General features: G+C 66.7%; 58 protein-coding genes. 39 read left to right on the plus strand and 19 right to left on the minus strand.

Translation table 11 applies throughout. The features are described from left to right. The first annotated feature begins 152 nt into the window (after positions 1-152). Complete coding sequence (gene infA / locus HAV22_RS24450) at positions 153-416, plus strand: translation initiation factor IF-1 (RefSeq protein WP_166862720.1); 264 nt, start codon at positions 153-155, stop codon at positions 414-416. A gap of 15 nt (positions 417-431) precedes the next feature. Here the strand turns inward: infA and HAV22_RS24455 are convergent, their stop codons facing one another. Then, complete coding sequence (locus tag HAV22_RS24455) at positions 432-1,610, minus strand: tetratricopeptide repeat protein (protein ID WP_166862721.1); 1,179 nt, start codon at positions 1,608-1,610, stop codon at positions 432-434. A 79-nt stretch (positions 1,611-1,689) separates the two neighbouring features. Continuing rightward, positions 1,690-2,559, minus strand: coding sequence for an HDOD domain-containing protein (locus tag HAV22_RS24460; RefSeq protein ID WP_166862723.1), 870 nt, complete (start codon positions 2,557-2,559; stop codon positions 1,690-1,692). A 156-nt stretch (positions 2,560-2,715) separates the two neighbouring features. Here HAV22_RS24460 and HAV22_RS24465 point away from each other — a divergent pair, with 156 nt between their 5' ends. Further along, a complete protein-coding gene (locus HAV22_RS24465) occupies positions 2,716-3,285 on the plus strand; it encodes a DNA-3-methyladenine glycosylase (protein ID WP_166862725.1) in 570 nt (189 codons plus the stop codon). Between the two features lie 6 nt (positions 3,286-3,291). Here HAV22_RS24465 and HAV22_RS24470 read toward each other — a convergent pair whose 3' ends face one another. After that, complete coding sequence (locus HAV22_RS24470) at positions 3,292-4,968, minus strand: methyl-accepting chemotaxis protein (RefSeq protein WP_166862727.1); 1,677 nt, start codon at positions 4,966-4,968, stop codon at positions 3,292-3,294. A 115-nt stretch (positions 4,969-5,083) separates the two neighbouring features. Further along, positions 5,084-5,539, minus strand: coding sequence for a cache domain-containing protein (locus HAV22_RS24475; RefSeq protein WP_166862729.1), 456 nt, complete (start codon positions 5,537-5,539; stop codon positions 5,084-5,086). 295 nt (positions 5,540-5,834) lie between these two features. Here HAV22_RS24475 and HAV22_RS24480 point away from each other — a divergent pair, with 295 nt between their 5' ends. The 3 genes from HAV22_RS24480 to HAV22_RS24490 are packed head-to-tail and all read left to right on the plus strand — an operon-like array spanning position 5,835 to position 9,385. After that, positions 5,835-7,241, plus strand: a complete 1,407-nt coding sequence (locus tag HAV22_RS24480; protein WP_371869727.1) for a KamA family radical SAM protein — start codon at positions 5,835-5,837, stop codon at positions 7,239-7,241. Positions 7,242-7,257: 16 nt separating this feature from the next. Continuing rightward, the gene (locus HAV22_RS24485; RefSeq protein ID WP_166862730.1) at positions 7,258-8,565 is read left to right on the plus strand and encodes an MFS transporter; all 1,308 of its coding nucleotides are present in this window, start codon (positions 7,258-7,260) and stop codon (positions 8,563-8,565) included. Next, positions 8,534-9,385: a fumarylacetoacetate hydrolase family protein gene (locus tag HAV22_RS24490; protein WP_166862732.1), complete on the plus strand. Its 852-nt coding sequence runs from the start codon at positions 8,534-8,536 to the stop codon at positions 9,383-9,385. Before HAV22_RS24485 ends, HAV22_RS24490 begins: the two co-directional genes overlap by 32 nt. A 105-nt stretch (positions 9,386-9,490) precedes the next feature. Here the strand turns inward: HAV22_RS24490 and HAV22_RS24495 are convergent, their stop codons facing one another. Further along, complete coding sequence (locus HAV22_RS24495) at positions 9,491-10,825, minus strand: aspartate aminotransferase family protein (protein WP_166862734.1); 1,335 nt, start codon at positions 10,823-10,825, stop codon at positions 9,491-9,493. A 102-nt stretch (positions 10,826-10,927) separates the two neighbouring features. Between HAV22_RS24495 and HAV22_RS24500 the strand changes: the two genes are divergently transcribed. From HAV22_RS24500 to HAV22_RS24515, 4 genes are all read left to right on the plus strand, one after another. Beyond that, on the plus strand, positions 10,928-11,482 hold the full coding sequence (locus HAV22_RS24500; RefSeq protein ID WP_166862736.1) for a carboxymuconolactone decarboxylase family protein: 555 nt from the start codon (positions 10,928-10,930) through the stop codon (positions 11,480-11,482). A 117-nt stretch (positions 11,483-11,599) separates the two neighbouring features. Beyond that, on the plus strand, positions 11,600-12,160 hold the full coding sequence (locus tag HAV22_RS24505; protein WP_166862739.1) for a transcriptional regulator: 561 nt from the start codon (positions 11,600-11,602) through the stop codon (positions 12,158-12,160). Positions 12,161-12,168: 8 nt separating this feature from the next. Next, positions 12,169-13,212 (plus strand): sensor histidine kinase, encoded by a 1,044-nt coding sequence (locus HAV22_RS24510; protein ID WP_166862741.1) that lies wholly within the window; start codon positions 12,169-12,171, stop codon positions 13,210-13,212. Continuing rightward, positions 13,209-13,946 carry a LytR/AlgR family response regulator transcription factor gene (locus HAV22_RS24515; RefSeq protein WP_166862743.1) on the plus strand — a complete coding sequence of 246 codons (738 nt, stop codon included), beginning with the start codon at positions 13,209-13,211 and terminating at the stop codon, positions 13,944-13,946. The genes HAV22_RS24510 and HAV22_RS24515 overlap by 4 nt, the downstream gene beginning before the upstream one ends. A 3-nt stretch (positions 13,947-13,949) precedes the next feature. On the opposite strand, the gene HAV22_RS24520 is transcribed toward HAV22_RS24515, so the two are convergent. From HAV22_RS24520 to yjgA, 4 genes are read right to left on the minus strand one after another with little or no spacing between them, the layout of a single operon-like run. Continuing rightward, on the minus strand, positions 13,950-14,147 hold the full coding sequence (locus HAV22_RS24520) for a hypothetical protein (protein ID WP_166862745.1): 198 nt from the start codon (positions 14,145-14,147) through the stop codon (positions 13,950-13,952). 2 nt (positions 14,148-14,149) lie between these two features. After that, positions 14,150-14,818, minus strand: coding sequence for an alpha/beta hydrolase (locus HAV22_RS24525; RefSeq protein WP_166862747.1), 669 nt, complete (start codon positions 14,816-14,818; stop codon positions 14,150-14,152). 19 nt (positions 14,819-14,837) lie between these two features. After that, positions 14,838-15,455, minus strand: coding sequence for a molybdopterin adenylyltransferase (gene mog / locus HAV22_RS24530; protein WP_166862749.1), 618 nt, complete (start codon positions 15,453-15,455; stop codon positions 14,838-14,840). Then, positions 15,439-16,044 (minus strand): ribosome biogenesis factor YjgA, encoded by a 606-nt coding sequence (gene yjgA, locus HAV22_RS24535; RefSeq protein ID WP_166862751.1) that lies wholly within the window; start codon positions 16,042-16,044, stop codon positions 15,439-15,441. Before yjgA ends, mog begins: the two co-directional genes overlap by 17 nt. 91 nt (positions 16,045-16,135) lie before the next feature. On the opposite strand from yjgA, the gene pmbA reads away from it, so the two are divergent. Next, a complete protein-coding gene (gene pmbA, locus HAV22_RS24540) occupies positions 16,136-17,488 on the plus strand; it encodes a metalloprotease PmbA (RefSeq protein WP_166862753.1) in 1,353 nt (450 codons plus the stop codon). 101 nt (positions 17,489-17,589) lie between these two features. Next, positions 17,590-18,243 carry an oxygen-insensitive NAD(P)H nitroreductase gene (gene nfsB / locus HAV22_RS24545; RefSeq protein WP_166862755.1) on the plus strand — a complete coding sequence of 218 codons (654 nt, stop codon included), beginning with the start codon at positions 17,590-17,592 and terminating at the stop codon, positions 18,241-18,243. Between the two features lie 75 nt (positions 18,244-18,318). Here the strand turns inward: nfsB and HAV22_RS24550 are convergent, their stop codons facing one another. After that, on the minus strand, positions 18,319-19,455 hold the full coding sequence (locus tag HAV22_RS24550) for a M14 family metallopeptidase (RefSeq protein WP_166862757.1): 1,137 nt from the start codon (positions 19,453-19,455) through the stop codon (positions 18,319-18,321). A 138-nt stretch (positions 19,456-19,593) separates the two neighbouring features. Between HAV22_RS24550 and HAV22_RS24555 the strand changes: the two genes are divergently transcribed. Then, positions 19,594-19,848: a DUF2442 domain-containing protein gene (locus HAV22_RS24555; protein ID WP_166862759.1), complete on the plus strand. Its 255-nt coding sequence runs from the start codon at positions 19,594-19,596 to the stop codon at positions 19,846-19,848. On the opposite strand, the gene paaX is transcribed toward HAV22_RS24555, so the two are convergent. Continuing rightward, positions 19,849-20,775: a phenylacetic acid degradation operon negative regulatory protein PaaX gene (paaX, locus tag HAV22_RS24560; protein ID WP_166862761.1), complete on the minus strand. Its 927-nt coding sequence runs from the start codon at positions 20,773-20,775 to the stop codon at positions 19,849-19,851. A gap of 104 nt (positions 20,776-20,879) precedes the next feature. On the opposite strand from paaX, the gene paaA reads away from it, so the two are divergent. From paaA to HAV22_RS24625, 13 genes are all read left to right on the plus strand, one after another. Continuing rightward, positions 20,880-21,869 (plus strand): 1,2-phenylacetyl-CoA epoxidase subunit PaaA, encoded by a 990-nt coding sequence (gene paaA / locus HAV22_RS24565; protein WP_166862763.1) that lies wholly within the window; start codon positions 20,880-20,882, stop codon positions 21,867-21,869. A 102-nt stretch (positions 21,870-21,971) separates the two neighbouring features. Next, entirely contained in the window at positions 21,972-22,256 is a 285-nt protein-coding gene (gene paaB / locus HAV22_RS24570) for a 1,2-phenylacetyl-CoA epoxidase subunit PaaB (protein ID WP_036170214.1), read from the plus strand. A gap of 7 nt (positions 22,257-22,263) precedes the next feature. Continuing rightward, positions 22,264-23,031, plus strand: coding sequence for a 1,2-phenylacetyl-CoA epoxidase subunit PaaC (gene paaC, locus HAV22_RS24575; protein WP_166862765.1), 768 nt, complete (start codon positions 22,264-22,266; stop codon positions 23,029-23,031). Continuing rightward, entirely contained in the window at positions 23,025-23,558 is a 534-nt protein-coding gene (gene paaD / locus HAV22_RS24580; protein WP_371869729.1) for a 1,2-phenylacetyl-CoA epoxidase subunit PaaD, read from the plus strand. Before paaC ends, paaD begins: the two co-directional genes overlap by 7 nt. A 7-nt stretch (positions 23,559-23,565) precedes the next feature. Then, complete coding sequence (paaE, locus tag HAV22_RS24585) at positions 23,566-24,645, plus strand: 1,2-phenylacetyl-CoA epoxidase subunit PaaE (protein ID WP_166862769.1); 1,080 nt, start codon at positions 23,566-23,568, stop codon at positions 24,643-24,645. A 55-nt stretch (positions 24,646-24,700) separates the two neighbouring features. Continuing rightward, a complete protein-coding gene (gene paaG / locus HAV22_RS24590) occupies positions 24,701-25,492 on the plus strand; it encodes a 2-(1,2-epoxy-1,2-dihydrophenyl)acetyl-CoA isomerase PaaG (RefSeq protein ID WP_166862771.1) in 792 nt (263 codons plus the stop codon). A 2-nt stretch (positions 25,493-25,494) separates the two neighbouring features. Further along, the gene (gene paaH / locus HAV22_RS24595) at positions 25,495-27,036 is read left to right on the plus strand and encodes a 3-hydroxyacyl-CoA dehydrogenase PaaH (protein ID WP_166862773.1); all 1,542 of its coding nucleotides are present in this window, start codon (positions 25,495-25,497) and stop codon (positions 27,034-27,036) included. Then, complete coding sequence (paaI, locus tag HAV22_RS24600; RefSeq protein ID WP_166862775.1) at positions 27,029-27,472, plus strand: hydroxyphenylacetyl-CoA thioesterase PaaI; 444 nt, start codon at positions 27,029-27,031, stop codon at positions 27,470-27,472. Before paaH ends, paaI begins: the two co-directional genes overlap by 8 nt. Before the next feature lie 16 nt (positions 27,473-27,488). After that, positions 27,489-28,799, plus strand: a complete 1,311-nt coding sequence (gene paaK, locus HAV22_RS24605; RefSeq protein ID WP_166862777.1) for a phenylacetate--CoA ligase PaaK — start codon at positions 27,489-27,491, stop codon at positions 28,797-28,799. 12 nt (positions 28,800-28,811) lie between these two features. After that, on the plus strand, positions 28,812-30,017 hold the full coding sequence (gene pcaF / locus HAV22_RS24610; protein WP_166862780.1) for a 3-oxoadipyl-CoA thiolase: 1,206 nt from the start codon (positions 28,812-28,814) through the stop codon (positions 30,015-30,017). Position 30,018: 1 nt separating this feature from the next. Then, complete coding sequence (gene paaY, locus HAV22_RS24615) at positions 30,019-30,612, plus strand: phenylacetic acid degradation protein PaaY (RefSeq protein ID WP_166862782.1); 594 nt, start codon at positions 30,019-30,021, stop codon at positions 30,610-30,612. A 10-nt stretch (positions 30,613-30,622) separates the two neighbouring features. Next, positions 30,623-32,674: a phenylacetic acid degradation bifunctional protein PaaZ gene (gene paaZ / locus HAV22_RS24620; protein WP_166862784.1), complete on the plus strand. Its 2,052-nt coding sequence runs from the start codon at positions 30,623-30,625 to the stop codon at positions 32,672-32,674. Positions 32,675-32,760: 86 nt separating this feature from the next. After that, positions 32,761-33,345, plus strand: a complete 585-nt coding sequence (locus HAV22_RS24625) for a cupin domain-containing protein (protein WP_166862786.1) — start codon at positions 32,761-32,763, stop codon at positions 33,343-33,345. A 3-nt stretch (positions 33,346-33,348) separates the two neighbouring features. Here HAV22_RS24625 and HAV22_RS24630 read toward each other — a convergent pair whose 3' ends face one another. The 3 genes from HAV22_RS24630 to argH all read right to left on the minus strand — a co-directional run bounded on the left by HAV22_RS24630 (position 33,349) and on the right by argH (position 35,745). Next, complete coding sequence (locus HAV22_RS24630) at positions 33,349-34,020, minus strand: HAD-IA family hydrolase (protein ID WP_166862788.1); 672 nt, start codon at positions 34,018-34,020, stop codon at positions 33,349-33,351. A gap of 16 nt (positions 34,021-34,036) precedes the next feature. After that, positions 34,037-34,276: a hypothetical protein gene (locus HAV22_RS24635; protein ID WP_166862790.1), complete on the minus strand. Its 240-nt coding sequence runs from the start codon at positions 34,274-34,276 to the stop codon at positions 34,037-34,039. Between the two features lie 71 nt (positions 34,277-34,347). Next, the gene (argH, locus tag HAV22_RS24640) at positions 34,348-35,745 is read right to left on the minus strand and encodes an argininosuccinate lyase (protein WP_166862792.1); all 1,398 of its coding nucleotides are present in this window, start codon (positions 35,743-35,745) and stop codon (positions 34,348-34,350) included. 160 nt (positions 35,746-35,905) lie between these two features. On the opposite strand from argH, the gene HAV22_RS24645 reads away from it, so the two are divergent. The 3 genes from HAV22_RS24645 to HAV22_RS24655 all read left to right on the plus strand — a co-directional run bounded on the left by HAV22_RS24645 (position 35,906) and on the right by HAV22_RS24655 (position 38,352). Next, on the plus strand, positions 35,906-36,514 hold the full coding sequence (locus HAV22_RS24645) for a hypothetical protein (protein ID WP_229421403.1): 609 nt from the start codon (positions 35,906-35,908) through the stop codon (positions 36,512-36,514). A 93-nt stretch (positions 36,515-36,607) separates the two neighbouring features. Next, positions 36,608-37,051: a GNAT family N-acetyltransferase gene (locus HAV22_RS24650; RefSeq protein ID WP_166862794.1), complete on the plus strand. Its 444-nt coding sequence runs from the start codon at positions 36,608-36,610 to the stop codon at positions 37,049-37,051. Positions 37,052-37,134: 83 nt separating this feature from the next. Continuing rightward, a complete protein-coding gene (locus HAV22_RS24655) occupies positions 37,135-38,352 on the plus strand; it encodes a cyanophycinase (protein ID WP_166862797.1) in 1,218 nt (405 codons plus the stop codon). Here HAV22_RS24655 and HAV22_RS24660 read toward each other — a convergent pair. The 3 genes from HAV22_RS24660 to ftrA form a co-directional block, all read right to left on the minus strand. Beyond that, positions 38,321-38,962, minus strand: coding sequence for a DNA-3-methyladenine glycosylase I (locus HAV22_RS24660; RefSeq protein WP_166862799.1), 642 nt, complete (start codon positions 38,960-38,962; stop codon positions 38,321-38,323). The genes HAV22_RS24655 and HAV22_RS24660 overlap by 32 nt on opposite strands. Next, complete coding sequence (locus tag HAV22_RS24665; protein WP_166862801.1) at positions 38,959-39,246, minus strand: YciI family protein; 288 nt, start codon at positions 39,244-39,246, stop codon at positions 38,959-38,961. The genes HAV22_RS24660 and HAV22_RS24665 overlap by 4 nt, the downstream gene beginning before the upstream one ends. A gap of 74 nt (positions 39,247-39,320) precedes the next feature. Continuing rightward, positions 39,321-40,286, minus strand: a complete 966-nt coding sequence (ftrA, locus tag HAV22_RS24670; RefSeq protein ID WP_166862804.1) for a transcriptional regulator FtrA — start codon at positions 40,284-40,286, stop codon at positions 39,321-39,323. 88 nt (positions 40,287-40,374) lie between these two features. On the opposite strand from ftrA, the gene HAV22_RS24675 reads away from it, so the two are divergent. The 10 genes from HAV22_RS24675 to HAV22_RS24720 all read left to right on the plus strand — a co-directional run bounded on the left by HAV22_RS24675 (position 40,375) and on the right by HAV22_RS24720 (position 48,184). Further along, on the plus strand, positions 40,375-40,779 hold the full coding sequence (locus HAV22_RS24675) for a rhodanese-like domain-containing protein (protein WP_166862806.1): 405 nt from the start codon (positions 40,375-40,377) through the stop codon (positions 40,777-40,779). Further along, complete coding sequence (locus HAV22_RS31375; protein WP_166862807.1) at positions 40,769-41,173, plus strand: GNAT family N-acetyltransferase; 405 nt, start codon at positions 40,769-40,771, stop codon at positions 41,171-41,173. Before HAV22_RS24675 ends, HAV22_RS31375 begins: the two co-directional genes overlap by 11 nt. A gap of 59 nt (positions 41,174-41,232) precedes the next feature. Further along, a complete protein-coding gene (locus HAV22_RS24685) occupies positions 41,233-41,901 on the plus strand; it encodes a hypothetical protein (protein ID WP_166862809.1) in 669 nt (222 codons plus the stop codon). 13 nt (positions 41,902-41,914) lie between these two features. Then, complete coding sequence (locus HAV22_RS24690; protein WP_166862811.1) at positions 41,915-43,333, plus strand: IgA Peptidase M64; 1,419 nt, start codon at positions 41,915-41,917, stop codon at positions 43,331-43,333. A gap of 101 nt (positions 43,334-43,434) precedes the next feature. After that, positions 43,435-43,956: a hypothetical protein gene (locus HAV22_RS24695; protein ID WP_166862813.1), complete on the plus strand. Its 522-nt coding sequence runs from the start codon at positions 43,435-43,437 to the stop codon at positions 43,954-43,956. A 160-nt stretch (positions 43,957-44,116) separates the two neighbouring features. Then, a complete protein-coding gene (locus HAV22_RS24700; protein ID WP_308789237.1) occupies positions 44,117-44,674 on the plus strand; it encodes a hypothetical protein in 558 nt (185 codons plus the stop codon). A gap of 523 nt (positions 44,675-45,197) precedes the next feature. After that, positions 45,198-46,136: a hypothetical protein gene (locus tag HAV22_RS24705; RefSeq protein WP_166862815.1), complete on the plus strand. Its 939-nt coding sequence runs from the start codon at positions 45,198-45,200 to the stop codon at positions 46,134-46,136. Between the two features lie 85 nt (positions 46,137-46,221). Then, entirely contained in the window at positions 46,222-46,734 is a 513-nt protein-coding gene (locus HAV22_RS24710) for a nuclear transport factor 2 family protein (RefSeq protein ID WP_166862817.1), read from the plus strand. Between the two features lie 5 nt (positions 46,735-46,739). Next, on the plus strand, positions 46,740-47,471 hold the full coding sequence (locus HAV22_RS24715) for a hypothetical protein (protein WP_166862820.1): 732 nt from the start codon (positions 46,740-46,742) through the stop codon (positions 47,469-47,471). After that, positions 47,468-48,184, plus strand: coding sequence for a DsbC family protein (locus HAV22_RS24720; RefSeq protein WP_166862822.1), 717 nt, complete (start codon positions 47,468-47,470; stop codon positions 48,182-48,184). Before HAV22_RS24715 ends, HAV22_RS24720 begins: the two co-directional genes overlap by 4 nt. 59 nt (positions 48,185-48,243) lie before the next feature. Here the strand turns inward: HAV22_RS24720 and parC are convergent, their stop codons facing one another. Beyond that, positions 48,244-50,583 carry a DNA topoisomerase IV subunit A gene (gene parC, locus HAV22_RS24725; RefSeq protein WP_166862824.1) on the minus strand — a complete coding sequence of 780 codons (2,340 nt, stop codon included), beginning with the start codon at positions 50,581-50,583 and terminating at the stop codon, positions 48,244-48,246. A gap of 110 nt (positions 50,584-50,693) precedes the next feature. Then, positions 50,694-52,694, minus strand: coding sequence for a DNA topoisomerase IV subunit B (locus HAV22_RS24730; RefSeq protein ID WP_166862826.1), 2,001 nt, complete (start codon positions 52,692-52,694; stop codon positions 50,694-50,696). 284 nt (positions 52,695-52,978) lie between these two features. Here HAV22_RS24730 and HAV22_RS24735 point away from each other — a divergent pair, with 284 nt between their 5' ends. After that, complete coding sequence (locus tag HAV22_RS24735; RefSeq protein WP_166862828.1) at positions 52,979-53,968, plus strand: gamma-glutamyl-gamma-aminobutyrate hydrolase family protein; 990 nt, start codon at positions 52,979-52,981, stop codon at positions 53,966-53,968. Positions 53,969-54,616 lie beyond the last annotated feature (648 nt).

A 54,616-nucleotide genomic window follows, 5' to 3' on the forward strand; every position in this document is an offset into this window, starting at 1 on the left:
CTCCACGGCGCCGCGATGCAACCGGCGCCGCATTTTTTTCCCGATCCGTTGCAGGCAATGCGTGACCAGCGCCCCGAGGATGACGCTGCGATGGCGTATTACCATCCCGGACGCGTGCCGATGCCAGGCGGGCCGACATCGAAAGGAACACGATGAAAGAAGAACTGATCGAAATGAATGGCAAGGTCACCGAAGTGCTGCCGGAGATGCGTTTCCGGGTGGACCTCGAGAATGGCCACCGGCTGGTCGCCTACACGTCCGGCCGGATGAAGAAGAACCACATCCGCATCATCGCGGGCGACCGCGTGACGCTGGAGATGTCGCCGTACGACCTGAACAAGGGCCGCATCGTGTTCCGCCATCTCGAGACGCGCGGCAGCCCCGCACCGTCGGCCGCGCGCCAGCGGCGCCGCTGATCGACCTGCCGGTCGTCAGTACACCTGCACGCTGTTCGCGCTCTGGCGCCGCAGGTGCGCCAGCTTGGCCGAGTAAATCTGGCGGTTGTCGGCCTTCGTGCTCGTGTCGATCGCCTGCGTGAGCTGTTCGCGCGCTTCCTTCGCGTCGCCCAGCTGCACCAGCGTCACCGCCAGCCAGAAGTGGAATTCGTCGTAGTAGGGCGCGCGCTTGACCTCGCGTTCGAACAGCTTGCGGGCCGTGTCGTAGTCGCCTGCCTTGAGCGCCGCCATGCCCTTGTCGAAGTACTCGAACGGCGGAACAGGTTCGATGCTGGCCACGCGCCGCGCCAGCTCGGCCGCTTCGGCCGTGCGGCCCGTCTTCGCCAGCAGGGGGCCCAGGTTCTGCATCACGACGAGGCTTTCCGGCTCGCGGTCGAGCGCCACGCGGAACGCCCGTTCGGCCATGGCGAGGTCGCCGTGGCGCTGGTAGATCACGCCCAGCGTGTTATAGGTGATCGCGGCCGGCGGATTCGTCGCCACGGCCGCGCGCGCCCACCAGTAGGCATCGTCGAGCTTGCCCAATACGAGGTTCTCGGCGGCGCGGTTGTTGAGGTACAGGGTGACGATGTCGTTCTCTTCCAGCTGGCGGCTGCGCAGGCGGCTCGCGTCCGGCGGCGGCAGGAAATCGACGACCAGTTCATGCTCGGACGTCTCGTCGTACAGGATGCCGTCGGGCTTGCGGTGGCCCAGCGCGATGTTGACGTGGGAGGCGACCAGGTAGATGCCGTTGTCGCGGCTCCAGGTGCCGTCCACGAGCACGCTGCGGAAATGCACCGTCATGCCGAGTTCGCGCGCGAAGGCGGCCGTCATGACGACGAGCGACAGGCAATTGCCGGCACGTGCGGCATAGGTTTCGGACGCCGTGCGCGTGCGCGTGGCATCGTATTCGAGCTTCAGGTCGGTCTTGCTGTACAACGCGTCGATCAGGCCCCGTTCGAGTCCCTTGCTGCGCAAGTGCGCCGTGAAGGCGGGACTGTGCGCGTAGGCGCGCATGGCGGGGCTCAGGGTGAACAGGTCTTGCGCGCCGACGGGCTCCGACGGCGGCTTGAACGACGCGTCGCTGAACAGCGGCGGGGTGGGGTGCTGTTGCTCCATGCCGGCACAGCCGGCCAGCAGCAGGGGCAGTACGATCAGCAGCGACGCCAGGCGTTTCATGTCTCCTCCTCGGCCGGCGTTTCGTCGACCGGTCTCGTGAAGGGAGTATCTGCCCGTCCTGGCCGGATGTAAAGACGGCTTACTGCTCGGCGTGGAAGGCTTCGTGCAGTTCGTCCAGGAGCTCGGCCGTCTCTTCGTCCGACAGGCCCAGGTAGGCCAGCGCGCGTGCCCCGCCCTTGTTCCACTCGAGCGATTCCGCGTCGCCCTGGTACTTGCGGATCGCGCTTTCGGCCAGCAGCGACAGCGCCACCAGCGAGCGCACGGTCGACGACGTGTCGGCATCGTCCAGCACGGCGTAGTCGTGATGGTGCAGGATGGACCAGGCGACGTCTTCGGACAGCCCCCAGTTGCGCGCGAGCAGGGTGCCGATCGCCGTATGGCTCGTACTGTGGCGTTCCTGTTCCAGTGCCGTGAACGGACGCTCCGCCTCCAGCGATGCGGCCGCATACGTGGAGGCATACGCGGGAAAGCGGTCCATCAGCAGCGGCACGCCCGTGTCGCAGAACAGGCCGAACGTATGCGCCACGTCGGTTTCGCCGATGCGCAGGCGGCGCGACAGGAAGACCATCGCTTCGGCGCGCCGGCTCGACACGTCCCAGAAACTGGCCAGCGCCGCGCTGTTCGCCGGAATCGCCTGGCGCGCGAGCAGCCCCGTCATCAGCGACGCGACCTGGTTAATACCGAGGAACAGGATGGCCTGCTCGATCGACTTGGCCTTGCGCCGGCCGCCGAAGATCGACGAGTTGGCGAGCTTCAGCAGCGCACCCGACATCCCGACGTCGCTGGCGACGATGCGGGCGATCTCGGCCGGGCTGGGATCGGACGACGCGAGTTCCCGCTGCAGGTCTGCAAGCAGGCTGGGGCGGGGCGGGATACGGATCGACTTGATGAGGGCGTCGACGGGATCCTCGGCGGCGCTCGGACGCGCCAGGGCAGCTGCTGTACTCATGAGTGGACGGGAAAACGGTGCTGGTGATGCTGCACGGAAAGACGTGCGAAGTTTCTCACTATAAACGACTACCGTTGAAGTTGCATCAAAGTATTGCTTTTGTATAGCAAAACAGACAGTGCGACCGCTCAAATCTTAACAATATAGAATTGCTCCATGTCTTCAATCATCCTTGCCGGCATTGATTTTTCATCACCTTCGCACCTCGTCGCCCGTCAGCTGATCGGCGTTACCGTGCTCGTCGACGGCGTTGGCGGGCGCATCGTCGAGACGGAAGCGTACGACGGCGAAGATCCCGCCTCGCACAGCTATTCCGGCCCGACCGACCGCAATTTCGCGATGTTCGGGCCGCCGGCCCACGCCTATGTCTACCGCTCGTACGGTATCCACTGGTGCCTGAACTTCGTCTGCCGGGAAGAGGGCCATGGTGCCGGGGTCCTGATCCGCGCGCTCGAACCCGTGACGGGGCTGGAGGCGATGGTCGAGCGGCGCGGCACGACGGACCACTGGCTGCTGTGTTCCGGGCCCGGCAAGCTGTGCCAGGCGCTGGGCGTCACGCGCGCCCTGAACGGCCAGTCGCTGGCGGCGCCGCCGTTCGAACTGGCGCCGGCGCCAGGCGGCATCGAGGTGGTCAGCGGGCCGCGCATCGGCATATCGAAAGCCGTCGACGTGCCCTGGCGCTTCGGCTTGGCCGGCTCGCGCTGGGTCAGCAAGCCGTTCCGCTGAGCGCCGTCAGCCGTTGGCGGCGCGGCGCGGGCGGAGGGTGTCCGCGGCGTCCGCGGGCGCGGGCGCGTGCGCGAGTGCGGGCCGGCCGCGCAGCGGGCTGTCCGGTGCGCGCCGCTCGACGGGTGCCTCGTCCCGGCTGTCTTCGATGCGGAAGATCTCGACGGCGCGCGCCAGGTTGACGGTCTGCTCGTGCAGGCTCGCCGCCGCCGCCGCGGCCTGCTCGACGAGGGCGGCGTTCTGCTGCGTCATGTCGTCCATCTGCCCGACCGCGCGGTTGATCTCCGCGATGCCCTCGGCTTGCTCGCTGCTGGCGGCGCTGATGCGGTTGATGATGTCGTTCACCTGCTGCACGGACGCGACGACGCTGCCCATGCTCGACCCTGCCTCGCCAACGGCCACGCTGCCGCTGTCGATGATCGCGACGGAATCGGCGATCAGCGCCTTGATCTCCTTCGCGGCGGACGCGGAGCGCTGGGCCAGCGTGCGCACCTCGCTGGCGACGACGGCGAAGCCGCGCCCCTGTTCGCCCGCGCGCGCCGCTTCGACGGCGGCGTTCAGCGCCAGCAGGTTGGTCTGGAACGAGATGCCGTCGATGACGCCCGTGATCTCGACGATCTTGCGCGAGCTGGCACGGATCGATTCCATCGTCGCGACGGCGCGGTCGACGGCGCGGCCGCCGCCGGCCGCCAGCCGCGCCGCCTCGGCTGCGAGTTCCGTCGCCAGCCGGGCGTTGTCGGCATTGCCCTTGACGGCCTGGGTCAGCGTCTCCATCGTGCTCGCGGTCTGCTGCAGCGAGCCGGCCTGCAGCTCGGTGCGGCCCGACAGGTCGAGGTTGCCGCTGGCGATTTCCTGCGACGCCGTGTCGATCGAGCGCACGGCATCGAGCACGCTGCGCAACGTGGTGTTCAGGTTGGCGATGGTCTGGTCGAGCGCGCGCGCCGTGTCCGCGATCTCGTCGCGGCCGTCGTTGCCGGCGCTGGCGCGCAGGCGTCCCTCGGCCAGATCGCCCACGACGACGGAGATGGCGGCGATGTCGCGCAGCATGGCGCGGCGCACGACCATCGTCACGGCCAGCGAGACGACGATCGACAGCAGCACCAGCGCGGCCATCCACGTGCCGAGGCTGTGGAATTCCGCGCGGGCGGCGGTGTCGGCCTGCTCGCTGAGCGTCTGTTCCAGCGCGGCCAACTGGGCCAGTTGCTGGTTCAGCACGACGAATTCCTTTTCCGCCTTCTGCATCGAGTTGGTGGCGATCGACTGGTCGACCTGCGCCATTTCGATGGTGTCCTGCACGGCCTTGCGGTAGGCGGCGAGCGCCGCCAGCGACGCCTCGACCAGTTTGCGCTCGGCGCCGTCGGTCGTGCGTGCGAGTTCCTGCAAGCGGGACTGCACGGCGGCGTGGCGGGCGGCAATGTCGGCGATCAGGGCGTCGAGGCGGTTCTTGGCGAAGCTGCCGTTGATCCAGGCCAGCAGCTGGTAGGCGTTGGCATGCACGTACTTGGCGTCGCCCGCGACGTCGGCCACGTGTTTGAGGCGCGCCGCGCGGACCTGCACGATGTTTTCCAGCGACGCGTTCTGGCGCACCATCCCGTACCAGGCGGCTCCGGACAGCATCAACAGCAGCACCAGCACCAGGCCGGGCGCCAGCAGCAGCTTGGGACCGATCCTTAGTTTCTTCAGCATGCTTCGCTCCGCAAGTCGCAACTCGGGCAGCCCGCCCGCAGGCACGCCGTGACGTCGCGCGCCACGGCGTTCGGCGCGTCGCGCGCCGCGGTGTTCGGCGCGGCACGCGCCTCCCTTACTTCTTGTACAGCCCGGCCTCGAGCACGACGCCGTCCACGAGCAGGATGTACGTCGTCTTCGGCTCGATCTTGCCGCTGGCCGGATTCTTGTACTGGTAGTCGACCCAGCCCTTGCCCTTGGCCGCTGCCAGTTCGATGATCTCGCGCCGGTATTTCTTGCCGTTGGCGTCGGGCACGTCCGTCAGGTCCTTGCCGACGATCGACGGGTTGTACGGATGGGCCAGCACGATGCCGGTCTTGACGTCGCGCATATCGATGTACAGCGAGCCCTGGACGAAATCCGGGTCCTTGGCCGTGATGCGTTTCATGACTTCTTCCTTGCCCTTGGACTTGACCATGGCGGCGCCGCGCTCGGCCATCGCGATCGCGTCTTTTGCGGTCGGTTCCGAGGCGAGCGCGCCAGCGCAGGACAGGCACAGGACGGCGGCGAATACGGATGCGGTCGGTTTCATAGGATGTCCTTTCGGGGAAAAAGGGATAGGTCTAAAAGTTGCCTATTTGCATTTCGTACTCTACGCCGGGGGTCTGGCTGGGCTGTTGTGCTAACGCAAGCGGTCTCCGATGTGCGGGCGCAAAGGCAACGCTGATCTCGCACAGTGCGAGTGGAAATGGGTGAGAAACGGGAGGTGGACTTGACTCTCGGCAACTCAACCGGGATGCCGGCTCCCTACTATCGCTTCCTGTAGGCAATTATTTCCATGCGTCACCTTTTGCTGCCATCAACCACTTCTCACCAGGAGAACTCCCGTGACCCTCGACGCGACGCCCGCCAAGTTCAAGCCCTATACCCGCCAGTCGATCCAGAACGCCCGCCAGTGGCAATGGATGAGTCCTGACTTGCAGGAAGCGGTGCAAGTGGTCTCCCATGTGCTGCCGTTCCGCACGAACGAATACGTGATGGACCACCTGATCGACTGGAGCAATATTCCGGACGATCCCATCTACCGCCTGACGTTTCCTCATCGCGACATGCTGCCGGCCCGCGAATACGAACAGTTGCGCGACCTCGTGCTGTACAAAAAGGACGACGCCGCGATTGCAAAGCTCGTGCACGACATCCGCATGCGCATGAATCCGCACCCGGCCGGCCAGATGACGCACAACGTGCCGCGCGTGAACGACGCGCCCCTGAAGGGACTGCAGCACAAGTACAAGGAAACCGTGCTGTTCTTCCCGAGTGCTGGCCAGACGTGCCACGCCTATTGCACGTTCTGCTTCCGCTGGCCGCAGTTCGTCGGCATGGAGGAGATGAAGTTCGATGCACGCGAGTGCACGGAGCTCGTGTCGTACCTGGCCACGCATCCAGACGTGACGGATGTCCTGATCACGGGCGGCGATCCGATGATCATGAATACGCGCTCGCTGGCCGAGTTCATCGAACCGCTGCTGGCGCCCGAGCTGGCGCACATCCAGAACATCCGCATCGGCACCAAGTCGGTCGCGTACTGGCCGCAGCGCTATGTGTCGGACAAGGACAGCGACGACCTGATGCGGCTGTTCGAGAAAGTCGTCAAGGCCGGCAAGAACCTCGCGCTGATGGGGCACTACAACCACGCCGTCGAACTGCGCCAGCCCATCGCCCAGCAGGCGGTCAAGCGCATCGTCGGCACGGGTGCCACGTTGCGCATGCAAGGCCCCTTGATCCGCCACATCAACGAAGACCCGCACAGCTGGGCCGAACTGTGGACGACGGGCGTGCGCCTGGGCGCGATCCCGTACTACATGTTCGTCGAGCGCGACACGGGCCCGCGCGAGTACTTCGCACTGCCGCTGGCGCGCGCGCACGAGATCTTCCAGTCCGCGTACAGCATGGTGTCGGGCCTGTCGCGCACCGTGCGCGGGCCGTCGATGAGCGCCTTCCCGGGCAAGGTCGTGATCGACGGCGTCGTCACGATCAACGGCGAGAAGCTGTTCGCGCTGCAGTTCCTGCAGGCGCGCAATCCGGACTGGGTGCGCCGGCCGTTCTTCGCGAAATACGATCCCGAGGCCACCTGGCTCGATCACCTGAAACCCGCGTTCGGCCGCAAGAAATTCTTCTTCGAGGGCGGCGAGGACGACCACGACACCGCGGGCGCGCTCGGCCGCGTGATCCCGATCCAGGCTGTATCCGCGCACGACCGGCGCGCCAGCGACAGTCAACCCGACGCGGCCTGAGTCGCAGGAGGTGTCCATGGAAACGGACCAGAGCCAGTCGCGCCTCAACGGGGTGGCAGTGTTTTTCTACGTGTTCCTGCCGTTCGCGCTGGGGCATTACCTGTCGTCGCTGCTGCGCAACGTGAACGCCGTGCTGGCGCCGCATCTGGTCGACGCGCTGGCACTGACGCCGGGCCAGCTCGGCCTCCTCACCAGCGCGTTCTTCTTCGCGTTCGCCCTCGTCCAGCTGCCGGTCGGGATCGCGCTCGACCGCTACGGTCCGCGCAAGGTGCAGGTCGTGCTGATGCTGGTGGCGGCGCTGGGCACACTGCTGTTCGCCACGGGGCGCAACTTCGGCCAGCTGGTGCTGGCGCGCGCCGTCATCGGCTGCGGCCTGGGCGGCTGCTTCATGTCGGCCGTGAAGGCGATCTCCACGTGGATCTCGCCCAAGCGCCTGCCGTCCGTGCAGGGCTATTTGATCGCCGTGGGCGGGCTGGGGGCGGCGTCGAGCACGATGCCCGTGCGGATGCTGTTGCAGCACACGGACTGGCGCGGCCTGTTCGTGCTGCTGGCCGCGCTCACGGCCTGCTGCGGTGCGCTGATCTGGCTCGTCACACCGAAGTCGAACGGTACCGGCGGCGCACTGCCCACCGTGCGCTCCGTGCTGGACGTGTACCGCGCGCCCGCGTTCCGCACGACGATCTCGCTCGTGCTCGTGCCGCATGCGATCTTCTTCGGCATCCAGGGCCTGTGGATCGGGCGCTGGCTGTCGGACGTGGCCCGTTTCCCGGACGGCGCCGTCGCCTACCTGCTGTACATGGGGATGGCGTCCGTGATCTTCGGCGCCATCGCCGTCGGCATGATCACGGAATGGGCCGGCCGGCGCGGCATCGAGGCGCTGGACGTGGCCGCCGTCGGCGTCGCCCTGTTCGTGCTCGTGCAGGTGGCGATCGCGTGCAGCTGGCGTCCCAGCCTGCAACTGCTGTCGGTGCTGTTCACGCTCGTCGGAACGATCACGGGCATCGAGTACGCGATCGTCGCGCAAAGCCTGCCGCGCGCGCTGACCGGGCGGGCCGCCACGTGCCTGAATCTCCTGATCTTCATCGGCGCGTTCCTCGTGCAGGCGGGCTTCGGGCTGATCGTCGGCGTGTGGCGGCCGGACGCGGGTGGCCACGTCCCGGCGCTGGCGTACCGTGTCGCGTTCGGCGCGCTCGTGGCGCTGCAACTGCCCGGCCTCGTCGGCTATGCCCTCAACTTCCTTCAGCGGCGTCAAGTAAAATGCGGCATCGTTTTGCTCACCCAGAAGGAAGAATATGAGATTGGTTCGCTACGGTCGCCCCGGTAAGGAAAAACCGGGCCTGTTCGACGAGGAAGGCCGCCTGCGCGACTTGTCCGGCGTGATCGAGGACGTCGACGCGTCGGTGTTGTCGGACAAGGCGCTGCGCAAGCTCGCCAGGGTCGACTGGAAGACGCTGCCGCTCGTGCGCGGCAACCCGCGCCTCGGCGTGCCCGTCAAGGGCGTCGGCAAGTTCATCGGGATCGGCATGAATTACTCCGATCACGCGTCCGAAGTGGGCGCGCCGATCCCGAAGGAACCGATCATGTTCATGAAGGCGACGTCGTGCCTGTCCGGCCCGGACGATCCCATCCAGCTGCCGAAGGGCTCGAAGAAGACCGACTGGGAAGTCGAGCTGGGCGTCGTCATCGGCACCCGCGCGCAGTACGTGGACGAGAAGGACGCGCTGAAGTACGTGGCCGGTTATTGCGTCGTCAACGACGTCTCGGAGCGCGCCTACCAGTTCGAGCTGGGTTCGCAGTGGGACAAAGGAAAGGGCTGCGACACGTTCGGACCCGTCGGCCCGTTTCTCGTGACGAAGGACGAGATCTTCGACGTGCAGGACCTCGACCTGTACCTGGAACTGAACGGCAAGCGCGTGCAGACGGGGAACACGTCGAAGATGATCTTCACGGTGGCGCACATCGTGAGCTACCTGTCGCGCTTCATGACCCTGGAGCCGGGCGACATCATCACGACGGGCACGCCGCCGGGCGTGGGCCTGGGCCGCAGCCCGCAGCGCTTCCTCAAGAAGGGCGACAAGCTGCGTCTCGGCATTGCAGGATTGGGTGAGCAGCAGCAGGAAGTGGTCGCGCATCCCAAGGCCTGATGCCGTCGAGGTGACGCGCCATTGTCGTAGGGTGGGCACCCTGTGCCCACGCGCACGTCAGCATGATACGAACGTCCGCGTGGGCTCGGAGAGCCCACCCTACGATTACAACGCAGTTTGTTTCAACGCACCGTCGATCGATTCCTTCAGCCGCCCCACGATCTCGCCCAGGTCCCCCTGCGTGACGACGAACGGCGGCGCCAGCAGCACGTGGTCGCCATTGCGGCCATCGATGGTGCCGCCCATCGGGTACACGAGCAGGCCGTTCTCCATCGCGCGCGCCTTGATCGCCGCGTGCAGTTTCAGCTCGGGCGCGAACGGCGTCTTGTCCTCGCGCTCGCGCACGAGTTCCAGCGCCAGGAACAGCCCGCGGCCGCGGATGTCGCCCACGTGCGGGTGATCCTCGAATTCCTCGTCCAGCATGGCGCGCAGCGTCGCGCCGCGCAGGCGCACCTGGGTCAGCAGGTCGTCGCGTTCGATCACCTGCTGCACGGCGAGCGCCGCCGCCGCCGCCACGGGGTGTCCGATATACGTATGCCCGTGCAGGAACACGCCGCTGCCCGCGCGCAGGCGCTCGACGATGGTGCCGCTCACGAGCACCGCGCCGATCGGCTGGTAGCCCGCGCCCAGCCCCTTCGCGACCGCGATCAGATCGGGGGCCACGCCGTCCTGCTCGATCGCGTACATCGTGCCCGTGCGGCCCATCCCGCACATCACCTCGTCGGCGATGAACAGGATGCCGTATTTGTCGCACAGCGCGCGCACGCCGCGGAAGTAGCCCGGCGTGGGCGGGATCGCGCCGCCCGTCGCGCCCACGACCGGCTCCGCGCAGAACGCGATCACCCGCTCCGGGCCGGCCTGCAGGATCGCCGCCTCCAGTTCGTCCAGCAGCATCGCCGTGTACTGGTCGACGGTCTGGTCGGCGGCGCGGCCGCGGTATTCGTAGCAGGCCGAGACGCGCTCGACGTCCATCAGCAGCGGCGCGAACGGCTGGCGGCGCCACTCGTTGCCGCCCACGGCCAGCGCGCCGAGGGTGTTCCCGTGGTAGCTCTGGCGCCGCGCGATGAACAGCGACCGTTGTGATTCTCCGGCCTCGACGAAGTACTGGCGCGCCAGCTTCAAGGCCGTCTCCATCGCTTCCGAGCCGCCCGACACGAGATACACGCCGTCGATGCCGTCCGGCGCGTTCGCGACGAGGCAGTCGGCCAGTTCCTCCGCCACCTCGGTCGTGAAGAACGCGGTGTGGGCATAGGCGCAGCGGTCGATCTGGCGGTGCATGGCCGCGATCACGTCCGGATGGCCGTGTCCGAGCGACGAGACGGCCGCGCCGCCGCTGGCGTCGAGGTAGCTGCGACCGTGGCTGTCGTACAGGTAGACGCCGGCGCCGCCGACGGCGACGGGCGGCGTCTGGCGCAGGCTGCGATGGAGGATGTGGCTCATGAACGCTCCCGATAGGGTTGGTGATTGACGAAGATGGAAAATAAGCGGGAAGCGCCCGGATTCTTTTGATTTTTGCCTGAAGGCATGCGAATATTTTCGCCCATGACCGACCGCCTCCGCCCGATCCCCCCGGAAGACTGGACCGACGCCCAGCGCGCCGCCGCCCAGGACATCATCAATGGCCCCCGCGGTGCGCTGTATGGACCGTTCGTGCCGCTGCTGCGCAGTCCCGAGCTGATGGGCTATGCCCAGAAGCTGGGCGAATACCTGCGCTACCGCAGCGCCATCGGCGTGCGGCTGTCGGAACTGGCAATCCTCGTCACGGCGCGCGAATGGGACCAGCAGGTCGAGTGGGCGATCCACGCGCCGATCGCGCAGCAGGTGGGCGTTCCTCCCGACGTCGTCGCGGCCATCGCGCGGCGCGAGCGGCCGGCCGCGCTGCTCGTCGACGAAGCGGTCGTGTACGACTTCTGCATCGAACTGCACCGCCACAAGCGCGTATCGGACCGCGTCTACGACGACGCGCTCGCGCTGTTCGGCGAGCAGGGCGTCGTCGACCTGATGGGCGTGAACGGCTATTACACGTTCCTCGCGATGGTGATGAACACGGCGCGCACGGCCGTGCCGGCGTCGAGTGCGGCGCCGCTGCCGGACTAGCCCGTCGGCCCCCGGCCGCGTTCGTCGCGGCGCGGCGGCCGTCCGTCGCATGGCCCCGCGGGTCGTTGCCGCCGCCGGCATAGTGACGGCTCCCAACCACTCGTGAAAGACCAGCCGATGAAACCGCACTACATCCTCGCCGCCGCGGCAGCCGCCACCACCGTGCTCGCCCTGGCCGCGCAGCCCGCGCCGCTGCCGCCGAGCTGGCACATGACCGGCGACAATCCCGACAAATTCACGGCCGGCGTCGACACGTCGCCAGAAGGGCGCGGTGCCAAGTTCTTGCGCAGTAAGACGAACGATCCGGACGCATGGGCGGGGCTGCTGCAGTCCGTCCAGGCGCAGCGTTACCTCGGCCAGCGCGTGCGTTTCCGGGCGCGGCTGCGTACCGAAGCGATGAGCAAGTGGGCGGGATTGTGGATGCGGATCGATAGCCCGGAGGGCAAATCCCTGGTCTTTTATAACACCCATGACAAGCCGGTCAAGGGCACCAGCGGCTGGCAGGAGCGCAGCATCGTGCTGGACGTGCCGGCGAACGCGGGAACGATCGTGTTCGGTGCCATCGGCGCAGGGACGGGCGAGGTCTGGATGGAGCCGGTCGCCTTCGAGACCGTCGGCCGCAATGTCTCCGTCGACCGGATGCCAACCGAAGCGCTCCCGACCGCGCCCACGCTGTGAACCCGGCGATGACCGACGACGACTGCGCCCGCGCCATCCGCCGCCTGTACGGCTGCACGTGGCCTCAAGGGATGCTGACCCTCCTGTGCCTGGCGCTCGTCGCGGGCGGCGCGCTGCTGCTGGGGCGCCACGCCTTGCTCGCCCTGTTCGGCGCGATCGTCGTGACCGGCTTCGCGGCCTGCGCGCTGCCGCTGCTCGCGGCGCGCCTGCTCGGCCACCGGCTCGGCTGGACGGGCGCCGCCGGCCTGCTGCTGGCCGCGGCCGGCGCCGGGGCTTTAGCCGTGCTGCCCGTTTACCAAAGGACGCTCGCCGCGTGGGACGTGCAGGCGCTGCCCGATGCGCAGCTGCTGGCCTGTGTGTTCGGCGTGAACGCGGCCGTGCTGGGGCTGCCGCTGTGGTTCGCCCGCACCCGCGCACGCGCCCGGCAACTGGCCGACCTGCGCAGCGCGGCACTGGCGGCCGAGCTGAAAGCGCTGCAAGCCCAGGTCGAACCGCACTTCCTGTACAACACGCTCGCCAACACGAGATATCTCGCGCGCCACCAGCCGCCGCGCGCCGTCGAGATGCTGGAGCACCTGATCGCCTACCTGCACAGCGCGCTGCCCGACATGCGCAGCCAGACGTCGACCCTCGGCCGCGAATTCGAACTGGCCGGGCATTACCTGGCGCTGATGGCGATCCGCTTCGGCGAGCGCCTGCAATACCGGCTCGATTGTCCGCCGGCGCTGGCGGCCGTGCCGATGCCGCCGCTGCTCCTGATGACGCTCGTGGAGAACGCCGTGCGCCACGGTGTCGAGCCCAAGCCCGGCACCGTGCGCATCGGCGTCACTGCCGTTCGCCGGGGTGACATGCTGACCATCGTCGTCGCCGACGACGGTGCCGGCATCGGCGAAACGACACTGGGCACCGGGGTCGGCCTGCGCAATTTGCGCGAGCGCCTGCAAGCGTTATTCGGCGCTCGCGCCGGTTTCGTCCTGCGCCGCACGGACGAAGGTATGACGGAAGCGGTGCTGACATTGCCCGCGGCCGCGGCGCTGGAGCTCGCGGCATGACGGCGCCCCGCATTCTCGTCGCCGACGACGAACCGCTGCTGCGCGCAGAACTCGTCGAGGCCCTGGAACGCCTGTGGCCCGAGGCCGACGTCGCCGTCGCGCAGGACGGTATCGAGGCATTGCGGCTGGGCCGCGACTGGATGCCGGACGTGGCCTTCCTCGACATCCGCATGCCGGGCCTGGACGGCCTGGAAGTGGCGCGCGTGTTCGGCGCGCGCACGCACGTCGTGTTCGTGACGGCCTACGGCGAGCACGCGCTGGCCGCGTTCGACGAAGGGGCCGTCGACTACGTCGTGAAGCCGATCGCGCTGGAGCGCCTTGCGCGCGCGGTCGAGCGCGTGCGCGCGCGCCTGGCGTCGCCGCCGCCGGACCTCACGCACCTCGTGTCCCGGTTGCGGCCCGTCCCGAAGGCGCCCGCGTGGCTGCAGGCGACGGTCGGCAACACGATCCACTTCATCGACCTGGCCGACGTCATCTATTTTTGCGCCGACGCCAAGTACACGCGCCTCGTGACGGACGGCCTGGAAGCCCACATCCGCCTGAGCCTGAAGGAGTTGGCCGATTCGCTCGACCCGGCCGCGTTCTGGCAGATCCACCGCGGCTATATGGTCGCCGTGCGGCGCATCGCCACTGCCGCGCGCGCCGAGGATGGCGCGCTGTGGGTGCACCTGCGCGGGCACAAGGCGCGGCTGCCCGTCAGCCAGCGCTTCCAGCACCTGTTCCGCGGGATGTGAGGCTTACGCCAGCGCTTCCTTCGCAGCCTGCTCCGGGCTCAAGCCTTCGTAGAACATGTCGGTGAACCACTCGACCTGTTCCTCGATGTGTTCCTGCGCCTGTTTCTGCGTGGCGCCGCCGGCGACCAGGTGGTGCTCGACCTCGATGCACCAGTGGATGAGGGCCAGCGTCTCGTCGTCGAGTTGTTCTTTCTTTGCCATGGTCAGGCCAGTACTTTCTTCAGCCACGCCGAGATGTCCTGGACTTCTTCCAGGCACAGCGAGTGCTGCATTGCGTATTCGTGCCATTCGAGCGCGTAGCCCAGCGAGGCGAGCAGGTCGCGCGACGCCTCGGCGCGGTTGAACGGCACCACATTGTCGTAGCGGCCGTGCGCCATGAAGATCGGTGTCGATTTGCTGGCTTCCGTGCGCTCCGTCCCGAGCTGCGCGGACAGCGGCACGTAGCCCGACAGGCACAGCAGGCCCGCCAGCGTTTCCGGATGACGCAGGCCCGTCTGGATGGCCATCGCGCAGCCCTGCGAGAAGCCGGCCAGCACGATGCGCGAGGCGGGGATGCCGCGCGCCTTTTCGCGCGCGATGAACGCTTCGATGGCCTGCTGCGACGTGCGCAGGCCGTTCTCGTCTTCGCGCCGCGTGAGCTCCAGGCCCGAGATGTCGTACCAGGACCGCATCACGTAGCCGTTGTTGATCGTGACCGGCATCGTCTTCGCATGCGGGAAGATGAAGCGGATGCCGGGCAGGCCGGCGAGATCCAGTTCGCGCACCATTGGCACGAAGTCGTTGCCGTCGGCGCCGAGGCCGTGCATCCAGATGATGGCGATCTCGGGGTTGTCGTTGGTCTCGATCTGGATGTGTTCGAGCAGTTCGCTCATGCGGTGTCCTCGTATGAATTCAGGATGCGGCGGGCCGTTGCGCCGATTTCGGGCGGAAGGCCTTGCAGACGGCGGGATCGGTCTCGGCGTACGGGCCGCCGATCAGGTCGATGCAATACGGGACGGCCGCAAAGATGCCGCCCACGACGGTCTTGCCGTCCGCGTCCTTCAAGCCTTCCAGCGTTTCCTTGATCGACTTGGGCTGGCCCGGCAGGTTCATGATCAGCGCGGCGTGGTCGGGCGTTTCCCGGATCACGGCCGTCTGGCGCGACAGGATCGCCGTCGGCACGAAGTGCAGGCTGATCTGGCGCATCTGTTCGCCGAAGCCGGGCATTTCCTTCGTGCCCACGGCTACCGTCGCTTCCGGCGTGACGTCGCGCCGCGCGGGGCCCGTGCCGCCCGTCGTCAGCACGAGGTGGCAGCGGACCGTGTCGACCAGCTCGACCAGCGTCTGCTCGATGCTGGCGCGGTCGTCCGGGATCAGTCGGGTCTCGACGCGGAACGGCGTGACGAGCGCCGCTTCCAGCCATTCGCGCAGCGCGGGAATGCCCTTGTCCTCGTAGACGCCGCCGCTGGCGCGGTCCGAGACCGACACCAGGCCGACGATGAGCTCGTCGACTTTATTGTCCAGACTCATTGTCTTCGTCCTCGTCCTCGACGGCTTCCTCGTCCGCGGCGGCCTTCGGCGCCTTGGCGAGGTCCTTCAGGATCTGGAAGATTTCGCGGTAGGCCTTGGGCGGCTTGTTCTCGGCCTGTTCCTTGCGCGCGTTGCGGATCAGGGTGCGCAGGTGCTGCACGTCGAGGTGCGGGTGTTCTTCGAGCAGCTGGGTGAGGGCCTTGTCGTCGGCCAGCAGCTTGTCGCGGCGGCGCTCCAGCGCGTGCAACGCGGCCGCCTCGGCCTTCGAGGTGCCTTTCCAGCTCTCGATGGTGCGCTGGATGACGGCGACTTCTTCCTCGTCGAGGGAGCGCATCAGCTTGCCGACGAATTGCAGCTGGCGGCGCCGGCCTTCGTGGTTGGTGATGGTCTGGCACATGAGGATGGCGTCGCGGACTTCCTCCGGCATCGGGACGCGCTTGACGCGGTCGCGCGGGGCCTCGATGAGCTGTTCTCCGAGCTTTTGCAGCTCGTTACTCTGGCGCTTGAGTTCGGACTTGGAAGGGCGGTCGTATTCCTGGTCGAACTCGTCGGAGCGGAAGCCGACGGAGCCGCGGTTGGCATTTGGCATGATGATCTGGGCGACAGGCGCACGGCCCGGCGGTAAAAACGGTAAACGGCTGCTATGATAACTGTTTTAGGGCTCGCCACGAAAAACACACATGAACGACACCGTCTTCACCCATACCCAGGATCAGCTCAAGCAGCTCGCACAGGACGTGCTGGCCATTGCCAAGGAAACGGGCGCCAGCGATGCCTCGGTCGAGATCAGCGAGGGTAGCGGACTGGCGGTGACGGTGCGCAAGGGCCAGGTCGAGACCATCGAACAGAACAAGGACAAGGGCATCGGCGTGACCGTCTACTGCGGCAAGCGCCGCGGCCACGCGAACACGTCCGACTTCTCGCGCGATTCGCTGCGTGCCACGGTCGAGGCGGCGTACAACATCGCCCGCTTCACCGCCGAGGACCCGGCCGCAGGCCTGCCCGACGCCGAGCTGCTGGAAACGAACCCCCGCGACCTGCGCCTGTGCTACCCATGGGGCATCAGCGCCGAGGACGCCGTGGTCATCGCCCAGCGCTGCGAGGCAGCCGCCTTTGCCGTCGACAAGCGCGTGACGAACAGCGAAGGCGCCAGCGTCTACGTGCAGCAGTCGCACTTCGTGGCGGCAAACTCGCTTGGCTTCTGCGCCGGCTACCCGTTCTCGCGCCACACGCTGTCCGTGGCGCCGATCGCCGGCAAGGGCGCCCACATGCAGCGCGACGACTGGTATTCGTCGGCGCGCGATCCGAAGAAACTGGGCGACCCGGAAAAGATCGGCCGCTACGCCGCCGAACGCGCCCTCGCGCGCCTGAACGCGCGCAAGCTCGACACGCGCACGTGCCCCGTGCTGTTCGAGGCCCCGCTGGCTGCCGGCCTGCTGGGCGCTTTCGTCCAGGCAACCTCCGGCGGCGCGCTGTACCGAAAGTCGAGCTTCCTGCTCGATTCGCTGGGCACCAGCATCTTCCCGTCGCACATCCAGATCGTCGAAGACCCGCATTTGATCGGTGGCGTGGGCTCGGCCCCGTTCGACGAAGAGGGCGTACGCACGCAGCGCCGCAAGGTCGTCAGCGACGGCGTGCTGCAGGGCTATTTCCTATCGTCGTACTCGGCCCGCAAGCTGGGCATGCAGACGACGGGCAACGCGGGCGGCTCGCACAACCTGGAACTCGTCTCGAAGGACACGAAGATCGCGGACGACTTCGAAGGCATGCTGCGCAAGATGGGTACCGGTTTGCTCGTCACGGAGCTGATGGGGCAGGGCACGAACTACGTCACGGGCGATTATTCGCGCGGCGCGTCCGGCTATTGGGTCGAGAACGGTGTCATCCAGTATCCCGTCGAAGAAATCACGATCGCGGGCAATATGAAGGACATGTTCCAGGCGATCGTCGGCGTCGGCAACGACGTGCTGACGCGCGGTAACAAGTCGACCGGTTCCATCCTGCTCGAGAAAATGGTGGTCGCCGGCAATTAACGGTCGCTGAGGGGAGCGCGTGCGGATTCGGGCATGCCGCACGCGACATCCGGGTTCCTGTAATAATGTGCACATGCACATTTTTTGAAGAAAGGAACCCGATGGATATCCTCGCCGCCGCCCGCAAGCGCTACACCGCCAAAGCGTACGACCCGTCCCGCCGCGTGCCGGAAGACACGATGCAGCAGATCTACGAAGTGCTGCGCAACAGCCCCTCGTCCGTGAACTCGCAGCCGTGGCACTTCATCGTCGCCAGCACGCCGGAAGCGAAGGCGCGCCTGGCCAGGGGCGTGCAAGGCCCGTACAGCTACAACGAGGCGAAGATCCTGAATGCCTCGCACGTGATCCTGTTCTGCACGCGTGTGGATGCCGAAGGCGGCCACCTGGACCATCTGCTCGAGCAGGAACAGCGCGACGGCCGCTTCAAGGACGATGCCGCCAAGGCGGGCCAGGCCAAGGGCCGGCTCGGCTACGTCAACCTGCACCGCTACACGCTGAAGGACTTGCCGCAGTGGTTCGAGAAGCAGGCCTATATCGCGCTGGGCAATGCCATGCTGGCCGCCAGCGCGCTGGGCGTGGACACGACGCCGATGGAAGGCCTCGACCCCGCTGCGCTGGACGCGGAACTGGGCCTGCACGAGAAGGGCCTCGCGAGCCTCGTCCTGCTGAGCTTCGGCTACCACGCCGACAGCGATTTCAATGCCGCGCTGCCGAAGTCGCGCTTGGCGCAGGAACAGGTGTTCACCTTCCTGTAAGCGGCATGAAAAACGCCACGGTGCGCGGAGCAGCCGTGGCGTTCGTCGTTCAAGACGGGGCGAGCGCCCCGTTTTTCATTTCTCCAGCTGACGGACCGCCAGCAGGACCGGCTGCAGCACGGCCGCACCGAGGCGCGCGCTGCGGGCGCCATCCCAGCCGACTTGCGGATCGGGGTCGTTGGCGTTGTCCTTGAACGGCAGTTCCAAGGTCAGCGACAGGCAGCCGAATGCGTGGGTCACGTACGGCGAACCCATCGTCAGCACCTCGTCCGTGTACGGCTCCTTCGGGTAGCCGTGGACGTCCTGGAAGTCGGGACTGGCGATCATGAATGCGTCCGAGAACGCCTTTTGCGCGGCGGCCTGCTCGGCCGTGAACGTGGGCAGGGCGTCGGAGCCGGCGATGAAGACGTACGGCAGGCCCTCGTCGCCATGCACGTCGAGGCACAGGTCGACGCCCGTCTCTTCCATTTTCTTGCGGACCAGGAAGACTTCCGGGCTGCGTTCCATCGACGGGTTCAGCCACTCGCGGTTCAGGTTCGCGCCGGCGGCGTTCGTGCGCAGGTTGCCGCGGACGGAGCCGTCCGGGTTCATGTTCGGCACGACGTAGAACACGGTCTCCTTCAGCAGCTGGCGGCCGAACGGGTGCGCCGGGTCGAGCAGGGCGTCGAGCATGCCTTCGACGAACCACTCGGCCATCGTCTCGCCCGGGTGCTGGCGCGCGATGACCCAGACCTTCTTCTTGCCGGCGTCCGGTTCGCCGATGACGAGCAGGTTCAGGTCGCGGCCGTCGATGGTCGAGCCGAGGTCCAGCATGCGCACGTGCTCCGACATCTGGGCGCGGTCCAGCAGTTCCAGGTGGCGCTCCCACGAATAGGGTTCGAAATAGGCGTAGTAGACGCTGTCCATCGCGGGCGCGTGTTCGATCGTCAGCACCTGCCCGTCGAAGCGCGTCGGCACGCGGAACCAGTTCACGCGGTCGTAGCTGGCCATCGCCTGGTAATCTTCCCAGCCCTTCGGATACGCCGACTGGCCGGCATTGAGCAGGCGGATCGTGCACGGCTCGCCCTGCGCGCCCTGCAGGCGGAAGTAGAACCACTGGGCGAAGTCGGCGTGGGAATCCTTGCGGATGTTCAGGTCGATGGCGTGCGCGCTCGTGGCGTTCACGATCTCGATGGCGCCAGCGTCGAACTGGCTGCTGATCTTGATAGACATGGTGTGTCCTGTTGTTGTTGGCTGTGAGGCGGCATGATACCGCTTTCGCCGGCGGAATCGGATGCTCTGCTCGCGCGCAAAGATTGACGCCGGGCCTGCTGCTACTGTTCTTGCTTGGCCTCATCGAGGAGACGGAGCATGACGACTATCCGCGTGGCGCGGCCGGAAATCACGAGCATCGACCGGCGCGGCTTCTGGCTGTGCTGGCGCGAGGAAGAGCTGTACCTGCCGTTCGCGCTGTTTCCCTGGTTCGAGCATGCGACCGTCGCTCAGCTGTGCCGCATCGAACACCTGGGCCGCGAATGCCTGTACTGGCCCGGGCTGGACCTGGAACTCGCGCTGGACCGGATCCGCGATCCGATGGCGGCCGCGCAATTCGCCGTCGATTGCTGATCAGCGCAGCCCGCCGAACCGGTCGTACAGGCCCGCATCCGCCTCGGGCGCGTCCGCATCCGCGCGCCGCAGCACGTCCATCAGGTGGCGCTCGGCCGGCTCCCACACGAGCCGGTAGGTCGCCTGCGCCAGCGCATACGCTTCCGACCCCGGCCACGGCTGCGGCAGCAGCGCGAGCGGCAGCATCGGATCGTGCAGCTGGACGCGGCGGTACGCATGGATCAGCAAGGTGCGCACGATGAACGCCTGCTGCGGTTCCGGCGTCGGTTCCCTCCGCAGCACGTCCAGCAGCGGCGTGAATTGCTCGATGAAGCGGCGGTAGCCCGTCACGACGGCGGACAAGTCCCAGCCTTCGCGCACGAGCTCGGCCAGCGGGCGCGCGCCGACGTCCGGCAGCTCCGTCGCGGCGCACACGAAGACCTTGCCGCTGGCTTCCACGCGCCGCAACACCTCGGCGACGCCGTCCAGGTCGGCCGCCGGATGCGCGAGCAGGCCCGGCGCCAGCATGGCAAAACCTTCCCATTCGAGTTCCTTGCGCACGGCCGCGCGCAGGGCGCTGTCGATGCTCCCGTTGGGCGCGAGCAGCAGGGTCCAGCGGCCGTCCCAGTCCACGCCCGGCGAGGCATAGATGCGGTGGTTCGCGCGGGCGAAGCGGGGCGCGGCAGCGGGCTGCAGCGCATAGCTGCTGCGCCGGCCCTCGCGCTGCGCCACCAGCCAGCCTTCCTGCACGAGGCGGAACACGCTCGTGCGCACGAGCCGGTCCGTCACGTCGAGCGGCGCCATCAGCTCGATCAGGCTGCCCAGCCACAGGCGCGCGCCGTGCGGCGCAATGGCGTCGCCGAAGATCGTCATCACGAGCGATTTGGAACGGGGCGGGTCGGTCTCGAGGAAGTGGGCGATCCACTCCTGGCTGCTGGTCGGGGTCATGGGCTGCGATTCTACCGCGTCTCAATATGATTCAAAATTTCGCTATACATCTATATTCCTGTATCGTATTATGGTTTCAGACAGAGCACAATCGGAGACTGATCATGTATGCACAGATGGTGGACACGGGGCTGAAACAGGTCCAGACCCGCGCCGACATGAGCGAGGAAGAGCAGGCGTTCCAGGCGCGCGTCGACGCCGGCGTGAAGATCGAGCCGAAGGACTGGATGCCCGAGGCGTACCGCAAGACCCTGATCCGCCAGATTTCCCAGCACGCGCATTCCGAGATCGTCGGCCAGCTGCCGGAAGGTAACTGGGTGACGCGGGCGCCGACGCTCAAACGCAAATCCATCCTGCTGGCCAAGATCCAGGACGAAGCCGGTCACGGCCTGTACCTGTACAGCGCCGCCGAGACGCTGGGCGTGTCGCGCGACGAACTGCTGGCCGCCCTGCACGCCGGCAAGGCGAAGTACTCGAGCATCTTCAATTACCCGACCTTGACCTGGGCCGACATCGGCGCCATCGGCTGGCTGGTGGACGGCTCCGCGATCATCAACCAGATCCCGCTGTGCCGCTGTTCGTATGGCCCGTATGCACGGGCGATGATCCGCGTGTGCAAGGAAGAGTCGTTCCACGCGCGCCAGGGCTACGACATCATGATGAAGCTCGCGCAGGGCACGCCCGAACAGAAGGCGATGGCGCAGGACGCCCTGAACCGCTGGTGGTGGCCGTCGTTGATGATGTTCGGCCCGTCCGACGCGGAATCCGTCAACAGCGCCCAGTCGACCGCCTGGCGCATCAAGCTGTTCTCGAACGACGAGCTGCGCCAGCGCATGGTCGACCAGACCGTGCCCCAGGCCGAATTCCTTGGGCTGACCATTCCCGATCCGGACCTCGAGTGGAACGAGGAACGGGGCCATTACGACTTTGGCGAGATCGACTGGGAAGAGTTCTACAACGTCCTCAAGGGCAACGGCCCCTGCAACAAGGACCGGTTGCGCACGCGCGTGAAGGCATACGAGGACGGCGCGTGGTTCCGCGAGGCGCTCGTCGCGCACGCCGAGAAGCAGGCTGCAAAGAAGGCCGCCGCGTGACGTGATGCGACGGTGGGCACGGGGTGCCCACCCTACGTATGGACGGTTGCCGTAGGGTGGGCACCCCGTGCCCACCAACCACCAAGAAACACGGAGACAGCAATGAGCAAAGAATGGCCCCTGTGGGAAGTCTTCATCCGCAGCCAGCACGGCCTCGCCCACAAGCACGTGGGCAGCCTGCACGCGCCGGATGCCGAGATGGCGATCAACAACGCGCGCGACGTCTACACGCGCCGCAACGAAGGCGTGTCGATCTGGGTGGTGAAAGCCGCCGACATCGTCGCCTCGAGCCCGGCCGACAAGGACGCGCTGTTCGAACCGTCGAACAGCAAGGTCTACCGCCACCCGACCTTCTTCCCGATGCCGGAAGAAGTCAAGAACCTGTGAGCGGCGTATGGACGCGAAGTTCGCTCAGTTCAAGTTCGAGTATCTCCTGCGCCAGGGCGACAACGCGTTGATCCTGTCGCAGCAACTGTCGCAGCTGTGCGGCAAGGGCCCGGCGCTGGAAGAAGACATGGCGCTGACCAACGTCGCCCTCGACCTGCTCGGCCAGACCCGTATGTGGCTCACGTATGCCGGCGAGCTCGAAGGCCAGGGCCGCGACGAGGACCGCCTCGCCTACCTGCGCGACGCCCGCGACTTCCGCAACTGCCTGCTCGTCGAGCAGCCGAACGGCGACTACGCGCAGACGTTGACGCGCCAGTTCCTGTTCGATACGTGGCACTACTTCCTGATGCGCGGCCTGGTCGATTCCAGCGACCGCCGCATCGCGGAGATCGCGGAAAAATCGATCAAGGAAGTGACGTACCACCTGCGCCGCAGCGGCGACCTCGTCGTGCGTCTCGGCGACGGCACGGACGTCAGCCGGCGCAAGATGCAGGATGCGCTGGACGAGCTGTGGACGTATGCCGGCGAGATGTTCATCTACGACGACGTCGACCTGGCAATGGTCGAGCAGGGCGTCGCGCCGGCTGCCGAAGGGCTGCGCGCCGCGTTCCTCGGCCACGTCGCCGAGGTGCTGGAAGAGGCCACCTTGACGAGGCCGCCGATTGACGCCTACGTCCAGCGCGGCGGCAAGCAGGGCCGTCATACGGAGCGGCTCGGCTACATCCTCGCCGAGATGCAGTTCCTGCAGCGCGCCTATCCGGGCGTGGCATGGTGATGACCGCGGACACGTCACCGATCACGGTCGACCGGGTGCGCGCCTGGCTGGGCGACGTCCCGGATCCGGAAATCCCGGTGATCTCGGTCGTCGACCTGGGCATCGTGCGCGACGTGGACGTGGCCGACGACGGCGCATGCGTCGTCACGATCACGCCGACGTATTCCGGCTGCCCCGCGATGGAAGTCATCGCCGAGGACATCGACAAGGCGCTGCGCGCACGCGGCGTGGACAACCTGCGCATCGTCACCCGCCTGTCGCCCGCGTGGACGACGGACTGGATGAGCGATGCCGGCAAGGCCGCGCTGAAAGGCTACGGCATCGCACCACCGGTGCAGCAGGTGATCGACATCAGCGCGTTGACCCGCGGCGTGAAGCGCCATGCGATCGAACAGCCTACTGTGGCCTGCCCGCACTGCGGCTCGACGCACACGCGCCTGACCAGCCAGTTCGGCTCGACGCCATGCAAGGCCCTGTATCAATGCCTCGATTGCCGCGAGCCGTTCGATTACTTCAAATGCCATTGAGGCTGACATGAGCAAGTTCTACCTATTGACCGTGGCGCAGGTGAAGCATGAGACGCGCGACGCCATCGCCGTCACGTTCGACGTCCCGCCCGACCTGCGCGACGCGTTCACCTACCGCCAGGGCCAGCACCTGACCTTGCGCACGACGATCGACGGCGAGGACGTGCGCCGCTCGTACTCGATCTGCGCGGCCGTGCAGGACGAGAAGCTGCGCGTCGCCATCAAGCGCGTGCCGGGCGGGCTGTTCTCGACCTGGGCCAACGAGACGATCCGCCCCGGCGTCACCCTCGACGTGATGCCGCCGGAAGGCCGCTTCAACCTGCCGCTGGAACCCGAGAGCTGCCGTCACTACCTCGCGTTCGCGGCCGGCAGCGGCATCACGCCGATCCTCTCGATCGTCAAGACGACGCTGATCGCCGAGCCGCACAGCCGCTTCACCGTGTTGTACGGGAACCGCGCGTCGTCGTCCGTGATCTTCCGCGACGAGCTGGCCGAGTTGAAGGACCAGTACATGGAGCGGCTGAACCTCGTCTATGTGATGAGCCGCGAACAGCAGGACATCGAATTGTTCAACGGCCGCATCACGCAGGACAAATGCCGCCAGCTGTTCAAGCACTGGCTGCGCGTGGAAGACGTCGACCATGCGTTCATCTGCGGACCGGAAGACATGATGCACGGCGTCTCCGCCGCGCTGCAGGAAGCGGGCATGCCGAAAGAGCGCATCCGCATCGAACTGTTCGTCGCGGGCGCCGCGCAAGAGCCGCGCAAGCCGCGGCGCCAGGTCGTGGACGATGCGCACCACCTGACCGAGGTCACCGTGATCATGGACGGCAACCACGCCAGCTTCACGATGGACCGCGACAAGGAATCGATCCTCGACGCCGGCCTGCGCGCGGGCCTCGACATGCGTTACTCCTGCAAGGGCGGCGTGTGCTCGACGTGCCGCTGCAAGGTGCGCGACGGCCAGGTCGACATGGACGTCAACTATGCGCTGGAAGACTACGAGGTCGCGCGCGGCTTCGTGCTGAGCTGCCAGAGCTTCCCCGTGACGGACAAGGTCGTCGTCGATTTCGACGTCGTGGAATGATGCCGTAGGGTGGGCACCCCGTGCCCACCGAAGACCATAACGAGGAGACACACGCATGACCTACGACACCATCCTGTTCACGATCGAACAGGGCATTGCCACGCTCACCCTGAACCGCCCCGATCGCCTGAACAGCTTTACCCAGGCGATGCACCTCGAAGTGCGCGATGCGCTCGAGCGCGTGGAACAGGACAAATCCGTGCGCGTGCTGCTGCTGACGGGCGCCGGCCGCGGTTTCTGTGCCGGCCAGGACCTGAACGACCGCGCCGTGGAACCGGGCGCGCCGGGTGTCGACCTGGGAGAATCCGTCGAAAAATTCTATGCGCCGCTCGTGCTCACGCTGAAAAGCCTGCCGCTGCCGGTGATCTGCGCCGTCAACGGCGTGGCAGCCGGCGCGGGCGCGAACCTGGCGCTCGCGTGCGACGTCGTGCTCGCGGCGAAGTCGGCATCGTTCATCGAAGCGTTCTGCAAGCTGGGGCTGATCCCCGATACGGGCGGCACATGGGTGCTGCCGCGCCTCGTCGGACCGGCGCGCGCGCTGGGCCTGGCTCTCCTGGGCGACAAGCTGCCGGCCGAGAAGGCCGAGCAATGGGGCCTGATCTGGCGCTGCGTGGCGGACGAGTCGCTGATGGACGAAGCGCTGACGCTCGCGCGCCACTTCGCCACCGCACCGACGAAAGGCCTCGCGTTCACGAAGCGAGCCATGCAGGAAAGCTGGGGCAATACGCTGGAACAGCAGCTGCAGCTGGAAGCCGGGATGATGCGCGAACTGGGCTACAGCCACGACTACCGCGAAGGCGTCGCCGCGTTCATCGCCAAGCGCCAGCCACAGTTCAAGGGAGAGTGACGATGGTCCAGGCACTGGAAAAGAACAGCGTCGTCGCCGTCATCGGCAGCGGTGCGATGGGCTCCGGCATCGCCCAGGTCGCGGCAGTCGCGGGCCACACGGTGAAGCTGTTCGACACGCGCCCGGAAGCCGTCGACAAGGCCCTCGCGGGTATCGGCCAGGCCCTCGCGCGGCTCGTCGAAAAAGGCCGCATGGGCGCAGCGGAAGCGGACCTCGCGCGTGAGCGCGTGCACGCGATGCGCGCGCTGGACGACGCGAAGGATGCGGCGCTCGTGGTGGAAGCCGTCGTGGAAGACCTCGACGTCAAGCGGACATTGTTCGCGCAACTGGAAGAGGTCGTCGGCCCGGACTGCATCCTCGCGACGAACACGTCGTCGATCTCGGTCACCGCGATCGGTGCGATGTTGCAACGCCCGGAACGTCTCGTCGGCATGCACTTCTTCAATCCCGTACCGCTGATGGCCCTGGTGGAAGTGATCTCCGGCCTCGCCACCGACAAGACCGTCGCCGACACCGTGTACGCGACCGCGGCGGCGTGGGGCAAGAACCCCGTGCACGCGAAGTCCACGCCGGGCTTCATCGTCAACCGCGTGGCGCGCCCGTACTATGCGGAGGCGCTGCGCCTGCTGCTCGAGCAGGCGGCCGACCCGGCCACGATCGATGCCGTGATGCGCGACTGCGGCGGCTTCCGCATGGGGCCTTTCGAGCTGATGGACCTGATCGGCCACGACGTCAATTACTCGGTCACGCAATCCGTCTTCAACGCCTACTACGGCGACCCGCGCTTCGCGCCGTCCGTCGTGCAGCAGGAGCTCGTGAATGCCGGCTTCCTCGGTCGCAAGACGGGACGCGGCTTTTACCGCTACGACGACGGCGCCGTGCTGCCGCAGGCGCACGCCGAGGCGATGCAGGCAGCGCCCGCGCAGGTGCGCGTCGCGCGGCCCGGTACACATGCCGTGCTCGATGCGCTCGAGGCGCGCCTGCGCGCTGCCGGCATCGATGTGACGGCGGCGGACGGTGACGCCGGCCCGGCGCTTTACGCGGACGGCGCCGCCATCCACCTGACCGACGGCCGCAGCGCCACGCGGCGCGCGTGCGACGACGGCCGCCCGGACACGATCGTGTTCGACCTGCTGCTCGACCCGGCCAAGGCCACGCGCATCGCGCTGGCCCGCGCCGACCAATGCGGCGACGCGGCGTGGAGCGGCGCTGTCGCCCTGTTCCAGCAGGCCGGCTTCACGGTGACGCGCCTCGACGACGTGCCCGGCATGGCCGTGATGCGCACCGTCGCCATGCTGGCCAACGAGGCGCTCGATGCCGTCAACCAGGGCGTGTGCTCGGCGGTCGCCGTCGACATCGCGATGCAGAAGGGCGTGAATTATCCGCGCGGCCCGCTGGCGTGGGCCGATGGCATCGGCCTGCGGCACGTGTTCACCGTGCTGGCCAATCTCGGTGCCGCGTATGGCGAGGACCGCTACCGCGTGTCGCCGCTGCTGCGCCGCAAGCTCGCGGCCGATCCCGACGGAGCGCGCATCCATGCATAGCGATCCGCAAGCGCTGGCCGAACTGGCCGGCAAGACGATGTACGAGCGCGATCCCGCCAGCCAGGCATTGGGCATGACGCTCGACGCGATCCGCCCCGGCTACGCGCGCATGCGCATGCGGGTGCGCGACGACATGCTGAACGGCCACGGCACCTGCCACGGCGGCTACATCTTCATGCTGGCTGACAGCGCCTTCGCGTTCGCCTGCAATTCGCACAATGTCAATACCGTGGGCGCCGGCTGCACGATCGACTACCTCGCGCCGGGACGCGCGGGCGACGTGCTCGTGGCCGAAGCCGTCGAGCAGGTGCTGTCCGGCAAGACGGGCGTCTACGACGTCGTCGTGACGGACCAGGACGGGCGCAAGATCGCGCTGTTCCGCGGGAAGTCGCACCGCGTCGCCGGCCATGTGGTGCCGGTCGATGCGGCCATGTGAAACGGAGGAGGTAACGATGGTGCAACGCATCCCGCAACCCGGCGATCTGGAGCCGATCGAGCGCGCGAGCCGCGACGAACTGCAGGCCGTGCAGCTGGAGCGGCTGAAATGGAGCCTGAAGCATGCCTACGACAACGTGCCGCACTACCGCCGCGCGTTCGACGAAGCGGGCGTGCACCCGGACGATTTGAAGACGCTGGCCGACCTCGCGAAATTCCCGTTCACGGAGAAGAAGACGCTGCGCGACAATTATCCGTTCGGCCTGTTCGCCGTGCCGCGCGAGCAGGTCGTGCGCGTGCACGCGTCGTCCGGCACGACGGGCAAGCCGACCGTCGTCGGCTACACGCAGCGCGACATCGACACGTGGGCCGACGTCGTCGCCCGCTCGATCCGCGCCGCGGGCGGCCGGCGTGGCGACATGGTGCACATCGCCTACGGCTACGGCCTGTTCACGGGCGGCCTCGGTGCCCACTACGGCGCCGAGCGCCTCGGTTGCACGGTCGTGCCGATGTCGGGCGGACAGACGGAAAAACAGGTCCAGCTGATCCAGGATTTCAAGCCGTCGATCATCATGGTGACGCCGTCGTACATGCTGAACATCGTCGAGGAATTCAAGCGCCAGGGGCTCGACCCGGCCGCGTCGTCGCTGCGGGTCGGCATCTTCGGCGCCGAGCCGTGGACGGATGCGATGCGCCGCGAGATCGAGGAACGCGCGGGCATCGATGCCGTCGACATCTACGGCCTGTCCGAAGTGATGGGACCCGGTGTCGCGAGCGAGTGCATCGAAAGCAAGGACGGTCCCGTGATCTGGGAGGATCACTTCTACCCCGAGATCATCGACCCGGACACGGGCGAGGTGCTGCCGGACGGCGCGGAGGGCGAGCTCGTATTCACGTCGCTGACGAAGGAAGCGCTGCCGATCATCCGCTACCGCACGCGCGACCTGACGAAACTCCTGCCGCCGACGGCACGTTCGATGCGGCGCATGGGCCGCATCAGCGGCCGGTCGGACGACATGCTGATCATCCGCGGCGTGAACGTGTTCCCCAGCCAGGTCGAGGAACTCATCTTGCAGATGCCGGCGCTGGCGCCGCATTATCAACTCGTCGTCACGCGCGACGGCCATCTCGATGCGCTGGCCGTGCTTTGCGAGCTGCGCGAAGGCGGCGCGGACAACGTGGATGCGCTGGCCCGCGACCTGCAGCACCGTATCAAGACCCATATCGGCGTGACGACGGCCGTGACGTTGCTGCCCCCTCTGGGCATCGAACGCTCGCTGACGGGCAAGGCGCGCCGCGTCGTCGACAAGCGGCCGAAACATCAATAAGGAGACTCCAACATGACTGACGCTTTCATCGTCGACGCCATCCGCACCCCGTTCGGCCGTTTCGGCGGCGCCCTGTCCAGTGTGCGGGCGGACGATTTGGCCGCGCTGCCGATCGCCGCGCTCATCGACCGCAACCCCGGCATCGATTGGTCGCAGGTCGACGACGTGCTGTATGGCTGCGCGAACGGCGCCGGCGAAGACAATCGCAACGTCGCCCGGATGGCCGCTCTGCTGGCCGGCCTGCCGCCGTCCGTGCCCGGCTCCACGATCAACCGCCTGTGCGGTTCGAGCCTGGACGCCGTCGGCAGCGCCGCGCGCGCCATCCGCGCCGGCGAAGCGAACCTGATCATCGCGGGCGGCGTCGAGAGCATGACGCGCGCGCCATTCGTGATGGCCAAGGCCGACAGCGCGTTCTCGCGCACGGCGAAGATCGAGGACACGACGATCGGCTGGCGCTTCGTGAATCCGAAGATGAAGGCGCAGTACGGTATCGACTCGATGCCGGAGACGGCGGAAAACGTGGCGCGCGAATTCGGGATCGCGCGGGGCGACCAGGACGCGTTCGCGCTGCGCAGCCAGCAGCGCTGGGCGGCGGCGCAGGCGGCCGGCGTGTTCAAGGACGAGATCGTGCCGGTGACGCTGCACGGACGGAAAGGCGAGTCGCGCGTGTTCGACACGGACGAGCACCCGCGTCCGGAGACGAGCCTGGAATCGCTGTCCCGCCTGAAAGGTGTCGTGACGCCGGACGGCACGGTCACGGCGGGCAACGCGTCCGGCGTCAACGATGGCGCCTGCGCCGTGCTGGTGGCATCCGGCGCGGCGATCGACAAATTCGGCCTGGTGCCGCGCGCCCGCATCGTCGGCATGACGACCGTGGGCCTGGAACCGCGCATCATGGGCTTCGGCCCCGCGCCCGCGACGAAGAAGCTGCTGGCGATGACGGGCCTCACGATCGGCGAGATGGACGTGATCGAATTGAACGAAGCGTTCGCGTCGCAGGGCCTGGCCGTCCTGCGCGACCTGGGCCTGCCGGACGACGCGGCGCACGTGAACCCGAACGGCGGCGCCATCGCCATCGGCCACCCGCTGGGTGCCTCGGGCGCGCGCCTCGTGACGGCGGCCGTCAACCAGCTGCACCGCATGGGCGGCCGCTATGCGCTGTGCACGATGTGCATTGGCGTGGGTCAAGGCATCGCCCTGATCGTGGAACGCGTCTAGCATGGTCAAGGTCTACGAAATCGATGGGCTGCGTCCCGTCGTGCACCCGACGGCGTACGTGCACCCGACCGCGGTGCTGATCGGCGACGTGATCGTCGGGCCGCGCTGCTACGTCGGGCCGCTCGCGTCGCTGCGCGGCGACTTCGGGCGGCTGATCCTGGAAGAGGGCGCGAACGTGCAGGACACGTGCGTGATGCATGGCTTTCCGGAAGACGACACGGTCGTCGAAGTGGATGGCCACATCGGCCACGGCGCCGTGCTGCACGGCTGCCGCGTGGGGCGCAATGCGATGGTCGGGATGAATGCCGTCGTGATGGACAAGGCCATCGTCGGCGCGGAGTCGATCGTGGGCGCGGCGGCGTTCGTGAAGGCCGGCATGGTGATCCCGCCGCGCAGCCTCGTGCTGGGCGCCCCGGCGAAGATCGTGCGCGCAGTGTCGGACGAGGAGATCGCATGGAAGAGCTATGGCACGCGGCAGTACCACGACCTGAACGTGCGGTCGATGCGCACGATGCGCGAAGTCGAGGCGTTGACGGAAGTCGAGCCCGGCCGGCCGCGCATCGTGTTCGACGAGCCGCACAAGCCAAAACAATGAGGAGACGAGGATGCACACCCCAACCACCCTGCAAAGCCTGATCGCCGGCCGCTGGCTCGGCAGCGAAGCGCACCAGCCGCTGCACAGCGCGCTGGACAACCAGCTGATCTACCACACGCATGCGGACAAGATCGACTTCGGCGAAGCCGTCGCGTATGCCCGCAAGACGGGCGTGCAGGCGCTGATGCAGATGGATTTCCAGAAGCGCGCCCAGCGCCTGAAAGCGCTTGCCGCCTACCTGATGGAGCGCAAGGAAGAGCTGTACGAGATCTCGCACCTGACGGGCGCCACGCGGCCGGACAGCTGGGTCGACGTCGAAGGCGGCATCGGCACCTTGTACGCCTACGCCAGCATCGGCGGGCGCGAACTGCCGTCGTCGAACGTGCTGCACGAAGGCCCGGCGATGGCGCTTGGCAAGCGGGGCGGCTTCGCGGGCACGCACATCCTCGTGCCGCGCGGCGGCGTCGCCGTGCACATCAACGCCTTCAACTTTCCGATCTGGGGCCTGCTGGAAAAATTCGCGCCGAGCTTCCTTGCCGCGATGCCCTGCATCGCCAAGCCCGCCACCGCGACGAGCTACCTCACGCATGCGGTCGTCAAGATGATGATGGAGTCGGGGCTGCTGCCGGAGGGCTGCCTGCAGCTCGTCATCGGTTCGACGGGCGATCTGCTGGACCGCCTGAACGGCTTCGATGCGGTGACGTTCACGGGCTCCGCCGACACCGCCGCGAAGCTGCGCGGCAATACGAACCTGATCCGCGAATCCGTGCCGTTCACGGCGGAGGCGGATTCGCTGAACGCCGCCATCCTCGCGCCGGACGTCACGCCGGACGATGAAGAGCTGGACCTGTTCGTCAAGGAAGTGGCGCGCGAGATGACGGGCAAGGCGGGCCAGAAATGCACGGCGATCCGCCGCGTGATCGTGCCCGAGCACCTCGCGGACGTCGTGGGCGCGCGCCTGCGCGCGCGCCTCGCGAAGATCGTCGTCGGCAATCCGAAGGTCGAAGGCGTGCGCATGGGCGCGCTCGCGTCGCTGGACCAGCATCGCGACGTCAGCGAGCGCGTGGAGATGCTCGCGCGCGGCAACGAAGTGCTGTTCAGCGCCCGCGACGGCTTCCAGCCCGTGGGCGACGGCGTCGCGGCCGGCGCGTTCTTCGCGCCCACGTTGCTGCTGTGCCGCAACGCGATGGTCAACGACGCCGTGCACGACATCGAGGCGTTCGGCCCCGTCAGCACGATGATGACTTACCGCGACATCGACGAAGCGCTGGCGCTGGCCGCGCGCGGCAAGGGCAGCCTCGTCACGACGCTGGTCACGAAAGACCCGGCCATTGCGGCGCATGCGGTTCCGGTGGCGGCGGCGTCGCATGGGCGCGTGCACATCCTCGACCGCGTCGCCGCGGTGGACTCGACGGGCCACGGTTCGCCGTTGCCGATGCTCAAGCATGGTGGTCCGGGCCGTGCCGGCGGTGGTGAGGAACTCGGCGGTATCCGCGCGGTCAAACACTTCCTGCAACGGGCGGCGGTGCAAGGTTCGCCGACGATGCTGGCCGCGGTCACGGGCGAGTACGTGCGCGGCGCGGCCGTCAAGGAATCGGACGTGCACCCGTTCCGGCGCTATTTCGAAGACCTGGAGATCGGCCACTCGCTGCTGACGCACCGCCGCACCGTCAGCGAGGCCGACATCGTCAACTTCGGCGGCGTCTCGGGCGATTATTTCTACATGCACTTCGACGAGATCGCCGCGAAGGACACGCAGTTCGGCAAGCGCATCGCGCACGGCTACTTCGTGCTGTCGGCGGCGGCGGGCTTGTTCGTGTCGCCGGCGCCCGGCCCCGTGCTGGCGAACTACGGCCTCGACAACCTGCGTTTCGTGGCGCCGGTCGCGATCGGCGACACGATCCGCGCGCGCCTCACGTGCAAGCGCAAGGTCGACCGCAACCGCACCGACGACCAGGGGCGGGGGCAGGGCGTGGTCGCGTGGGATGTCCAGGTGACGAATCAGAACGACGAACTCGTCGCAAGTTACGATATCCTGACGCTGGTGCAAAAGCGCGGCTGAGGAAGGGCCAAGGCCGCCCGTGAAACTGAAAGGGACCTCGAAAAGCCGTCGCCAGGCTTTTCGACGTTCCGTGAAAGGAGTGATCCATGCAGCGGCTTGACCTGAGCAGTATTCCCGTGCTGACCGGTACCGGGTATCCCGATCCCTTCGCCGAAGCCGTCAATGGCCGCAGCAAACAGGCGCTGGGCGATGCCGGTGGGCTGACGCAGTTCGGCGTCAACCTCGTCGAGCTGCAACCCGGCGCCGCCTCGTCGCAGCGCCACTGGCATACCCACGAGGACGAGTTCGTGACGGTCGTCTCCGGTGAATTGACGCTCGTCACGGACGAGGGGGAGACGTTGATGCGCGCGGGCGACTGCGCGGCTTTCCCGGCCGGGCGGCCGAACGGCCACCAGCTCATCAATCGCGGCTGGGGCAACGCGCTGTTCCTGTGTGTCGGCTCGCGCATCCCCGACGACAAAGCCCACTATCCGGACATCGACCTCGTGTACGACGGCAAGACCGACAGCTATGCCCACCGCGACGGCACGCCGTACCCGAAGCGCGACACGCGCACGTCGACCATGCCGGCGGCTGCCGCGTCCATCGAAACGGACGAAAAGACGCTGGACCCGCGCGTGTTCCGTGCCGACCACGGGGAGCAGGCCGGCATCAATCCGCACGAACCCTGATCGTCACGGCCGCCGCTGCACGCGCAGCAGGCCGTCCGTCGTCGTCACGGCACGCAGGTCCGCGTAGTCGAGTACCGCAGCGACGTCCGTGTCGAGCGGATGTGTGTGCGTGACCGTCACGACGATGCTTGCCATGCCGGCTGCGGCCGCCGAGCGCAGGCCGGCGAGCGTGTCTTCGAACACGAGGCAGTCTTCCGGCTTCACGCCCAGCTTGCGCGCGCCCAGCAGGAACGGATCGGGTGCGGGCTTGCCCCGTTTGACGTCCTCCGCGGCCACGAGCACCGCAGGCAGCGGCAGGCCGGCAGCGGCGATGCGCGCTTCCGCCAATGCACGCGGTGCCGACGTGACGATGGCCCAGCGCTCGGCCGGCAGGCTCGCGATGAAGGCGGCGGCGCCTGCGATGGCTTCGATCCCGGCCACGTCCTCGATCTCGGCGAGCGTGATGCGCGCCGCTTCCGCCACCGGGTCGACGCCGGGCAAGTCCAGCGCGCGGATCGTTTCTTCCGTCCGCTTGCCGTGGATCGTGGGCAGGAAAGCGGCCACGTCGAGCCCGTGGCCGGCGGCCCAGTCGCCCCAGACCCGCTCGGCGGCCTTGATCGAAGTAAGGATAGTGCCGTCCATGTCGAACAGGAAGGCGGCGAAGTCGCGCTGGGGCAGGGCTGGCGTTGCGGTCATGGATCTTTCTTGTGAGTTACAGTCGGCGCGATCTGATCTTGCGCGCGTAGCGGTCGTGGACATGCTGGCTGATGAAGCTCGACAGGCCATGCCCGGCGCGTGCCAGTTCCTGCATGGTCGCGATGTTGGCGGCGCCGGCGCTGTCTTCCGTGTAGAGATAGCGTTCGCCGTTGAGGAACTGGACGATGATCTGGCCGGCATCGATGTCGTAGGCGACGACGCCGGATTCGCGGCTCTGGTTGCCGTAGCGTTGCATGGTGCTCTCCGATCGAACTGATGTCCGATCGGATTGTACGTAGGGTGGGCACCACGTGCCCACGCGAACGCTTATTCGGCCAGTTGAGCGCGCACGCGCGCAATGGCCGCGCGCACCTGGTTCGGCGCCGTGCCGCCCACGTGGTCGCGCGCCGCGACGGAACCTTCCAGCGTGAGCACGGCGAAGACGTCCTGCTCGATCAGCGGCGAGAACTCGCGCAGGCGCTCCAGCGACATCTCCGACAGGTCGCACTTGGCGTCATCGCACGCGCGCACGGCATGCGCCACGGCCTCGTGGGCGTCGCGGAACGGCAAGCCCTTCTTGACGAGGTAGTCGGCCAGGTCGGTCGCCGTCGCATAGCCCTGCAGGGCGGCGGCGCGCATGTTCTCGGCCTTGACCGTGATGCCGGATGCCATGTCGGTGAAGATGCGCAAGGTGTCGAGCACGGTGTCGACCGTATCGAACAGCGGTTCCTTGTCTTCCTGGTTGTCCTTGTTGTACGCGAGCGGCTGGCCCTTCATCAGCGTCAGGAGGCCCATCAGGTGACCGTAGACGCGGCCCGTCTTGCCGCGTGCCAGTTCCGGCACGTCCGGATTCTTTTTCTGCGGCATGATCGACGAGCCGGTGCAGAAGCGGTCGGCGATGTCGATGAAGCCCACGCGCGGGCTCATCCACGTCACCAGTTCTTCCGACATGCGCGAGATGTGCATCATCAAGACCGATGCGGCTGCCGTGAACTCGATGGCGAAATCGCGATCAGATACAGCGTCGAGCGAGTTGTGGCAGACGTCCTCGAACCCGAGGGTCTTCGCGACGCGCAGGCGGTCGATGGGGAAGGTGGTGCCCGCCAGGGCGGCGGCACCCAGCGGCAGGCGGTTCACGCGGCGGCGCGTGTCCTGCATGCGCTCGGCGTCACGGCCGAACATTTCCACATAGGCCAGCAGGTGGTGGCCGAAGGTCACCGGCTGCGCGACCTGCAGGTGCGTGAAGCCCGGCATGATCGTGTCCGCGTTGTGTTCCGCCAGGTCGGTCAGGGCGCCGCGCAGGCTGTTCAGCAGGGCGAGGATGTCGTCGATGGCGGCGCGCATGTACAGGCGGATGTCCGTCGCCACCTGGTCGTTGCGCGAACGGCCCGTGTGCAGGCGCTTGCCCGCGTCGCCGACCAGTTCCGTCAGGCGTTTTTCGATGTTCAGGTGCACGTCTTCAAGGTCCAGCAGCCACTCGAAATTGCCGGCTTCGATTTCGGCGCGGATGTGGGCCATGCCGCGTTCGATCTCGGCGCGGTCCTGGGCGCTGATGATGCCCTGGGCGGCCAGCATCTCGGCATGGGCGAGCGAGCCCTCGATGTCGAACAGCGCGAGGCGCTTGTCGAAGAAGACGGATGCGGTGTAGCGCTTGACGAGGTCGGAGACGGGTTCGGAGAAGCGGGCCGACCAGGCTTCCGCTTTTTTGGCAAATTGATCAGTCATGATGGGGGGCGGGTGACGGGATTTTCTTGAATTCCTGATTATAAACTGTGCAGCCGCGACCCCGCCGATCGGCGCCGCGCACGTTTCCATACACGTTCCGGCGCAAATGCCCGATCATGTGTCTGTTCTTGGCAGTTCACAAATAAAACAAGGAGACGACATGCGAAAGGGGTATTGGATGGGGGCGGTCGCGGCGATCGCGCTGGCGCTTGGCGGCGCCGCGAACGCGCAGCCAGGGCAGGTCCAGCCGGCGGCGCCCCAGGCGGCGGCAGCGCCGGCAGTGGCGGCGCCGGCCGCGGCCGCCGTGGTTGGCGCTCGCCCGGCCGACGTCGCCACGATCGACGGCATTGTCGCCGCGCTGTACGACGTCATCTCTGGCCCGGCCGGCCAGCCGCGCGACTGGGACCGGATGCGCTCGCTGTTCGCGCCCGAGGGCCGGCTGATGGCCGTCGGCGCGCGGCCGGAAGGCGTGTACGCGTTGCGCACGATGACGGTCGACGACTACATCAGCCGCAACGCGAAGGCGTTCGCCACGATGGGCTTCTTCGAGCGCGAGGCGGCGCGCAGCACCGAGGCGTTCGGCCAGATCGTGCATGTGTTCAGCACGTACGAGTCGCGCCATGCGCCCGGCGACGCGGAGCCGTTCCAGCGCGGCATCAACAGCATCCAGCTCGTCAACGACGGCAAGCGCTGGTGGATCATCAACGTGCTGTGGCGCGCGGAGGATGCGTCGCTGCGCCTGCCGGAACGCTACCTGCCCCGGCAGTGAACGGCGATGCCCGCACGATTGATGGAATCGTCCATGCAGCCCGGAACGGGGCTAGAATTGGTTTTTTTACCAGATTGACGGTGTAGCGTGTCCATGATTCCAACCACCAACGATTCCAGTTTCCAGGTCAGCACGGACCGGACGCGACTCGATATCCCGATGATCTACCGCTTCCTCAGCGAGCAATCGACCTGGGCCGTGGGCATCTCGCGCACCGTGGTCGAGCGCTCGATCGAGAATTCGCTGTGCTTCGGCGGCTTTCTCGACGGCCGCCAGATCGCGTTCGCGCGGGTCGTCACCGACTATGCCACCGTGGCCCACCTGGAGGACGTGTTCGTCGTGCCGGAGTACCGCGGACGCGGCTACGCCAAGCAGCTGATCCGCATCGTGATCGAGCATCCGAGCCTGCAGCGGCTGCGGCGTTTCACGCTCAACACGGGTGATGCGCACAGCCTGTTCGCCCGGTTCGGCTTCGCGCCAGCGCAACGTCCCGATAGCCTGATGGAGCGCTACTACCCGAACATCTATCTTTCCTGAGCCGACTCAACACGGCGACAGTCCTCTACAATCAGTCTTACGATCGGTCTGTCCGTGCAATGTTGAAGTCGGGAAGGAAATCAATGTTTCGGTACGTGCTGCGTCTTCTGCTGTCCGTGTTGCTGCTGGCTGGTGCGCCCTGGTGCGCCGCTGCCGATGCGCCGCCGCCCAAGGGAACTCTCGTCATCATCGGCGGCAATTTGCGCCCCGCAAATGCGCCCGTGTGGGAGCGCATCGTCCAGCTGGCGGGCGGCAAGGGCGCGCGCATCGCCGTGTTCGCGTCCGCCTCCGGCACGCCGGAACGGTCCGGCAAGAGCCTCGTGGAACGTCTCAACAGCTATGGCGCGAAGGCGTTCTTCGTGCCCGTCGCGGTGAAGCTGTCCGGCAGTGATTACCAGGCGGCGGCCGACGACCCTGGCCTTGCCGAGGCCGTGCGCGGCGCGGGTGGTGCCTTCTTCGCCGGCGGCGATCAGAGCCGCATCACACGCGCGCTGCGCCACGAGGACGGCAGCAATACCCGCGTGCTCGATGCGTTGTGGGACATGTACCGGCGCGGCGGCATGATTGCAGGCTCCAGCGCCGGCGCCGCCATCATGAGCAGCACGATGTTCGGCCGGCCCAAGGCCGTGCTCGCCACGCTCAAGCTGGGCGTGGAAGAAGGGGAAGAAATCACGGAGGGGCTCGGTTTCATCGGCGACGACGTGTTCGTCGACCAGCACCTGCTCGTGCGCGGCCGCTTCGCGCGCATGCTGCCCGCGATGCTCAAGAAAGGCTACAAGCTGGGTCTCGGCATCGACGAGGACACGGCCATGGTCGTGCTGCCCAACCGCGACGTCGAAGTGATCGGCTACAAGGGCGCGCTCGTGCTCGACCTGTCGAATGCCACCGTGCACGAAGGCGCGTTCAACGTGACGAACGTGCAAGTCAGCTACCTCGACAATGGCGACCACTTCAACATCGTCACGCACGAGTGCACGCCGTCCGACGACAAGGCCGACAACAAGCTCGACCCGTCACGGCCTTACTACCGCGAGCCGCTGTTCACGGCCGACATCCTCGGCAACACGACCGTCGTCGACCTGATGAGCAAGCTGATCGACAGCGACCAGCCGGACGCCATCGGCATCACGCTGGGCAGCCCGAACGGCGTCCAGCCCGACCTCGGCTTCGAATTCCGCTTCACGCGCACGGACGACAGCGTCGGCTACCAGTCGTCGTCGATGGAGTCCTATTCCATCTACAACGTGCGCATGGACATCCGGCCCATCCTCATCCGGCGTCCGCTGTACCAGTACAAATAGCGCCGCGCGGGGACGCGAATCGCCTGCGTGCCTGCGCAACCCTGTCCCGGACGACGCATTGCTCGGCATGGTCGTTGATCAGCCCCATCGCCTGCATGAAGGCGTACACCGTCGTCGGTCCGACGAATTTCCAGCCCAGTTTCTTCAGGTCCTTCGACAGGGCAGTGGCTTCCGCGGACGTGGACGCCGTCTGCGGCGTGGCGAGTTGGTCCGGGGCGGGCTCGTAGCGCCAGAAAAACGCGGCCAGCGAGCCCTCGCGCGCGACGAGGTCCCTGGCCATGCGGGCATTGTTGATCACGGCTTCGATCTTGCCGCGGTGACGGACGATGCCCTCGTCGGCCAACAGCCGCGCGACGTCGCGGTCGGTGTACGTGGCAACCCGGTTGAAGTCGAACCCATCGAAGGCGGCCCGGAAATTCTCGCGCTTGGCAAGGATGGTGCGCCAGCTGAGCCCGGACTGGAATCCTTCCAGGCAGATCTTTTCGAACAGCCGCCGGTCGTCATCGACGGGGAAGCCCCATTCCGTGTCGTGATAGTGAAGGAATTCTGGCGCGGCACCGCACCAGCGGCAGCGGGGCTGGCCGTCTTCCGGAACGAACATCGTGCTCATGCGAGCAGGAACTCCAGCCGGGGATCGACCTTGCCGGGCTTGATCTCGAGGACTTCGGCCTGGACGATGCCGTGGGCCACGAACGGATCGGCATCGACCCGCGCCTGCAGGTCCGCCAGCGATTCGCCGTGCGCCACGATCGCGCCACCCAGGTTCGGTTGCAGGCTGCCCACGACGAGGAATACGCCATCGTCGAGGCCGCGCTTGATCCAGGCGTTGTGATCGTGCATGAAGTCGCTGGCCTTGCTCTTGTTTTCCGCAAATTTCAGAAGCACCACGTACATTGGATCCTCCGTTCGATTCGTCAAACCACATATTGTAATGACGAAATTCTAGACCGATCTCTCCAAAAATCACGTCAGGCCGATATGACCCGGTCGCTGCGCTCGCGGCGATACCGCCCCGGCGGCGCCAGGCCGTGCGCGCGGAAATGCCGCCGCAGCGATTCGGCCGAGCCGAGCCCGGCCAGGTCCGCGATCGCGTCGATGGCCAGCTGGGGCCGCGACTCCAGCAATTGCGCGGCCAGCGCGACGCGCTCGCGCACGAGCCAGGCGAGCGGTGCGAGCCCCGTCCTTTCCTTGAATTTGCGCTGGAACGTGCGCGTGCCGAGGCGGGCGTCGGCCGCCATCGACGCGACCGTGTGACCGGCGCGAATGTTCTCGCGCACCTGGTCCATCAGCCGGGCGATGGTGTCCACGCCGGCATCGGGCACGGGGCGCGCGACGAGCTGCGCCTGGTCGCCGTCGCGGTGCGCGGGAATCACGAGGCGCTGCGCGACCTTGTTGGCGACGTCCGCGCCGAAGTCGGACCGCACGAGGTGCAGCAGCATGTCGAGGCCGGCCGCAGACCCGGCCGACGTGACGATGCCATCCGCCTCGACGTACAGCGCGGACGGATCGATGCCGATGCGGGGAAAGCGCGTGCGCAGGTCGTCCAGATAGCGCCAGTGCGTGGTCGCCTGGCGGCCGTCGAGCAGGCCGGCGTACGCGAGCACGTACGCGCCCGAGCAGATCGAACAGATGCGTGCCCCGCGCGCGTGCGCGGCGCGCAGCGCGTCGACTAGGGCGGCCGGCGGCGCTTCGGTCCGGTCGCGCCAGCCGGGGATCACGATCGTGTCGGCGTGCGCGAGCGCGTCGAGCCCTTGTGGCACGTGCACCGTGAGCCCGCCCATGGCACGCAGGGGGCCGGGCTCGACGGCGCACACGGCGTGGCTGTACCAGCGTACGCCCAGCTCCGGGCGTTCCAGGGCGAACAGCTCGATGGCACAGCCGAATTCGAAGGTGCACAGGCCGTCGTAGGCGACGATGGCGACATGATGGGACATGGCGCGATCTTACCAATTTCTGTCGCGCAAGACACTGCCGGCGAGCCGCCGCCGCTGCGACACTGGCGTCTCACTGAAAGGAGAACATATGACGTCATCCGTAGCCGCCATCCCCGCCGCGTCCAGCGACCGCGCCATCGCCCACTTCGGCACTGCCTTTGAATTCGAGGCGGATTGCTGGGACGTCCACGACGCCATCGCCGGCGGCCGCCAGGATTTTGTCCTGTTCGACGCGCGCAGCCCCGACCTGTATGCGCGCGGCCACGTGCCGCAGGCGATTAGCATGCCGCATGGAAAAATCGTCGAGGCGAAACTGCGCGACTATCCACTGGACACCTTGTTCGTCGTCTATTGCGCCGGCCCCCATTGCAACGGCGCGCACCGCGCCGCGTATCGGCTCGCCAAGCTGGGGCGGCCCGTCAAGCTGATGATCGGCGGCATCACGGGCTGGATCGACGAAGGCTTCGAGCTGGCGCGCGGCAGTGGCGATTGAGCGCTGCACGGTCCGCGCGGCACGGCCGGACGACGCCGATGCGCTCATCGGCATGATGCGCGCGCTCGCCGCATTCGAAGGCTATCTGACGCAGTTCCGCGCCACGGCTGGCGATCTGCGCGCCCGTGCGTTCGGGCGCGACGCGCAGTGCGGTATGCTCGTCGCGCAAGGCGACGATGGCGCCCTTGCCGGCTACGCGGTCTGGCTCGTGCAGCCGTTCACGTACGACCTGCGCCCGACCGTGATCCTGAAGGAATTGTTCGTGGACACGGCGTACCGGCGCGACGGGATTGCATCGCACCTGCTCGCACGGTTGCGCTGCGAGGGGGAGCGCATCGGCGCGGGGCAGGTGACATGGCTGGTCCTGCCGGTGCCGGACGGCGGCCTCGATTGATTGTCAGAAAACCAAACCTGCGCTAGATTGCACGTTTTATATCTGGCGCAGGTGCAAGCATGCATTTCGAAGTTCCGAAGTCGAAGAAGCTGAAGGAGTTCGGCGGCGAGTACGTGATGATCGTCATCAGTATCCTCACCGCCCTGGCGCTCGAACACGCCGTGCAAGCCGTCCACCACAGGCAGCTTGCACACGAAGCGGCCGAGCGGATCGAGGCCGAACTGCGTCTCAACGCGAAGGACGTCAACGACGTGCTCGAGCGTAACGAGCGCGATCTGCAAGAGATCCAGCGCGTGCGCGCCGAGCTGCTGCAGGGCATCCGCGACAAGGTGCCCGACGCCGAGCTGATGGCGCACTTCAAGACCGACTGGAAGGCCGGTCTCACCCTCGGCATCAAGGTGCCCACGTTGCGTCACGAAGCATGGGACGCCGCCGTCGCCAACCAGGCCGTGACGTGGATGCCGGATGCGCAACTGCAACGCTACGTGACGGCCTATGCCGACATGCGCGACGTGCAGACACTGGTGACGTCCGGCGGCGCGACTTTCGTCGATGGCCCGCGCATGATGGACACGTTGAGTGACCTGGACACGGGCACCGCGACGCCGCACCAGATGCTCAAGACCCTGTCCCAGCTGCGCAGCGCCTATGGCAGCGTCGACGGCAACCTGCAGGGTTTGATGAAGAACCTGCCGAAGGCCGGCGACGTCCTGGCCGACGCACACTGACGACGGAGCGACCATGATCCGATCGATGCTGCGCCTGCTGGCCGCCTGGTCCCTCCCCATGCTGGCGATGGCCCAGGCGATCCACCCCGCCACCGTCCGCCTCGACTACATCCACAGCGGCAATGCGCTGTCCGAACAGTACGCCATCGAGCGCGTGCTGATCGAACCGCTGCCGTGGCCGGGCGACATGGCGCGGCCGTTCGACGACACGAACCGCGGCAACAACCGCGTCGAGGTGGCCGATGCGAAGACGGGCGACCTGCTGTATTCGCGCGACTTTTCCACCGTGTTCGGCGAGTGGAAGACGACGGAGGAGGCGAATAAACTCAGCCGCGGCTTCCACGAGTCCGTGCGCTTCCCGAAACCGGACCGGCCCGTGCGCGTGCGCATCCTGAAGCGCGACGAGCGCAACCAGTTCTCCGTCGCGTGGAGCGTCGACGTCGACACGGACGCGCAGGACGTCGTGCGCGCGCAAGGACCGGCGCCGGCGCAGCCGATCCCGATCAAGGTCAGCGGACCGTCGCCGCGCAAGGTCGACCTGCTCGTGCTGGGCGACGGCTACACGCGGGCCGAGATGCCGAAATTCGAAGCCGACGTGCGCCGCCTCGCGCAGCATTTGTTCGAGGTGTCGCCGTTCAAGGAGCGCGCGAACGATTTCAACGTGTGGGCGCTGGCCGTGCCGACGCAGGAATCGGGCGTGTCGCGGCCGTCGACGGGCGTGCACCACGCGTCCGCGCTCGGGACGCGCTACGACATCTTCGGCAGCGAGCGCTATGTGCTGACCCTCGACAACCGTGCGCTGCGCGACATCGCCCAGTACGCGCCGTACGAATTCATCGAGATCCTCGTCAACAACGACACGTATGGCGGTGGCGGGATCTTCGGCCAGTTCAGCACGGCCGCAGCCGGCAACGACTGGGCGAACTACCTGTTCGTGCACGAGTTCGGCCATCACTTCGCGGGGCTGGCCGACGAGTACTACACGTCGCCCGTCGCCTACCAATCCAGCGGCGCGCGCATGGAACCGTGGGAGCCGAACGTGACGGCGCTGCGCGACCCGGCGCACGTGAAATGGCAGAAATACGTGAAAGCCGGCACGCCGCTGCCGACGCCGTGGCCCAAGGCCGAGTACGAAGCCTATTCGCGCGAGTACCAGAAGAAACGTGCGGCGCTGCGCGCGGCGAACCGGCCGGAGTCCGAGATGAGCGCGCTGTTCCGCGAGGACCTGGCGCACACGAAGGCCTTGTTCGCGCAGGCGCCGTACCGCAAGGCGATCGGTGCGTTCGAGGGCGCGAACTACGAGGCGACGGGCTATTACCGACCGGCCATGCAGTGCATCATGTTCGACCGCAGCGAGCGGTTCTGTCCCGTCTGCCAGGACGGCATCAGCGACATCATCGACCTGTACGCGGGCCATCCGGCCAAGAAATAGCGCCTGCGCAACGCTGCCCTGGGTGCGCTCCCGAACAGAGCCGCCCGGGCGGCGCTCCTATCCTCGTTTCGACCTGTCATAACCTATGAAACGAGATCATCATGAACACATTCATTTCCACGCTCGCGTGTGCCCTGCTGGCGTCGTCGGCCTGGGCCCAGACCAGCGCAAACACGCCACCGATCGGCCAGGCCGTGTCCGGCCATAACACGACGGCCGCCGGCGTATCCGGCACCGGCCTGCGCACGGACGGCAGCGCAAACACGCGCTCGAAGCATGGCGACACGGGCCGGCAGGCGGCCGGCGTCGATGCGTCGGGCAAGGTCGTCGGCAAGAGCACGGCCGTGATCAATCCGGCGCGCGGCAAGGCGGACGACGTGAACGCCCAGGCCACCAATACGACGGCGCCGAACAGCAAGGACACGAACGCGGCGGCCACGGGCGGGCGCGGCGAAGCCGGCACGAAGGCCGAGAGCGACATCATGCATGCCAACGCGCGCGCTGTGAAGGAGCCGCCCGGCAGCCGCCTCAAGACGGAGGCTGCGGTGAAGGCAAGCAAGAAGAAGCATGCGGAATCGCGGCGCAAGGGCGCGGAGAAGGCTGCGGCACGCACCGGTTCGTGAGGCCGGAAAAATCTGGTCACAATTTGGATGATGGCGGGTATGTACTGCGTGCGCTGGCGAACAGAGACGAACGAGCACGAGGCCTATTCTGGAGGCTCGAGTTAACAAAAACACACGGCGTCTCCGCGCGCCTCCTCACCATAGTCACTTCAGGAGAATCATGATGAATAAACTGCTCGCCACCCTGATCGCCGGCCTGTTCGCCACCTCGGTCTATGCCCAGACCGCCGCCCAGAGCACCACGACGGCACCGGCCACCCCGGTCACGACCACCGCACCGGCCACGAGCACGGCGATGGGCCAGAGCGGCGCGGCCGGCATGACGTCGACCGGCGACGCTAAGGCCGACAAGAAGATCAACAAGGCGGACGAGAAGGAAGCCAAGGAGGTCTCGAAGCAGGACGAGAAGATCAGCAAGGCCACCAGCAAGGCCAACGAGAAGAAGGCCAAGGCTCAGGCAAAGGCCGAGAAGAAGATCGCGAAAGCGAACGAAAAGGTCGCCAAGGCTGACCCGGAAGACAAGGCCAAGGCTGAAGCCAAGGCCGAGGAAAAGACCGCCAAGGCCGATTACGACGCCCAGAAGACCATGATCAAGGCCGATGAAAAGGCGCAGAAGAAGATCGTGGACGCCAATGCCGACAAGGCCAAGGCTCACGCCAAGGCCGGCGAGAAGCGCGCCGAAGCCGCTGCTGAAGCGAAAAAGGATGCCGCCAAGTAATCCCGACATCCTCGGTGGACGGGTCGACCCGTTCGCCAAATGAAAAACGGACCTGCGGGTCCGTTTTTCATTTGGCGTATGCATATAGATCAACTTAGCATTTGATTTATATCAGTTTTTTCGCATTTTGTTGTTTTTTAGAACATTAAAGAACGGTAATGTTGCGCGCCTTGTAAGCCCATCTGTGTCTGCGTACACTCGATCGCTCAACACTTTCTTACATTTCATTACAAATTCTACCGGAGGTTTGGACGATGCACAGTTCGCCAGTCTATCCGCATCGGTTTGCCCTCCACGCTGTGCGCGCACACGAGCGATTGCGCCCGCGCTGATCCACCACTTCACAGAATCGACTGATTCCGCCGCGGCAACGCAGAGCGGAGTTTGCAAGGCATTCGAGCGCCAGGACGCGTCACGTCCGTCGCTGGGATAGGTCGCCGGTGCAGGCCACAAGCCTGGCGGGCGGTCGCTGGATAGCCCGATACGGGCACGTTTCTAAAAAAACCTTTATGAAGGAAAAATAATGAAATTAAGCCGCAAACTCAGCCTGTTGACCGTCAGCCTGGCATGCGCATTCGCAGCGCATGCCCAGACCGTGAAAGAAACGCCGAATTCCCAGTTCAAGCCTACTGGCAAGGGCTGGGGCGAACTCGACAACGTCGCTACCGCGGCGTCGAACGGTAAGGCAGGTGGTGCTTCGCGTGGCAGCAGTTCCAGTAACTTGTCCTTTCACGGTGGCCCGGTGATGACCGCGCCCAAGAACCTGTACTACATCTGGTACGGCTCGCAATGGGATGCTGCGTCGCAGAACGTGCTGACCAATATCGGCCAGCACCTCGGCGGCTCCCCTTACTTCAACATCAACTCCACGTATTACGATGCCGCCGGCACCCATGTGCAGAACAGCCTCACGCTGGCCGGCACCACGGCCAACAGCGGCACGTACGGCACGCAGCTGAGCGACGCGAACATCGCCTCGATCGTGTCCGACGCGATCACGTCCGGCAAGCTGCCGGCCGATGCAAACGGCGTGTACGTCGTCCTGACCGACCATTCGACCACGGCGACGTCCGGCTTCTGCACGCAGTATTGCGGCTGGCACGACCACACGACGATCAGCGGCAAGGACATCAAGTACGCCTTCGTCGGCAACGCGGAAACCCAGTGCGCGTCGGCGTGCGGCGCCACCAGCCCGAGCCCGAACAATACGCCGGGTGCCGACGGCGCGGCGAGCGTGCTGGCGCACGAAGTGGAAGAAGCGGCCACCGATCCGGACCTGAATGCCTGGTATTCGAACCTCGACGGTTCGGAGAACGCCGACAAGTGCGCCTGGAACTTTGGCACGACGTCGACCGCATCGAACGGTGCCCAGTACAACCAGACGTTCGGCACGATGAAATACCTCATCCAGCAGAACTGGCTGATTGCCAGCACCCAGCGTTGCGTGCAGCATTACCCCTGAGCCTGGGTCTTGACCGTACCTTGAGTTGAGTGTGCGGCGGCCGTGTCCGCGGTCGCCGCTTTTCCTCTTTTTTTATCTCGAGCATATGAAACGATTCCTGATTGCGCTGGGCATGCTCGCCGCGTTCGGCGGCGCGCTTGCGGCGGAGCAGGCGACGCCGAGCGGCCGTGGTGCCGTCGTGACGCCGACCCGCAACATCCTCATCTTCACCAAGCTGGAAAACGAGTGGCAGGACGCCATCCGGCGCCATGACGCGCAGGCGATCCGGCGCTACGTCACGGACGATTTCGAGATCCGCGCGAGCCCCGTCCCCGGCGTGCCGACCGCGCTCGCAGATGCGCTGGACCAGTGGGGCCGCGCGCCGGCCACGCAATCGTCGATCGGCCAGATGGCGGTGCACGAGTACGGCGACCTGATGCTGGTGAGCTTCAAGTGGACGCTCGCCGATGGCCCGTCGTACTTCGTCGTCGACGCATGGAAGCGCGTCGGCACCGAGTGGAAGGCGGCCGTGCGCTACGCCGCGCCCGTGGACGAGAACGCCCCCATCGTGCCGGGCGCCGTCATGCCCAGCGCACAGTCGGTGCGCAAGAAGCCTTGAACGGCATGGCATCGCTGTTCGACAGCAAGGCGGCGATCGGCCTGGCGTGCGTCGTCGCGGTGGCGGTCGGCGCCGGGTCGGTCGCGTGGCTGCGCGGCGAGGGCACCGCCCCCGCCGCGGCGCCCACCGCACCGCGGGCCGGTTGGGACGGCCCGGTTGGCCCTGGCGTCGTTGCCACGCCGGCGGTGGCCTCGCTGGACGGCCCTCCGCTGACGGATGCCGCGGGTAATCTGCGCATCGATCCGGCCTTGCACACGCTGTTCGACGGCTACCTGGCGAAGCCCGGCGGCGCCGCGACCTTGCACGCCTACCTGGACCAGCGACTCGCACCGCCCGCGCGCAAACAGGCTGCCGACCTCGTCGACGCATACGTGCGCTACCTGCAGGCCGACGACGCGATGCGCGCGCGCGTGCGCACGACGCGTCCCGACCCGTCCGGCCTGAGCGAGCAGCAGCTGACGGACTTGCTGGCCTGGCAGCAGGACCGCGAGCAACTGCGGGCCCGCATGCTGGGCGCGGCCGTGGCGCAGGCGTGGTTCGGCGCCGACGATGCCGATTGCCGGATCGCGCTGGAAGACTGGCGCAAGATGCGCGCGGCAGTGGACAGCGAGGACGTGGATTCGAACGAGTTGCGCGCGCGCCGCAGGCACGGCGCCGTGCTGGAGCAGGGCCGTAACGAGCGCGCGCAGGCCTGTGCGCGCCGCCTGCTCGCTGGACATTCTGGGGAGAGACAATGAAGCATATGTTGGCGCTGGCCGCCGCGTTGGTCGCAACCACGTGGGCGCAGGCGGAAACGCCGGACGAGGCGCGCGTGCACAAGCTGGTGGAACCGCGCATGGGCAGCAACGTGAAGGTCGACGCCGTGACCAAGACCGGCTACGGCGGCTTGTACGAAGTGCGTTCTGGTGCCGACATCTTTTACACGGATGCCGGTGCGCGCTACATGTTCGTCGGGAAGATCGTCGACCTGACGACCTTGCAGGACCTCACGCGCGCGCGCGCGGACGAGCTGGCCGCGATCCGCTTTGCCGACCTGCCGCTGGACATGGCGATCAGGACCGTCAAGGGCAACGGCCAGCGCGTGATGGCCGTGTTCGAGGATCCGAACTGCCCCTACTGCCGCAAGCTGCACCAGACCTTGGGCCAGATCGACAACGTGACCGTCTACACGTTCCTGCTGAATATCCTGTCGGACGATTCGGCCGCCAAGTCGAAGAACATCTGGTGCGCGCCCGACCGCTCGCTCGCGTGGCAGCAGTGGATGACGGAAGCGAAGCCGGCGCCGGGCGCGCCGGCCGCTTGCCCCACGCCGAACGAGCAGGTGCTGGCGCTGGGCCGCAAGCTGCACGTGCAGGGCACGCCGACGATCTATTTCGCCGACGGTTCGCGCAGCGGCAGCGGCTTCGACGCGGCGACCCTCGAAGCGCGCCTGCGCCACGCGGCCCGCTGAAACGACAAATGCGCCCGCGGGCGCATTTGTTCAGGTCATTCAGGTCACGACGAAGGCGCTCAGGCGCCGTCGCCCGTGGTGCGCATCGCCAGGTCCTTGGCCTTGAGCTTGGCCGACAACGGCTTGCCCTTGTTGGCGCGCTTGCCGAAGTGCGGCTCCAGGCCGGATGCGAACAGCTCCACGGTGCGAGGCTTGTCGCCCGCCCACGTGCCGACCACGTTCAGGCCCTTCTGGTTGATCGGCTGCACGGCCAGCAGCTTTTCCTTCGGCTCCAAACCCATCAGGATCACGCCGCGGCCACCGTTCTGCAGCACCTTCATCTCGTCGATGCCGAACACCAGCACGCGGCCCTTTTCTGACAGGCAGGCGATGGCGCCCGCACTGTCCGAGACGACGCGCGGCGGCAGCGGCACGGCGCCGTCGTCCAGGGTGATGAACGATTTACCGCCTTTCAGGCGCGTGATCATGTCGCCGGCCTTCGTGATGAAGCCGAAGCCCGTCGACGTGGCGAGCAGCAGGCGCGCGTCGCCATTGCCCGCGAAGTAGTACAGGATACGTCCACCGCCCGACATGTCGACGAGCGTCGTGATGGGCACGCCGTCGCCGCGCGCGCCGGGCAGGGCGGCCACGGGCACGGAATAGACTTTGCCGTTGTCGCCGACGCACAGCAGCGTGTCGACGGTGCGGCACTCGAACGCGCCGTACAGCGAATCGCCCGCCTTGAACGTGAACTGGGACGGATCGTGGCCGACGCCCGTGCGCGCGCGCACCCAGCCTTTTTCGGAGACGATGACGGTCACCGGCTCGTCGATGATCTTCTGCTCGGCCACGGCCTTCTGCGCTTCCTCGATCAGGGTGCGGCGGTCGTCGCCGTACTGTTTCGAGTCCGCTTCGATCTCGCGGATGATCAGGCGCTTCATCGACGACGGGTTGTCGAGGATGTCTTCCAGCTTTTCCTTCTCGCCCCGCAGCTCGGCCAGCTCCTGCTGGATCTTGATCGCTTCCAGGCGCGCCAGCTGGCGCAGGCGGATCTCGAGGATGTCCTCGGCCTGGCGGTCTGACAGGCGGAAACGCTCGATCAGGGCGGCCTTCGGCTCGTCCGAGTTGCGGATGATGTGGATGACTTCATCGATGTTCAGCAGGACGGTCTCGCGGCCTTCCAGGATGTGGATGCGGTCGTTGACCTTGCCCAGCCTGAATTCCGTGCGGCGGCGCACGGTGACGAAGCGGTAGTCGATCCACTCCTGCAGGATCTCGGACAGGCCCTTCTGGCGCGGGCGGCCGTCGCCGCCGATCATCACGAGGTTGATGGGGCTCGACGTTTCCAGCGACGTGTGCGCCAGCAGCATCAGCATGAATTCCGTCTGGTCCTGGTTCTTCGACTTCGGCTCGAACACGAGGCGCACCGGCGCTTCGCGGCCGGATTCGTCGCGCACGGCGTCCAGCGCGCCCAGGATCGTCTGCTTCAACGTGAGCTGCTCGGGCAGCAGGGTCTTCTTGCCGACCTTGATCTTCGGGTTCGTCAGTTCCTCGATTTCTTCCAGCACGCGCTGCGACGACACGCCGGGCGGCAGCTCGGTGACGACGGCCTGCCACTGGCCGCGCGCCAGTTCCTCGATCTTCCAGCGTGCGCGCACCTTCATCGAACCGCGGCCAGCCGCGTACATGTCGGCGATGGCGGACGCCGGGGTGATGATCTGGGCGCCGCCCGGGTAGTCCGGGCCGGGCATGAAGGTCATCAGCTCGGCGTGCGTGATCTTCGGATTGCGGATCATCGCGACGGCGGCCGCTGCCACTTCGCGCAGGTTGTGCGACGGGATCTCGGTGGCCATGCCGACCGCGATGCCGGACGCGCCGTTCAGCAGCAGCATCGGCAGGCGCGCGGGCAGGGTGCGCGGCTCTTCGCTCGAACCGTCGTAGTTCGGCTGGAAGTCGACGGTGCCCATGTCGATTTCGTCGAGCAGCAGGCGCGAGACGGGCGTGAGGCGCGCTTCCGTGTAACGCATCGCCGCGGCGCCGTCGCCGTCGCGCGAGCCGAAGTTGCCCTGGCCGTCGATCAGCGGGTAGCGCAGCGAAAAGTCCTGCGCCATGCGCACGAGGGCGTCGTACACGGACTGGTCGCCGTGCGGGTGGAGCTTGCCGAGCACGTCGCCGACGACGGTCGCGGACTTGCGCGGCTTCGCCGTCGGGCCGAGGCCCAGTTCGTTCATCGAGTACAGGATGCGGCGCTGGACGGGCTTCTGGCCGTCCGAGACGTCCGGCAGCGCGCGGCCTTTCACGACCGAGACGGCGTAGTCCAGGTAGGCGCGCTCGGCGAAGGTCGAGAGGGTCAGCGTCTCGGCGTCATCGCCGCCGCCGCCGGGTGGAGTGGTTTGTTCGAAGAGGCTTGCTTGCGTCATGATCTTTAATGTTCGATTCTATCGAGGCTGCACGCGTGGGCTCGGGGAGCCCACCCTACGTTGCATGCGATTGTAGGGTGGGCGCCCTGTGCCCACGCGCTACGTGCGTATCAGATATCCGCTTCCGTCTCGTTCCCGTGCTCTTCCAGCCACGCCCGACGAGCGGCGGCTTCGCCTTTACCCATCAGCATGTTGAAGCGCGCCGACGATTCGGCCAGGCCGTAGTCGCCGAGCGCCACCGGCAGCAGGCGGCGCGTGTCCGGGTTCATCGTCGTTTCCCACAGCTGCTCGGCGTTCATCTCGCCCAGGCCCTTGAAGCGGGAAATGCTCCACACGCCTTCCTTGAGGCCTTCTTTCTTCAGCTTGTCCTCGATGGCGAGCAGTTCGCCGTCGTCCAGCGCGTACAGCTTCTGGATCGGCTTCTTGCCGCGCGCCGGCACGTCGACGCGGTACAGCGGCGGGCGCGCGACGCACACGTGGCCGTTCCTGAAGAGGGCGGGGAAGTGCTTGAAGAAGAGCGTGAGCAGCAGGACCTGGATGTGCGAGCCGTCCACGTCCGCATCGGAGAGGATGCAGATCTTCCCGTAGCGCAGGCTCGACAGGTCCGGATTGTCGTCCGGGCCGTGCGGGTCGACGCCGATCGCCACCGCAATATCGTGGATCTCGTTGTTGGCGAACAGGCGGTCGCGGTCCGTTTCCCACGTGTTGAGGACCTTGCCGCGCAGCGGCAGGATGGCCTGGAATTCCTTGTCGCGGCCCATCTTCGCGGAGCCGCCCGCCGAGTCGCCCTCGACGAGGAACAGTTCGTTGCGCGTGATGTCCGTCGATTCGCAGTCGGTCAGCTTGCCCGGCAGGACGGCCACGCCCGACGACTTCTTCTTTTCGACTTTTTGCAGCGAGCGCAGGCGCGACTGCGCCTGCTTGATGACGAGTTCCGCCAGCTTGCGGCCGTATTCGACGTGCTGGTTCAGCCACAGTTCGAGCGGCGGCTTGGTGAACGTCGACACGAGTTTCACGGCGTCGCGCGAGTTCAGGCGTTCCTTCGTCTGGCCCTGGAATTGCGGGTCGAGCACCTTCGCGGACAGCACGAACGAGACGCGCGCGAACACGTCTTCCGGCAGCAGCTTGACGCCCTTCGGCAGCAGCGAATGCATCTCGACGAAGCCCTTCACGGCGCCGAACAGGCCGTCGCGCAGGCCGGATTCGTGCGTGCCGCCGCTCGGCGTGGGGATCAGGTTGACGTACGATTCGCGCACGACGGCGCCTTCTTCCGTCCACGCGACGACCCACGCCGCGCCTTCGCCTTCCGCGAAACCTTCGTCGCCCGCGGCCGCGTATTGCGCGCCTTCGAACAGCGGGATCAGCGTCTGGCCGCCGCCGGCCGTCTGCGCCAGCGCTTCCGTCAGATAGCCGCGCAGGCCTTCGTCGTAGCGCCAGGTCTGCTTGTCGCCCGTCTTCGCATTGGTCAAGGTGACGGTGACACCAGGCAGCAGCACGGCCTTCGAGCGCAGCAGGCGCTGCAGCTCGCTCATCGGGATGTTCGGCGAATCGAAGTATTTACCGTCCGGCCAGGCGGTGACGCGCGTGCCGTTCTTCTTGCCGCCGCGCTCGAATGGTTCCGACGTCAGCGGCTCGATCACGTCGCCGTCGGCGAACACGAGCTTGTGCATGCCGTTGCCGTCGTCGTCCTTGCGCCACACGGTGATCTCGAGACGCTTGGACAGCGCGTTCGTGACGGACACGCCCACGCCGTGCAGGCCGCCCGAGAACGCGTACGCGCCGCCGGAACCCTTGTCGAACTTGCCGCCCGCGTGCAGGCGCGTGAACACGATCTCGACCGTGGACACGCCTTCTTCCGGATGCAGGCCGACGGGAATGCCGCGGCCGTCGTCCTCGACGGTGATGGAGCCGTCCGCGTTCATCGTCACGTCGATGTTCTTGCAGTAGCCGCCCAGCGCCTCGTCCGAGGCGTTGTCGATCACTTCCTGGATGATGTGCAGCGGATTCTCGGTGCGGGTGTACATGCCCGGACGCTGCTTGACGGGCTCCAGTCCTTTCAGGACGCGGATGGATGATTCGCTGTAATCGGGTGCGGGTTTCTTGGTGGCCATGCTTGATCTTCAATCATTCGAATGCTGCGCATTCTATCTTGTCGGGCGGCAAATAAGCGAAGCGGGCCGCGCGAGACGTTATTGTTTTGGGAGGCGGAATACGATGTGCGGGCAAAACAACTGTATGGAAATACAGTATTCTTGCCTGCCAAGCGCAAGTTTGCAAGCACTCGTTGCGTGGATTGCTCAGTCGGCGGCATCCCGGCATCCTGGTGTTCATTACTAAAACGATATTTTTTACAAATCCGAATCGTGCGCGACCGGCGCAAGGATATATTGAGATCATGGCTCAGGACAATGACAAGCACGCTGACAAGCCAAGCGAACCCGACCCGCTGCAGGACGGCCCGTCGGGTTCGCCGCGCGTGCCTGACCGTCGTACTGGGAGCCGCGCGTCGCGCTACCTGCGCACGGACGACACCCCGCTGAGCCTGGCCGGCCGCGTGCTGCGTTCGCGCTGGCGCGCCCTGAGCGATAAATTCAATCGCGACTTCATGCGGCGCACGCTGCGCATCGGCGTGTCTGCCCGCATCTTTCACCCGGAACCGGGCGCACTGGGCTTACGCAGCAAGAACCTGCAATATCTCGAGGAATCGATCGCGCAATGGGTGATGTCGCGCGACGTGCTCGTGTTCATGGTGCCGACCGTCAACACGAACGGGCTGCTCCACCCCAGCAACATCACGATGCGTCATTATGCGCGCCACCTGGACGGCCTCGTGCTGCAGGGCGGGGCGGACGTGTCGCCGATGACGTATTCCGAGGAGCCCACGCGGCCGGAGTGGAGCGGCGACCGCGCGCGCGACGTGTACGAGCTGGAACTGCTGCACGAATTCGTCGACGCCGGCAAGCCCGTGCTGGGCATCTGCCGCGGCTGCCAGCTGATCAACGTCGCGTTCGGCGGCACCCTCCACCAGGACGTGGCCACGGACGTGCCCGGCGCCCAGCCGCACGTGCACGACCTGTACGATGCGCACCGCCACGCCATCGTGTTCCCGCAGGGCTCGTCATTGCGCAAGATGTTCCCCAGGCACGAGCGCGCCGTCGTGAACTCGATCCACCACCAAGCCGTCAAGGACCTCGGGCGCGACATCCACGTGGAAGCGATGTCGGAGCCCGACGGCATCGTCGAGGCCATCCGCTACCAGCGCGCGCCGTTCGTGATGGGCCTGCAATGGCATCCGGAATTCCACCGCGCCAAGGGCGGCGACCTTCTCGACTGTACGCCAGTGCTCGATGAATTCCTGCGCGCGGCGCGTGAAACACGCCTCTGATTTTCGCTTGTCGCTTTCTTGGGCACCTCGAATAACTGGAGGTTTTGCGCGGCCGGGCTGAAGAATTGAGCGTGGTCGTACTTTTTGGGGCCAAAGATCGGCAAACCATGGGGCTGTTGCGCCGCCCAATGGCCTGCGTCGGCCCATTGGGCGCACCTCGGGCGTCAGAACGCCTCGATCCGCGCCTCCCTCAGGTGGCGCAGCCGCCTGAGGTTGCAGGCCGCCGCCTTCCGGTTCAAATGCAAGGTCGCGCGCCAAACCGATGCCGCGCAACGCCTTGCCACCCATCTCGGCCAGCCGGGCAAGGCTGGCATTGGCGACATCCGGCACATCCTCGGCATGATTGGTGTCGTGCTCGCTCGCCGTGCTGCCCCTGAGCTTGCGGATCAGCTTGTAGCGCTTGTCCGTATTGGCCGACAGCTCGTAGCCGAAACAGGACTGCCATGCTTCCTGGTCCAGCGCGCCTCGATGTCCTTTTGGCTCCGTTTTGACGGCGACCGGTCGGCCGGCATGGCGTTGTCCTCGACGATGGACTTTTCTTCCTTGTTCAGGGACTGCTTGGGTACCTGGACGATGCTCGCGTCGATGATCTGGCCGCCAGCGCCACGTCGTCAGCAATGTTTCGGAAGCGGCATCATGCAACCGCCG

The sequence above is a fragment of the Telluria antibiotica genome (genome assembly GCF_011682055.1).
In the GTDB taxonomy this organism is placed as follows: Bacteria; Pseudomonadota; Gammaproteobacteria; order Burkholderiales; family Burkholderiaceae_D; genus Telluria; species Telluria antibiotica.

Excerpts from the sequence above, each read along its gene's own strand:
- HAV22_RS24635 (WP_166862790.1), bottom strand. The coding sequence starts at position 34,276 with ATGCAACGCTACGGCAACCAGAGCCGCGAATCCGGCGTCGTCGCCTAC.
- infA (WP_166862720.1), top strand. The coding sequence starts at position 153 with ATGAAAGAAGAACTGATCGAAATGAATGGCAAGGTCACCGAAGTGCTG.
- HAV22_RS24645 (WP_229421403.1), top strand. The coding sequence starts at position 35,906 with ATGCGAAAGGGGTATTGGATGGGGGCGGTCGCGGCGATCGCGCTGGCG.
- HAV22_RS24730 (WP_166862826.1), bottom strand. The coding sequence starts at position 52,694 with ATGGCCACCAAGAAACCCGCACCCGATTACAGCGAATCATCCATCCGC.
- pmbA (WP_166862753.1), top strand. The coding sequence starts at position 16,136 with ATGAACGACACCGTCTTCACCCATACCCAGGATCAGCTCAAGCAGCTC.
- HAV22_RS24705 (WP_166862815.1), top strand. The coding sequence starts at position 45,198 with ATGAAATTAAGCCGCAAACTCAGCCTGTTGACCGTCAGCCTGGCATGC.
- HAV22_RS24500 (WP_166862736.1), top strand. The coding sequence starts at position 10,928 with ATGACCGACCGCCTCCGCCCGATCCCCCCGGAAGACTGGACCGACGCC.
- paaY (WP_166862782.1), top strand. The coding sequence starts at position 30,019 with ATGGTCAAGGTCTACGAAATCGATGGGCTGCGTCCCGTCGTGCACCCG.
- HAV22_RS24695 (WP_166862813.1), top strand. The coding sequence starts at position 43,435 with ATGAACACATTCATTTCCACGCTCGCGTGTGCCCTGCTGGCGTCGTCG.
- paaZ (WP_166862784.1), top strand. The coding sequence starts at position 30,623 with ATGCACACCCCAACCACCCTGCAAAGCCTGATCGCCGGCCGCTGGCTC.
- HAV22_RS24505 (WP_166862739.1), top strand. The coding sequence starts at position 11,600 with ATGAAACCGCACTACATCCTCGCCGCCGCGGCAGCCGCCACCACCGTG.
- paaK (WP_166862777.1), top strand. The coding sequence starts at position 27,489 with ATGGTGCAACGCATCCCGCAACCCGGCGATCTGGAGCCGATCGAGCGC.
- HAV22_RS24700 (WP_308789237.1), top strand. The coding sequence starts at position 44,117 with ATGATGAATAAACTGCTCGCCACCCTGATCGCCGGCCTGTTCGCCACC.
- paaG (WP_166862771.1), top strand. The coding sequence starts at position 24,701 with ATGACCTACGACACCATCCTGTTCACGATCGAACAGGGCATTGCCACG.
- HAV22_RS24735 (WP_166862828.1), top strand. The coding sequence starts at position 52,979 with ATGGCTCAGGACAATGACAAGCACGCTGACAAGCCAAGCGAACCCGAC.
- HAV22_RS24720 (WP_166862822.1), top strand. The coding sequence starts at position 47,468 with ATGAAGCATATGTTGGCGCTGGCCGCCGCGTTGGTCGCAACCACGTGG.
- HAV22_RS24485 (WP_166862730.1), top strand. The coding sequence starts at position 7,258 with ATGGAAACGGACCAGAGCCAGTCGCGCCTCAACGGGGTGGCAGTGTTT.
- HAV22_RS24715 (WP_166862820.1), top strand. The coding sequence starts at position 46,740 with ATGGCATCGCTGTTCGACAGCAAGGCGGCGATCGGCCTGGCGTGCGTC.
- paaD (WP_371869729.1), top strand. The coding sequence starts at position 23,025 with ATGGTGATGACCGCGGACACGTCACCGATCACGGTCGACCGGGTGCGC.
- HAV22_RS24630 (WP_166862788.1), bottom strand. The coding sequence starts at position 34,020 with ATGACCGCAACGCCAGCCCTGCCCCAGCGCGACTTCGCCGCCTTCCTG.
- paaC (WP_166862765.1), top strand. The coding sequence starts at position 22,264 with ATGGACGCGAAGTTCGCTCAGTTCAAGTTCGAGTATCTCCTGCGCCAG.
- HAV22_RS24460 (WP_166862723.1), bottom strand. The coding sequence starts at position 2,559 with ATGAGTACAGCAGCTGCCCTGGCGCGTCCGAGCGCCGCCGAGGATCCC.
- paaX (WP_166862761.1), bottom strand. The coding sequence starts at position 20,775 with ATGACCCCGACCAGCAGCCAGGAGTGGATCGCCCACTTCCTCGAGACC.
- HAV22_RS24550 (WP_166862757.1), bottom strand. The coding sequence starts at position 19,455 with ATGTCTATCAAGATCAGCAGCCAGTTCGACGCTGGCGCCATCGAGATC.
- paaA (WP_166862763.1), top strand. The coding sequence starts at position 20,880 with ATGTATGCACAGATGGTGGACACGGGGCTGAAACAGGTCCAGACCCGC.
- HAV22_RS24525 (WP_166862747.1), bottom strand. The coding sequence starts at position 14,818 with ATGAGCGAACTGCTCGAACACATCCAGATCGAGACCAACGACAACCCC.
- ftrA (WP_166862804.1), bottom strand. The coding sequence starts at position 40,286 with ATGTCCCATCATGTCGCCATCGTCGCCTACGACGGCCTGTGCACCTTC.
- HAV22_RS24495 (WP_166862734.1), bottom strand. The coding sequence starts at position 10,825 with ATGAGCCACATCCTCCATCGCAGCCTGCGCCAGACGCCGCCCGTCGCC.
- HAV22_RS24685 (WP_166862809.1), top strand. The coding sequence starts at position 41,233 with ATGCATTTCGAAGTTCCGAAGTCGAAGAAGCTGAAGGAGTTCGGCGGC.
- HAV22_RS24710 (WP_166862817.1), top strand. The coding sequence starts at position 46,222 with ATGAAACGATTCCTGATTGCGCTGGGCATGCTCGCCGCGTTCGGCGGC.
- HAV22_RS24555 (WP_166862759.1), top strand. The coding sequence starts at position 19,594 with ATGACGACTATCCGCGTGGCGCGGCCGGAAATCACGAGCATCGACCGG.
- argH (WP_166862792.1), bottom strand. The coding sequence starts at position 35,745 with ATGACTGATCAATTTGCCAAAAAAGCGGAAGCCTGGTCGGCCCGCTTC.
- HAV22_RS24510 (WP_166862741.1), top strand. The coding sequence starts at position 12,169 with ATGACCGACGACGACTGCGCCCGCGCCATCCGCCGCCTGTACGGCTGC.
- HAV22_RS24690 (WP_166862811.1), top strand. The coding sequence starts at position 41,915 with ATGATCCGATCGATGCTGCGCCTGCTGGCCGCCTGGTCCCTCCCCATG.
- HAV22_RS24625 (WP_166862786.1), top strand. The coding sequence starts at position 32,761 with ATGCAGCGGCTTGACCTGAGCAGTATTCCCGTGCTGACCGGTACCGGG.
- HAV22_RS24470 (WP_166862727.1), bottom strand. The coding sequence starts at position 4,968 with ATGCTGAAGAAACTAAGGATCGGTCCCAAGCTGCTGCTGGCGCCCGGC.
- parC (WP_166862824.1), bottom strand. The coding sequence starts at position 50,583 with ATGACGCAAGCAAGCCTCTTCGAACAAACCACTCCACCCGGCGGCGGC.
- HAV22_RS24515 (WP_166862743.1), top strand. The coding sequence starts at position 13,209 with ATGACGGCGCCCCGCATTCTCGTCGCCGACGACGAACCGCTGCTGCGC.
- mog (WP_166862749.1), bottom strand. The coding sequence starts at position 15,455 with ATGAGTCTGGACAATAAAGTCGACGAGCTCATCGTCGGCCTGGTGTCG.
- HAV22_RS24650 (WP_166862794.1), top strand. The coding sequence starts at position 36,608 with ATGATTCCAACCACCAACGATTCCAGTTTCCAGGTCAGCACGGACCGG.
- HAV22_RS24520 (WP_166862745.1), bottom strand. The coding sequence starts at position 14,147 with ATGGCAAAGAAAGAACAACTCGACGACGAGACGCTGGCCCTCATCCAC.
- paaI (WP_166862775.1), top strand. The coding sequence starts at position 27,029 with ATGCATAGCGATCCGCAAGCGCTGGCCGAACTGGCCGGCAAGACGATG.
- HAV22_RS24665 (WP_166862801.1), bottom strand. The coding sequence starts at position 39,246 with ATGTACGTGGTGCTTCTGAAATTTGCGGAAAACAAGAGCAAGGCCAGC.
- HAV22_RS24490 (WP_166862732.1), top strand. The coding sequence starts at position 8,534 with ATGAGATTGGTTCGCTACGGTCGCCCCGGTAAGGAAAAACCGGGCCTG.
- paaH (WP_166862773.1), top strand. The coding sequence starts at position 25,495 with ATGGTCCAGGCACTGGAAAAGAACAGCGTCGTCGCCGTCATCGGCAGC.
- pcaF (WP_166862780.1), top strand. The coding sequence starts at position 28,812 with ATGACTGACGCTTTCATCGTCGACGCCATCCGCACCCCGTTCGGCCGT.
- HAV22_RS24675 (WP_166862806.1), top strand. The coding sequence starts at position 40,375 with ATGACGTCATCCGTAGCCGCCATCCCCGCCGCGTCCAGCGACCGCGCC.
- HAV22_RS24455 (WP_166862721.1), bottom strand. The coding sequence starts at position 1,610 with ATGAAACGCCTGGCGTCGCTGCTGATCGTACTGCCCCTGCTGCTGGCC.
- nfsB (WP_166862755.1), top strand. The coding sequence starts at position 17,590 with ATGGATATCCTCGCCGCCGCCCGCAAGCGCTACACCGCCAAAGCGTAC.
- HAV22_RS24660 (WP_166862799.1), bottom strand. The coding sequence starts at position 38,962 with ATGAGCACGATGTTCGTTCCGGAAGACGGCCAGCCCCGCTGCCGCTGG.
- HAV22_RS24655 (WP_166862797.1), top strand. The coding sequence starts at position 37,135 with ATGTTTCGGTACGTGCTGCGTCTTCTGCTGTCCGTGTTGCTGCTGGCT.
- paaB (WP_036170214.1), top strand. The coding sequence starts at position 21,972 with ATGAGCAAAGAATGGCCCCTGTGGGAAGTCTTCATCCGCAGCCAGCAC.
- yjgA (WP_166862751.1), bottom strand. The coding sequence starts at position 16,044 with ATGCCAAATGCCAACCGCGGCTCCGTCGGCTTCCGCTCCGACGAGTTC.
- HAV22_RS24465 (WP_166862725.1), top strand. The coding sequence starts at position 2,716 with ATGTCTTCAATCATCCTTGCCGGCATTGATTTTTCATCACCTTCGCAC.
- paaE (WP_166862769.1), top strand. The coding sequence starts at position 23,566 with ATGAGCAAGTTCTACCTATTGACCGTGGCGCAGGTGAAGCATGAGACG.
- HAV22_RS24475 (WP_166862729.1), bottom strand. The coding sequence starts at position 5,539 with ATGAAACCGACCGCATCCGTATTCGCCGCCGTCCTGTGCCTGTCCTGC.